Below are 56,942 nucleotides of genomic sequence, written 5' to 3'. Positions count from 1 at the left end.
TCGCAGCGCCGGGATCGCGACAAGCAGTAAACCTGCCACGATCAGGCCCATCACCACAGAACGTAAAAGTTTAAGAAACATGGTGTTATTTCAGGCAAGAGTTGATCGCAGGGCAGGATAGCACGAGAAGGGCGGACAAACACCTGCTTGTCCGCCCGTTGCGAGGATTATCGCAGAAGCAGGTAAATACTCTCGTCGCCGCGCACCACGTTCAGCGCCAGCACCGGCGGTTTGCCTTCCAGCACTTTGCGCATCTCAGCGAGGCTCTGCACCCGCGTGCGGTTGACGCCGACAATCACATCGTCTTTCTGCAGGCCAACCTGTTCTGCCGGCGTGCCTTTTTCAATGGTATCTACTTTGACGCCTTTATCGCCGGCTTTGGTGTTGCCGTCACTGAGCGTGGCGCCCTGCAGCGCTGGCGACATCAGCTGGGCGCTGGCGGTGCTCTGCGCGCTCTGTTCCAGCGTCACGGTCACTGTTAGCGGTTTGCCATCGCGCAGCAGGCCGATTTTCACCTGCTGGCCCGGTGGCGTGGTGCCGACTTTCACCCGCAGCTCGGCGAAGCTGGCGATTGGCTTATCGTTAATGGCGGTGATGATGTCGCCCGCTTTGATGCCGGCCTGTTCCGCCGCCGACTTTGGCAGCACCTCTGAGACAAACGCTCCGCGCTGCGCATCGACGTTAAACGCTTTGGCGATATCGGCGGTCATTTCTGTCCCTTTGATACCGAGCTGGCCGCGCTTCACTTCGCCGAACTGAATCAGTTGCTGAGCCAGATTCATCGCCATGTTGCTGGGGATGGCAAAGCCAATACCAATATTGCCGCCGCTCGACGCCAGAATAGCGGTGTTAATGCCGATCAGCTCGCCGTTGAGGTTCACCAGCGCGCCGCCGGAGTTGCCACGGTTGATGGCGGCATCGGTCTGAATAAAGTTCTCCAGCCCTTCCAGATTCAGCCCGCTGCGGCCGAGCGCCGAGATAATGCCGGAGGTCGCCGTCTGGCCGAGGCCGAACGGGTTACCGATCGCCACCGCGAAATCACCCACTTTCAGCGCGTCAGAATCAGCAATTTTCACCTGCGTGAGGTTTTTCGCCCCTTCTACCTGAATCAGCGCGATGTCGGTTTGCTCGTCATGACCAATCAGCTTTGCGTCATATTCGTTGCCATCGCTCAGCTGCACGCTGATCTTATCCGCACCGTTTACCACGTGATTATTGGTCAGGATGTAGCCTTTGGCCGCGTCAATGATCACGCCGGAACCCAGTCCTTCAAACGGCTGTGGCTGCGACTGCCCGGGCGCCTGGCCGAAGAAGCGCTTTAGCGGCTCGGGAATATCCTGGCTCTGCTGCCCGCTGTCGGTGCCCTCGACATGCACGCTGACCACCGCCGGCAGCACTTTTTCCAGCATCGGTGCCAGGCTCGGCAGTGCTTGTCCCTGAATCTGTGCCGGCAACGTGGCCATCGCACCCGGCGTTGCCGCCAGACTCATCCCAATGCTCAAGGCTAATGCGCTTAACAGTCGTGCTGGTTTTTTCATTGCTATGACGCTCTCGCTGCGAAAAGGGGGATAAAAGAAGTGTGACAGTTATTGGTAATAAGCGTTCGGAAAACAAAAAGGGCACAGCCATGCTGTGCCCCAAAAGGATTAACTGCGGGTGGTGCGTTCGCCGCTGCGCAGCAGGCCCGATGCGCCTTCAGAGTAGTCGCGCGGGATCTGCACCGGCGCCTGATCGTTATCGGCCTCGGCTTCCGTCAGCTGGTAGGCAAACGGGTTTTTCTCGCCCGGCAGATTTGGCAGCAGGTCATTCGATCCTTTCGCCATGTGCTGATACAGCTGGCGATAGTCGCGCGCCATGTTGTCCAGCAGCTCTGCGCTGCGCGCAAAGTGGTTGGTGAGCTCTTCGCGGTAATCCGCCAGCTCTGCTTTGGATTTTTCCAGTTCGTACTGCATGCTGCGCTGCTCACGCAGCTTTTTGTTGCCAAAACGCATCGCTACCGCGCCGACAATAATGCCAATCACTAAACCAATCAGCCCGTATTCCCAGGTCATAATGACTCCCGTGTAATTTCCGTTGCTTCGTAGGGCATTGCTTCTGTTTCAACTTCAATAGTAGCCACTATACCCGTTAATCCATCGGAAGTGGAATCCTCGGGCTGTATCGCTTAGTGTAGAGCGGCCTAATTTTCGACAACCGACATGTGAATCGGACTTTTTCAGGGATTCTGAGAGAACCATGCAAACCTCATCTCCGCTTGCGCGCTATGAGCAGGCGCTGTCGCAGGGCGAGTTTCGTCCGGACGATGTACAACGTGACGCCATCACCCGTTTAGATCGCATCCAGCAAGGCCTGATTGCCCGCCAGCAGCCGCCGCAGCCAGCGTCTAAAGGGCTGTTTGGCCGCTTATCAAAGCTGATGAATAAAGCACCGGAGAGCCATGAGGCGCCGGTGCGTGGCCTGTATATGTGGGGCGGCGTCGGGCGCGGTAAAACCTGGGTCATGGATCTGTTTTTTCAGTCTATTCCTGGCGATCGCAAACTGCGTCTGCATTTCCATCGCTTCATGCTGCGCGTGCACGAAGAACTGACGCAGCTGCAGGGCCACAGCGACCCGCTGCTGATTGTCGCTGACCGTTTCAAAGCGGAAACCGATATTCTCTGTTTCGACGAGTTTTTTGTTTCCGATATCACCGACGCAATGCTGCTCGGGACGCTGATGGAAGCGCTGTTTGCCCGCGGCATCGCGCTGGTCGCAACGTCAAACATTCCGCCGGATGATCTGTACCGCAACGGCCTGCAGCGCGCGCGTTTTCTGCCGGCCATTGAGCAGATCAAGCGCCACTGCGACGTGATGAACGTTGATGCCGGCATTGATTATCGCCTGCGCACCCTGACATCGGCCCATCTGTGGAATTTCCCGCTTAACGACGCGACGCACGCGGAGATGGAGCGCATGTTCAGCGCGCTGTCCGGTAAACCGCGCACCGACGCGCCGGTGCTGGAGATTAACCATCGCCAGCTGCCGACGCTCGGCGTTCATGAAGGCGTACTGGCCATCAACTTCCTCGCGCTGTGTGGCGAAGGGCGCAGCCAGCACGATTACATTGAGCTGTCGCGCCGCTTCCACAGCGTGCTGCTGTACGATGTGCCGGTGATGATCTACAAAACGGAAGACCAGGCGCGGCGGTTCCTCGCGCTGGTGGATGAGTTCTACGAGCGCCACGTCAAACTGGTGGTGGCGGCAGAAACCTCGCTGTTTGAAATCTATCAGGGCACGCGGCTGAAATTCGAATATCAGCGCTGTCTGTCGCGCCTGCAGGAGATGCAAAGCGAGGAGTATCTTCGCCTGCCGCACCTGCCCTGAGGGGCAAACAGAAATCATCGCGTCGGGCGCAAAAAGAGTCGATCTTTAGATTCGACTTCTCTATAATCTTGCGACCCCACGTTACAGCACAGGCTTTCTTTTCCCGGAAAACTGTGTGATCCGGTAACTCTACCTGAGGGGGTGGGCTTGCTGGGCGAATTGGTCGTGTGAGCCTCAATCGTTAACTTAGCGTTTGGGATTTCACCAACGTGTAACTTTTATTTGGGTAAGCTTTTCAATGAAAACTTTTACAGCTAAACCAGAAACCGTACAGCGTGACTGGTATGTTGTTGACGCAACTGGCAAAACCCTGGGTCGCCTGGCGACTGAACTGGCGCGCCGTCTGCGTGGTAAGCACAAAGCGGAATACACTCCGCACGTTGATACCGGTGATTACATCATCGTTCTGAACGCTGACAAAGTTGCTGTAACCGGCAACAAGCGTAACGACAAGATTTACTATCACCACACTGGCCACATCGGTGGTATCAAGCAAGCGACCTTTGCAGAGATGATCGAACGCCGTCCTGAGCGTGTGATTGAAATCGCGGTTAAAGGCATGCTGCCAAAAGGCCCACTGGGTCGTGCTATGTACCGTAAACTGAAAGTTTACGCAGGTAACGAGCACAACCACGCGGCGCAGCAACCGCAAGTTCTTGACATTTAATCGGGATTATAGGCAATGGCTGAAACTCAAAACTACGGCACTGGTCGCCGCAAAAGCTCTGCCGCTCGCGTCTTTATCAAGCCGGGTAGCGGTAACATCGTAATTAACCAGCGCTCTCTGGAGCAGTACTTCGGTCGTGAGACTGCACGCATGGTCGTGCGTCAGCCGCTGGAGCTGGTTGATATGGTTGGTAAACTGGACCTGTACATCACCGTTAAAGGTGGTGGTATTTCTGGTCAGGCTGGTGCGATCCGTCACGGTATCACCCGCGCTCTGATGGAATACGACGAGTCTCTGCGTTCTGAACTGCGTAAAGCGGGCTTCGTTACCCGTGACGCGCGTCAGGTTGAACGTAAGAAAGTCGGTCTGCGTAAAGCACGCCGTCGTCCACAGTTCTCCAAGCGTTAATTGCTGGCTGCTTCGGCAGTTACAATTGGCTCAAAAAACCCGCTTCGGCGGGTTTTTTATTGCCTGAACTGCCGCTTTTTCAGCGTAAAAACGCGAGCTTTCCCCGCATTTTGCCCGCAAATGATTATCCCCGCCCCACAAGCTGCTTAAAATCTGGTAAACTGACTGACACTTTGCGCCCGCGAGTCGCGGCGTTGTGCATGCTGCGCCTGTCGGGACGACCGGACGATGCGCGTAACGCCCGGCTGTGTGCGAATCTGATGAGCAGGTGAGTCGCCGCGTGGCTGGCCATTCGCAGTATTTTTTTGTGAACAAACTTGGAGGTTTTCATGGCTGTCGCTGCCAACAAACGTTCGGTAATGACGCTGTTTTCTGGTCCGACTGACATTTTCAGCCATCAGGTACGTATCGTACTGGCTGAAAAGGGCGTCAGCGTGGAGATCGAGCAGGTTGAAACGGATAATCTGCCGCAGGATCTGATTGACCTCAACCCGTACCGCACTGTGCCAACGCTGGTCGACCGTGAGCTGACGCTGTATGAATCCCGCATCATCATGGAATACCTCGATGAGCGCTTCCCGCATCCGCCACTGATGCCGGTCTATCCGGTCGCGCGCGGCGAAAGCCGTCTGATGATGCACCGCATCGAGCAGGACTGGTACAGCCTGATGCGTACCATTGAAACCAGCAGCGGTGCCGAAGCCGATGCTGCACGTAAACAGCTGCGTGAAGAGCTGCTGGCCATTGCGCCACTGTTCTCACGCACACCGTTCTTTATGAGCGAAGAGTTCAGCCTGGTTGACTGCTACCTGGCACCGCTGCTGTGGCGTCTGCCGCAGCTGGGCGTGGATCTGGCTGGCGCAGGGTCGAAAGAGCTGAAAGGCTACATGACGCGCGTATTTGAACGTGACTCTTTCCTCGCTTCTCTGACGGAAGCAGAACGTGAAATGCGCCTGCAAGCCCGGGGCTAATCTATGGAAATGTCGCAACTCACCGCCCGCCGTCCCTATCTGCTGCGGGCATTTTATGAATGGCTGCTCGACAACCAGCTGACGCCGCATCTGGTGGTGGATATTAATCTGCCAGGCGTGCAGGTGCCGCTGGAGTACGCACGTGACGGGCAGATTGTGCTGAACATCGCGCCGCGCGCCGTCGGCAACCTCGAACTCGCCAACGATCAGGTGCGTTTCAATGCGCGCTTCGGTGGCGTGCCGCGTCAGGTTTCCGTACCAATGGCGGCAGTGCTGGCGATTTATGCGCGTGAAAACGGCGCCGGCACCATGTTTGAACCGGAGCCTGCCTATGAGCTGTCCGGCGACGAGCAGGAAGGCGGCCAGGAAGAGACCATGATGTCGGTGATTGATGGTGACCGTCCGGACGATGCGACGGATGACGACTCTTCACCGGATGACGAACCGCCGCCGCGCGGTGGACGTCCTTCACTGCGCGTAGTGAAGTAAATCGCGGAAAATAAAAAACGGGCTGATTAGCCCGTTTTTATATGCCTGAGTTGCGGCGCGGTTTAACGCGCCGCAGACCAAAGGAAGCGTAGCGCTCCCTTTGTAGCCATCTTAATAGACGTCGCGCAGATAACGCTTATCTTTCTTCAGCTGATCGATATAGGCTGCGGCACGCTCGCTGGAAAGACCACCGAACTGACGCACCACTTCATACAGCGCAGCATCAACGTCCTTCGCCATGCGTGAGGCATCGCCACACACGTAGAAGTAAGCGCCATCCTGCAGCCAGGCGTACAGCTCAGCACCTTTCTCCAGCATGCGGTTCTGCACGTAAATCTTCTCTTCCTGATCGCGGGAGAAGGCCAGGTCGAGGTGCGTCAGCAGGCCGCTCTGCTGCCAGCCCGCCAGCTCATCGGCGTAGATGTAATCATGTTCCTGATGCTGGTCGCCGAAGAACAGCCAGTTTTTACCTTCAGCACCGGTCGCCTGGCGCTCCTGCAGGAAGGCGCGGAACGGCGCGATGCCGGTGCCCGGGCCGACCATGATCAGCGGGGCATTATTGTTCGCCGGCACGCGGAACGCTTTGTTCGGCGAAATAAAGATCGCCGGCTTCTCTCCGCGACGCACGCGTTCAGCCAGGTAAGTTGAGCATACGCCTTTACGCTCACGGCCACCGCCGTGATAGCGCACGGAAGCGATGGTCAGGTGTACCTGATTAGGGTGCGCCTTCGAGCTGGACGAAATCGAGTAAGCACGGTGCTGCAGCGGACGCAGCATCGCCACCAGTTCCGGTACCGACAGGCTGCGCTTCAGCTCCAGCTGCAGCAGATCCAGCGTATCTTTGCCCCACAGCCAGTTGGCCAGCGTATCTTTGTCGTCGTGCTGCAGCACGTGCAGCAGCTCCTGGTTGGTGGTGTGCTGTCCGACCCACTCAATCAGCTTGCGTGAAGGCTCAGAAATCTCGAACTGATAGGTCAGCAGATCGCCAAGGTTACGATCAAAGCCCGGCACCGGGGTTTCGTAGTCAGCTTTCAGCTCGCTCAGCAGCAGGCTTACCAGCCCGGCATCGTTCACCGGGATCACACCCAGCGCGTCACCGGCTTCGTATTTCAGGCCGCTGTCGCTCAGGTCAAATTCGAAATGACGGATATCTTTGGCGGACTGCTCGCCGGAAAGACGCTTATTGGTCACCAGCGCCGCCGCATACGGGTTTTGCTTGTTGCTGCCAGGAATTACCGGCGCTTCCGGCGCGCTCTCCAGCACCGTGCCGCTGCTGCCCGCGCTGGCGGCAAACTGCGGCATTGCGCTGCCAATCCACTCGCTGGAGGGCTCTTCGTAATCGATGTCGCAATCGATGCGATCGACCACGCGTTTCGCCCCCAGCTGCTCCAGACGCATATCGATGAACTTACCGGCCTGGCAGAAACCGTCGTAGCCGGTGTCGCCAATTGCCAGCACGGCAAAGTGCATCTGCTCCAGACGCGGCGCGGTGCTGGCTGAAATGGCCTGCCAGAACAGCTGTGCGTTGTCCGGCATTTCGCCTTCGCCGTAGGTGGAGGTGACGATCAGTACATGCCGCATGGTAGCGAACACATCCAGATCCACTTCACCCAGCGCCTGCACGACCGGCACCAGGCCTTTAGCGCGCGCTGCTTTGGCTGCGGTCTGCGCCAGCGCTTCGGCGTTACCGGTCTGGGAACCAAACAGAATGTGCAACTGGGTGGTGGCGCTGGCACCCGCTGCCGGTGCGGTCTGCTTGTCTTCTAATACCAGCAGGCGCGAGTGGAGACCGGCGAGAAACCCCGCCAGCCAGTATTTCTGTTCGCCGTTAAACGGCGCGTCTTCAGGAATGTAAGGAATCTTCATGGATATCAGTACTCAAACCGTTTTATCGTCATCAACATTCTTTCGCTGCGCAATCAGGAGAGTTTCCCGACCGCGGCGGCAATCTCTGGCAGTGCGGCGCGTGCAAACAGCTCTTCAAAATCAGGCAGATGGCCCAGTACCTCACGGTTGCAGGCGTCCTGATAAATGATCCAGCCGTAGGTTGCCAGGCTGTCCATGGAGCGGATGTTACGCTGCGTCAGCGCAGCTTTGTAATCCGACATACGCTTGGCGGCGATCAGGCTTGCCAGCTCATCATCGCTGTAGTTCTCAATGGCCGCACGGGCATGACGCTGCAGCTTGCTGACCAGCGCGAAATCTTCGGTCATCAGCAGGTTGCGAACCGCTTTCTCGACTGCCGCGTCTTCCACCGCCGTGCCTTTCGGCAGTTTGCCCAGCGCCAGCTGCTGCGCGAAGCTCAGAACGGTGTAGTTATTCAGCAGAACAAACATTTCCTGCGTATCGGTCGCGCCGTAGGCCGGTACCGCGCCGTCGGCAATGGTTTTGCCCGCACGCCACGCCGATTTGAACTTGGCAACCTGGTGCGCGGCCAGCGACGTGGACAACTCTTCCAGCAAATCCTTACGCGTTTTTGCTTTCAGGATCTCGCCGCCGTCCTGATACAGCAGCAGCGAACGCGGCATCACGTAAACGAAGTGCTGACACTCGGTTTCCCAGTTCTCCAGCAGCCACGCTGCGCGCGGCGATTGGGTGGCTTCGAGGTGCCAGTGCAGCATGGTCAGCACCGCCTGCTTGTGCACCTGCGCCATCTCGTCTTCGTCAGCGATGGAGCCGAACAGCACCGAGTCGCCGGCGGCGTGCGCGGCCAGGGAACGGTACGGATCGTACTGATAGGCGAAGCCGCCGCTCATGCCGTTGCCGAAGCCTTTACCAAAGGTGCCGAGGTTAAGAATCGCGCCGTTGGTCATGTATTCACAACAGAAGTCGCCGACGCCTTCCACTACGGCGGTGGCGCCCGAGTTACGCACGGCGAAACGGTCACCGGCCTGGCCCTGAACAAACAGACGACCGCCGGTCGCGCCGAACAGCGCAAAGTTACCGATCAGCACGTTGCCGTCGCTGTCCTGCGCGCCGCCGCCCGGTGACATCACCACCAGTTCACCGCCGCACTGACCTTTACCGACGCCATCGTTACAGGTGCCGTAATGCTTCATCTGCATACCGTCGTTGCAGAACGCGCCAAATGACTGACCGGCCGAACCGCGGGTATCAATCTGCACGGTGCGTGGTGCCAGATATTTACGGCCACGATCATCCTGCAGCACCGCGGGCAGCGCCGCCAGCTGCTGTGCTGACAGTTCATGGTTCAGCATGCGTTCAATATCGATCGCCAGCTGACCGCCAACGCTCTTGTTACGGTTGTTCAGCGTCACGCCGTTACCCAGCGTAATTTCGTGGCTGGCAGCATCAATCAGCTGCGCCTTCAGCTCGTCTACCCAGCCATCGTCCAGCTCGAAATCTTTTTCCAGATACACCGGCTGAGCAATTTTCTGCTCCGGCACCACGGTCAGCATGGCGCGCAGGTCGAGTTTGCCCACTTCCAGCGGATGATCCATCAGGTGCAGCAGGTCAGAACGGCCGCGCGCTTCGCGCAGCGAACGCAAACCGAGGCGTGCGAGGAACTCACGTACTTCCTGCGCCACGTTGATGAAGTACTGCGCCAGCTGACGCGGATCGCCATCGAAGGCTTCCGCGTTAGTGGTGAGGCCAGCCGGGCATTTGACGTTACAGTTTTTCGCCATCACGCATTTCAGCATCATCAGCGCGGTGGTGCCGAACTCGAAGCTGTCGCCGCCGAGCAGCGCTGATTTAATCACATCGCTGCCGGTCTGCTGTGCGCCCGAGCAGCGCAGCTGCACTTTGTCACGCAGCCCGTTAGCGCACAGCGCCTGGTGCACTTCGGCGATGCCGATTTCCGCCACGCGCCCGGTGTATTTCAGGCTGGTGACCGACGCCGCACCGGTGCCGCCCGTATTACCGGCGACGTTGATGACGTCTGCGCCGGCTTTCGCCACGCCCACCGCGATGGTGCCGATGCCTTCAGACGACACCAGTTTGACGATAACGCGCACGCGTGCCGCTTTACAGTCGTGGATCAGCTGCGCCAAATCCTCGATGGAATAAGTATCGTGATGCGGCGGCGGTGATACCAGCTCAACGCCCGGCGTACCGCCGCGCGCAGCTGCAATTTCCACCGTCACTTTCGGTGCCGGCAGCTGACCGCCTTCACCCGGTTTTGCACCCTGACCAATTTTGATCTCCAGCTCTTCCAGCATCGGGTCGGCCAGATAAGCCGCCCACACGCCGAAACGACCGGACGCCAGCTGCTTGATGCGCGATGCACGGATGGTGCCGTGGCGTGAATAGTGTTCGCCACCTTCACCACAGTTACTCATTCCGCCCACCATGTTGGTGCCGTGCGCCACCGCTTCGTGTGCCGGCGCGACCAGTGCGCCGTGGCTCATGGCGCCCGAGGCGAAGGTGCGGGTGATTTCGTGTGCCGGCTGGATCTCTTCCAGCGGCAGCGAAGGCAGCGCGGTGAATATTTTAGCCAGATAGTCTGCTGCCTGACCGTAGGCGGTAATGTGCAATACGCCTTCGGTAATGCTGCTGCTTTCGATCTCGTCGTTGAAGCGGGTTTTCAGCGCGCGTGACAGCGCGGCCAGACGCTCGCTCTCCGGCTTCAGGCCGGCAATCGCATCAATCAGACGCAGTTCAAACTGGTTGAGGCTGCCGTTCACCGCTTCACAGTGCAGGCCGCGGATGGCGAAGCCGTTGTTCACCAGCGAGTAGCGGCCCAGCTTGCGGCCAAATTCGGCTTCGCTGTCCACGTGGGTCAGATCGCACGGCAGCGCGAGGATGTCGCGCAGCGCCGCCGGACGACGCTTACGCTCGGCGTGCATCAGGCTGGAGAACTGACGGTAATCCGGCGTGATAGCAAAGCTGTCGATCACCGCATTCGGGATACGTTCAAAGCTGCTGTCTTTAAACGCTTCGGCTTTGATGCTGAACGCATTGTCCAGTTTGGCCAGCGTCATCAGACGGATAAAATTATCCTCTTCGCGCGCTTTGTCGGCGAAACGAATCGGCTGCTCTGTCATATCAATAAAGGTACGTACCGCGATGGTGCCGTACGAGTGGCCCGCGCCTTCGGCACGTTCTTTAAACAGCCCCAGCAGTGGAACTTCGGCTTCGCCCTGAATTTTCAGCGCGCTCTGGTGCCAGTCCACCGCCATCTGCGCGATGGCCGGGAAGCCCGCGCCGCCCACCGGAGTTTTGATATTCGGGAAATATTTCTTCAGCACCGGGTCTTCGGTATCGAGGAAGTTCGGTTCAAAGAACTCACCGCAGCTGTAGCTCTCGACGGTACACAGGCCGACTTTGCCCATGGTTTTCATCAGCGCTTTTTCTGCGGCTTTGGCATAGCGTTTGAACGCTTTGTTGCCTTCTTCGCCTTCGCCAAACTTCTCTTCCGCACGCATCTGTACGCCCAGCGGATATACCGCGGAGGCGCCGAAGCCGAGCGTAGCGGCGATATGGTGCGAGGAGATGCTCTGGCCGCTTTCAACCACCAGCGACACATCCAGACGCAGACCTTCCTGCACCAGACGCTGGTTAATGGCAGACACCATCAGCAGCATCGGAATGGCAGCATGGGTCGACGAGATGTGGCGATCGGTGATGACCGCGATGCCACCCTGCTGACGGGCAAAATCAACTACCTGCTGCGCCAGATTATCGATGGCATTTTCAAGCGCTTTAGCGTTGGCGGCGCGGCTGACGATGTCTTTACCGATTACCGGCTCATACAGCATCTCGAAGCGCGCATACGGCGCCACTTTCTGCTCGCGCAGACGCAGCATGTCGAGGTGCGTCAGGATTGGGCTTGGCACGATGATCTGCTGGCCTTTGCTGCGACCGAGGTGCGGTTTGGCGCCAAGCGCCACGCGCAGCGTCATGCCGTCCGCTTCACGAATCGAGTCGAGCGGCGGGTTAGTTACCTGGGCAAAGCGCTGCGAGAAGTAGTGCGCCATGCCGCCTTCGTGGTCGGACAGGCCGTTGATGGCGTTGCCGTAACCCATTGCCGAGATCTTCTCAGCGCCGGTTTGCAGCATCGGGTCCATCATGAATTTGAAGCTTTCCTGGTTGTAGTAGTAAGCCACAAAGCGCTGATAGGTTTTCAGGTCGCCGCGATAGCGCAGCGGTGAGCCGAGGATCTCCGCCGGCACTTCCGGCAGCTCCTGCAGTTCCACGCGTGCCGCCTGCACCAGCGACAGATAATCTTTTTCCGCCGCCAGCTTTTCCAGCGCCTGCACGGTGGTGTAAGAGCGTTTCTCTTTGTGATCGTAATAGAGCATACCGCCGGCTTCGATACGGCCACGGCGCAGCACGCTCTCCGGCGGGAAGGCAATCTGGCCGGCTTCTGACATCGCACCGATATATTCAGCGGTTTCAACGGAACGCAGCGGACGCAGACCAAGGCGGTCAAGACGCGCGCCGATCACTTCGCCGTTACCGAAGATCAGCGCGGCAGGGCCGTCGTTCTTCTCTTCATACAGCGAGAAGTATTCCAGCATGGCGCGCACTTCAGCTGACAGCGAGGTGTCGTTTTCCCACGCTGGCGGCATCATCGAAACCACGGCGTTGATCAGATCGAGGTTATCTTCCATCAGACGGCTGTGGATGCTCTGATCGAGACGCGAACTGTCAGACTGGCCTTTTGGCCGTACGATCTTCTTGCCGCGCGCCAGCATCAGTGCCGCTTCCGCGATGCGGTTTTTACGATCGGTGTTCAGCTCGCCGTTGTGCGCCATCAGGCGGAACGGCTGCGCCATGGTGGTATGCGGATCGGTGTTGGTGGAAAAACGGGTATGGAAAAACAGTCCGCGCACCTGATGGTCGGGATCGGTCAGATCTTTGAAGTACGGAATCACTTCATTGGAGTTCAGGCGCGCTTTGAACACCTGGGTGCGCGACGACAGCGACAGCGGATAGAGACCGCCGAATTCGCTTTCAGTAAAGGCGCGCGCTTCAATAACCAGCAGCGCACGGTAGATGTGGCGCTCGAATTCAGTCTGTTCGGTTACATCCTGCGGTGCGGCAAACACCCACTGCACAATCGGCAGCTGGAACTGCTGTGCCGCCGGGCGCGTAACGCTGTTATCCAGCGGCATATCACGCTTCAGCAGCACCGGGAAATTATAAGCGGCCAGCGTCTCTTCAACCAGGCGCTCTGCGTTCGCGCGCAGCGTCGCATCTTTCGGCACAAAGAAGTTGCCCACGCCAAAGCGTCCGGCTTCCAGCGCCTGACCAGTCAGCTTACGGAAGAAGTTCAGGGAGAGGTCAACGTTAACACCCGCGCCATCGCCCACGCCCTCTGCAGACATCCCGCCACGGTGCGGCACCGTGCACAGTGCGCTGTGCGCCATCTGCAGAATCTCATGGGTCTGCTCGCCGTCCTTGCGGGTAATAAAACCTACACCACAGCTGTCGCTTCCTGCTGATGGATCATACAAACCCCAGGGGTTAGGTTGTTGAGTGGACATTGAGGGTCTCCTTAAACTGCTTTAGACATTACCTGCATTATTTCAGGCACAGAGCGCTGCTGCGTGCTGTATCACTTTGTTTTCGTGCGCTTTTTGGCGGACGTCGCAACACCGGACAACGACAATCAGGGCGCTTATTTACGTCCTTGATCGGCTGTCCATAAAATCCGGTCTCTAAGGGAGATAACTTGCATCCAGAGGGAGTCTTCTTGCTGCATAGATATGCCGAGACACAGTCCCGACTGGAAAGCATCCAGCGGAATTCCAACTTATCGGGAAAGCGAACTCAGGTCAAATAGCCAGCTTTATTACGGTTAATCAGCCTTTTTGCGATTTAACTGTATGATTATTATATTTTTATTACGTAAATATATGTCAATCTGACCTTTCTGATTCCCTTATGAAGTGTGAGCCGTCTCACTGTGTGATCGGCCTCATATTTCCAGACCATGCTGTTGAATGTGGGGATGCCAGCACAAAATTCTGTTTGGACCGTTTCGTGCACAGCATGTATCTGTTTTTCTTATGGCGGAACATTTGAATCAAAACGCGGTTGCCATTAGTAAAATTAATTAACCGGGGTGTGATTAAAACAGCACTTAAGCTGAATGGATATGCAATAACGGAAGGCAACCATCAGGAGGGATGGCTGCAGAAAGCGGATGCGCCGGGCACGCGGCACCGGGACCCGCAAAAGTGCGGCCCTCCAGATTATTCAGTTGGCAGAATTAGTCAAGCGCTTTGCGCATAACGGCGTGAACGTCGGCGAAATGCCGCGCTGCTGCACCATAACAGGGCGTAAAGGCCGTCAGTGCGGCGAGCGCGGCGGCGCAGCGCGCGGATAATTACGCTATCATGAGCCAGATTCGTTCAGGGAGCGCGTAATGAAACAGATTCGTCTTTTAGCTCAGTACTATGTGGATTTAATGGTCAAGCTGGGGCTGGTGCGGTTTTCGCTGCTGCTGGCTTCGGCGCTGGTGGTGCTGGCAATGGTGGTGCAGATGGCGGTCACCATGGTGCTGCGTGGCCACGTTGAGAGTATCGACGTGGTGCGTTCGGTGTTCTTTGGCCTGCTGATCACGCCGTGGGCGGTCTACTTTCTCTCCGTGGTGGTCGATCAGCTGGAGGAGTCGCGCCAGCGGCTGTCGAAGCTGGTCGACAAGCTGGAGGAGATGCGTACGCGCGATCTGGAACTGAATCAGCAGATGAAAGAGACCATCAGCCAGCTGAACCAGGAAATCAGCGACCGTATTAAAGCTGAGCAGGCGCGCGAGCAGGTGATGGACAAGCTGCGCGAAGAGATGACGCGGCGTGAACAGGCGCAGATTGAGCTGGAGCAGCAATCTTCCTTCCTGCGTTCGTTCCTTGATGCCTCGCCCGACCTGGTGTTCTATCGCAACATCGACAAACAGTTCTCCGGCTGTAACCGCGCCATGGAACTGCTCACCGGCCTGAGCGAGAAGCAGCTGATTGGCCTGACGCCGCGCGACATTTATGACGAAGATGCCGCCACTAAGGTGCTGGAGACCGATGAGAAGGTGTTTCGCCACAATGTGTCGCTCACCTATGAACAGTGGCTGCAGTATCCGGACGGGCGCAAAGCCTGCTTTGAAATCCGCAAAGTGCCGTATTACGACCGCGTCGGTAAGCGCAGCGGCCTGATGGGCTTCGGACGCGATATTACCGAGCGTAAGCGCTATCAGGACGCGCTGGAGAACGCCAGCCGTGAAAAGACCACCTTTATCTCCACCATCAGCCACGAGCTGCGTACGCCGCTTAACGGCATCGTCGGACTGAGCCGCATTCTGCTGGACACCGATCTCAACCAGGAACAGCTGAAGTACCTGAAAACCATTCACGTCTCGGCCATCACGCTCGGCAACATCTTTAATGACGTGATTGAAGTGGACAAAATTGAGCGGCGCAAAGTGCAGCTGGATAACCAGCCGCTGGATTTCACCGGCTTCCTCGCCGATCTGGAAAACCTCTCCGGCCTGCTGGCGCAGCCGAAGGGGCTGAAGTTCGTCATGGCACCGGAACTGCCGCTGCCGCACAAAATCTCCGCCGACGGCACGCGCCTGCGGCAGATTCTGTGGAACCTGATCGGCAATGCGGTGAAGTTTACCCGGCAGGGCGAAATCGTGGTGCGCGTCGCCTATCGCCAGGACGAAACGCTGCACTTTGAGGTGCAGGACTCCGGGATGGGCATTCCGCAGGAAGAGCAGGACAAAATCTTCGCCATGTATTACCAGGTGAAAGATCAGCACGGCGGCAAACCGGCCACCGGCACCGGGATCGGCCTGGCGGTGTCACGCCGGCTGGCACAGGCGATGGGCGGCGATATTACCGTCAGCAGCGCACCGGGCAAGGGATCCTGCTTTACCGTTGAGATTCACGCGCCGCGCGTGGCGGATGAAGTGGAAGATGAGGATCAGGACGACAGCATGCCGTTGCCGGCGCTGCATGTGCTGCTGGTGGAAGACATCGAGCTCAACGTGATTGTGGCGCGCTCGGTGCTGGAGAAGCTGGGCTGCAGCGTTGAGGTGGCAATGACCGGCGGCGAGGCACTGGCGATGTTCGATCCGCAGGAGTTTGACCTGGTGCTGCTGGATATCCAGCTGCCGGATATGACCGGGCTTGACGTGTCGCGCGCCATTCATCAGCAGCATGCGGGCGTCACGCTGCCGCCGCTGGTCGCGCTCACTGCCAACGTGCTGAAGGATAAAAAAGAGTATCTCGACGCCGGCATGGACGATGTGCTGAGTAAACCGCTGGCGGTACCGGCGCTCACCGCGATGATCAAGAAATTCTGGGATTATCAGGCTGAAGCAGAAGAGGTGATGAGTGACGCCAGCGCTGAACAGTCGCGCACGCTGCTGGATGTCGACATGCTGGAACAGTACATCGAGCTGGTCGGCCCAGGGCTGATCACCCAAAGCCTGACGATGTTCGAGCAGATGATGCCGGGCTATCTGGATGTGCTGGACTCAAACATGATGGCGCGCGATCAGAAGGGCATCGCCGAAGAGGGACACAAAATCAAAGGTGCGGCGGGTTCAGTGGGCCTGCTGCATCTGCAGAAGCTGGCAAAACAGATTCAGTCACCGGAACTGCCGGCATGGTGGGATAACGTACAAGAGTGGGTCGACGAGCTTAAGCACGAATGGCGGCACGACGTTGAAGTATTACGTCACTGGGTGACGGAGCGGGAAAAATAGCGGAAGCCAGAAAAAAATGACCCCAGTCGAAACCGGGGTGCGCGAATACTGCGCCAACACCAGGGAAATGGGCGCTGTTGCTATTATTAGAAATCGAATACAAAAGCAACAGCGAGGTATTGGATAACGCTTCAAAACCACCTTAGCAAATTCGCCACAGCTTGTGACAAGATTCATTAAATTGTGTGATGTTGAGCAGCGTTTAAATACAGAAAACATTAATTTGCTGACACAGTCAAGCAAGGAATCAATTTCTTTGGCGTATTGCACTATTTTTGACCAAATGTTGACTATTTTGCCTGGTTTTCCCGCAGTCGCGGGCGCGAATCGCCTGCGCGCGCAAGGGAAACGGCAAAAAGCGCAGCGCGAATGCGGCTTTTTTATTCAAATGTTTGATTTTATTATAAAAATTATCGTTTTTGCTGTTGTTATCCAAAACGTTTTGGAAACCCCCGGCAGAAAGTTCCAGTTCAGCCATTTAGCGGCCAGTGTAAACCGAATAGCCGGTAAAACGTTTTACAGGATTCGCTTGGACGAAAGGCTCGATTGACGCCATTTACGCCGGGATTTTCAGAATGGTCTCGGTTGTCAATCAACATCTTCGCTGGCTACTAAAGATGATAGTTAAACATTGTGAAAGCTTTAACGTGAGCGTCATCACAATCGATTAAGTATTTATGCGGGTCCGTGCTGTGCGTTTTTTCTGCATGGAACCGATTCCTTTTTGCCGGAAGTGCTTGATGTGACTGGCTCTAATAAAGGAACGATGGTTGCCCGCGCAATGAGTTTGGCTGGTGGTTGCGCCGTCACAGAGATAAAATTCCGGCTTGCATCACCGCTATTTAAAATCATGACCTGAGTAATTGATTAATCCAGGGAACCGGTAAGAGATGATTGCATGAATAAGAGTAAAGGGAAGATCGGCCAGCGCCTGAAGCGGCTGGCGGGCAGGGTGCTGCTGGTATGGCTCGGACTGTGGCTGGCGGCCATTGTGCTGTTCGCATTTTTGCCGGTGCCGTTTTCGGCGGTGATGGTGGAACGGCAGCTTGGCGCCTGGTTCAGCGGGCGCTTCGATTATGTCGCCCATTCAGACTGGGTCGGTATGGACGAGATTTCACCGTGGATGGCGCTGGCGGTGATCGCCTCCGAAGACCAGAAATTTCCTGAGCACTGGGGCTTCGACGTGAACGCCATTCAGCAGGTGCTGGACAATGATGGCAACGAGCGCATGCGCGGCGCGTCTACGCTGTCTCAGCAGACGGCGAAGAACCTGTTTTTGTGGGATGGCCGCAGCTGGGTGCGTAAAGGACTGGAAGCCGGGCTGACCGTCGGGCTGGAAACGGTGTGGACCAAACGCCGTATTCTGACGGTGTACCTGAACATTGCCGAGTTTGGTAATGGGGTGTTTGGCGTGGAAGAAGCGTCACAGCGCTATTTCCATAAGCCGGCCAGTCGGCTGAGCATGGCGGACGCGGCGTTGCTGGCTGCGGTTTTGCCCAACCCGATTCGCTTCCGCGCGGATGCGCCTTCCGGCTATATCCGCCAGCGTCAGCAGTGGATTATGCGCCAGATGCGCCAGCTGGGCGGCGAGGGTTTCCTCAACCGTTACCAGCTGCACTGACAAGCTTAGTCTTCGTCGAAACCGGCTTCGAACAGCTCAATCACCGCCGCCAGCGCCTGCGTTTCCTGCGGGCCGCTGGCTTCAATTTCTATGTGACCGCCTTTAGCCGAGTCGAGCATCAGTAGCGCAATCACGCTGCTGGCTTCGGCCTCGGTGCCGGCCTCGTTACGCAGCAGCACTTCCGCATCAAAACTCTGCACCAGCTCAAACAGCTTCATCGCCGGGCGCGCATGCATGCCCAGCTTGTTTCGAATCTCAACGGTCTGCTTCACGGTCATGATTTGCGTTTTTCCAGAGTGCGATGACGGGACTGCACATTTTTACCGCGCGAACGGAAGTAGTCCGCCAGCTGTTCGGCAATGTACACCGAACGGTGTTTACCGCCGGTACAGCCAATGGCCACGGTGAGATAGCTGCGGTTATTGGTTTCCAGCATCGGCAGCCACAACTCCAGATAGCTGCGCGTCTGGTAGATAAAGTTGTGTACTTCGGTGTGGCGATCGAGGAAGGCGGCTACCGGACGATCGAGCCCGGTCATCGGACGCAGCTTGGGATCCCAGTGCGGGTTGGGCAGAAAACGCACGTCAAATACGTAGTCGGCATCGATCGGAATGCCGTGCTTAAAGCCGAAGGATTCAAACACCATGGTGAGCTCACGTTCACGCTTGCCCAGCAGGCGCGTGCGCAGCATTTCCGCCAGCTCATGCACCGACATCTCTGAGGTATCGATGATCAGATCGGCGCGCGAGCGCAGCGGCTCCAGCAGATCGTTCTCCTCGTCGATGGCGCTCTCCAGCGACAGATTTTTGCTGGAGAGCGGATGCAGACGGCGCGTGTCACTGTAGCGCCGGATCAGCGTATTGCGATCGGCATCCAGAAACAGCAGCTGCGGCGAGAACGCCTCCGGCAGATTGTTCAGCGCCTGCTCGAACACCTCCGGCGATTCCGGCATGTTGCGCACGTCAATGCTGACCGCCGCAGAGATATTGCGCTCGGTTAAGGTGTTCGCCAGTTCCGGCAGCAGCACCACCGGCAGGTTATCGACACAGTAGAAGCCCATATCCTCAAGGGCACGCAGCGCGACTGATTTTCCTGAGCCTGACCGACCGCTAACGATCATCAGCACCATCACATTTCTCCCGTGTTAAACCGGCGCGCAGGCCGGTAAAAATATCTGTCGCTTAAGCGTGATCTTCCTGAGCTTCTGTAATGATGGCGTAGAGCTCTTCATCGCTCTGTGCCGCACGCAAACGGCGGCAGACGGTTTTATCCGCCAGGCGTTTTGCCACCAGCGACAGGGTGTGCAGATGGGTTTTGCACTGGTCTGCGGGCACCAGCAGGGCAAACAGCAGGTCAACCGGCTGGTTATCGACGGCGTCAAAGGCGATGGGCTGGTCGAGGCTGATAAACACGCCAACGGCGCGCAGAGTGTCCTCTTCCAGTTTGCCATGCGGAATGGCGATGCCGTTGCCAATACCGGTACTGCCCATGCGTTCACGGGTCAGGATTGCTTCAAAAAGCGTCTGGTGCGGCAGATTGAGCTGCTTAGCGGCCAGTTCGCTGATGATCTCCAGCGCACGCTTTTTACTCTGGCAGTGTACGCCGCTTCGGGTGCAGTCCAGTGAAAGGACCGCGCTCAATTCCAGTGTCAGATCGTTGTTCATCATCGTTTCACTTGCGTGTTCACATAGCCGTAAGGCACGTACCGGGACACCGCGAACGGGCAGGGCAGGTGACCTGCAGGCGCTTGCGCAGATGACAAAACGGGGCGGTGACCCGCCCCATTTCTCGTCTGAGTGCTGAACCCGTCAGCACTCTGCAAGCGTGAAGGTTAGTGTTTTTTCAGTTTGTCTTTGTGTTTGGTCAGCTGACGGGCCAGCTTGTCAATCAGCCCGTCGATGGCCGCGTACATGTCTTCCGCTTCCGATGTGGCGTGCAGCTCCCCGCCGTTGACGTGCAGCGTTGCTTCCGCAATCTGCGTCACCTTCTCCACTTTCAGAACAATATAAACCTGATTGATACGATCAAAATAGTGTTCCAGTTTGGCAAACTTGTTATTTACAAATTCGCGCAGTGGGTCGGTTATCTCAACATTCAGTCCGGTAAGGTTTAGCTGCATAGGTCTTCCTTCTTGATTCGGTCACACCAGCTGCTTGCGCTGGTTTGATGGCGGTATAGATAAAGACTCGCGATATTTAGCAACCGTACGTCGCGCCACCATGATGCCCTGTTCAGATAACATGGAGGTCAGTTTGCTGTCGCTCAAGGGTTTTGCGGGATTTTCCGCGGAGATTAATTTTTTCACCAGCGCACGGATCGCCGTCGACGACGCTTCGCCACCGCCTTCGGTGCTGACGTGGCTGGAGAAAAAATACTTCAGTTCAAAGATGCCACGCGGGCTGTGCAAATACTTCTGCGTGGTAACGCGGGAAATGGTGGATTCATGCATATCCACGGCCTGAGCGATATCCGCCAGCACCATCGGACGCATAAACTCCTCACCCTGTTCAAAAAACGCCTGCTGCTGCTCGACAATACAGCGCGTCACCTTCAGCAGCGTGTCGTTGCGGCTCTCCAGGCTCTTAATCAGCCAGCGGGCTTCCTGTAAATTGCTGCGAATAAACTGGCTGTCACTGTCATTACGCGCGGAACCGCCCATCGCGGCGTAATGCTGATTGATTTTCAGGCGTGGCAGGCTGTCGGCGTTCAGTTCAACCGTCCAGCGCGTGCCAACCTTGCGCACCAGCACATCGGGAATCACGTATTCGGGTTCGCTGGTATTGATTGACTGACCGGGACGCGGATCGAGTGACTGAATCAGCAGCATCGCTTCCTTCAGCACTTCCTCTTTCAGCCGCGTCACGCGCATCAGGCTGCGGAAATCGTGGTTAGCCAGCAGGTCGAGGTGCTCGCTGACGATCAGCCGTGCTTCGTTCAGCATTGGCATATCGGCCGCATACTGCGACAGCTGCACCAGCAGGCAATCACGCAGATCGCGCGCGCCGACGCCCACCGGATCGAAACGCTGTACGCGCTTCAGCACCGCTTCCACCTCTTCCAGCGTCAGTTCTTCGTCACCAATACTGTCACAAATGTCCTGTACGCTGACGGTGAGATAGCCGGTATCGTCAATCGCATCGACGATAGAAGTGGCGATGGCGCGGTCGGTGTCGGTGAACGGCGTCAGCTCCACCTGCCACATCAGATAGTCCTGCAGCGACTGGGTGGTTTCACCCTGATATACCGGCAGCTCGTCGTCCTGATAATCGGTGCCGGTGCCGGAAGGCGTGCCGGCCGTGTAGATTTCATCCCAGGTGGCGTCGAGCGGCAGCTCTTCTGGCATCTCTTTCTGTTCGAGTGCCTCACGGGTATCTAACGCCTCGTTCTCCTGAAACTCGCGGGCGTCGACTTCGTCGTGCAGATCGGTTTGTTCAAGCAGCGGATTGCTTTCCAGCGCCAGTTGCAGTTCCTGCTGGAGTTCAAGCGTAGAGAGTTGCAGCAAGCGGATTGCCTGCTGCAACTGGGGGGTCATCGCCAGCTGTTGGCTGAGCCTGAGTTGCAAACCTTGCTTCATAATCCGGCTAGAATTTCCTAAGCAAATGTCGGGTATGCCAACACCTTATCAGAGTCTGAACTCTTCGCCCAAATAAACCCGCTTAACCTGCTCATCTGCAAGAATTTCATCTGGCGTGCCGTGGGCAATCAGATGGCCCTGGCTGACGATATATGCGCGTTCACACACCGCGAGCGTCTCGCGCACGTTGTGGTCGGTGATCAGCACGCCGAGGCCGCTGTCACGCAGGTGTTCGATGATCTTTTTGATATCGATAACCGAGATGGGGTCAACGCCGGCAAAAGGTTCATCCAGCAGGATAAACTTTGGATTGGCGGCCAGCGCGCGGGCAATCTCGACGCGACGACGTTCACCACCGGACAGCGCCTGGCCCATGCTGTCGCGCAGATGGCCGATGTGAAACTCGTCCATCAGCTCATTGGCGCGATCCTGACGCTGCTCTTCCGTCAGATCGTCACGCACCTGCAGCACCGCCATCAGGTTGTCGTAGACGCTCAGACGACGGAAGATCGACGCTTCCTGCGGCAGATAGCCGATGCCGCGGCGCGCACGCGCATGCAGTGGCAGAATACTGATATCTTCTTCATCGATGATAATGCGGCCGGCATCGCGCGGCACAATGCCCACCACCATGTAGAAGGTGGTGGTTTTCCCGGCACCGTTGGGGCCCAGCAGACCGACAATTTCGCCGGATTTCACCTGCAGGCTGACATCTTCTACCACGCGACGGCCTTTGTAGGCTTTCGCCAGATTTTCAGCGACTAATGTGGCCATAGCGATCAGTTACTCTTTTTGGGGCTCGCAGACGAACCGTTTTTATCCTGCAGCTGCGACGGCACCAGTACGGTGGTCACGCGCTTGCTCTGGCCCTGACTGTAGGCCTGCATTTTCTGCTCTTTCACCAGATAGGTAATGCGATCGCCTTTGATGTTGCTGTCCTGTTGCTCAATAAAGGCGTTGCCGGTCAGCTCGACGAAATCGTTAGCCAGTTCATAGTGCAGTTTGGCGGCGTGGCCCTGTACCGGTTTGCCGTTGTCCTGCATCTGGTAGAAGGTCGCCGGGTTGCCGTAGGCATCGACGATGGTTTTGTTGCTGTCGCCACCCGGACGCGTCACCACCACTTTATCGGCGGTGATTTTGATGGTGCCCTGGGTCACGATGACGTTGCCGGTAAAGGTGGCGACGTTGCCCTGCAGATCGAGCGCCTGGTTTACCGAGTCGATGTTGACGGGCTTGTCCGAATCACCCGTTAACGCCAGCGCCGGCAGGCTGGTCGCCAGCAGCGCACTCACCAGCAGCAACGTAAGGCTATTTTTGTTCATTTTGAATTTCATAGGAGGTTTTGACCTTTTCAAGCAGCTCGGCATTCTTTGTCCGTAGGTTGCCGCGCATCTTCATGCCAGTGGAGTTAAAACTACGGCCAAATAGGGTGACCTGATCGTCAGACGTCACATCCTGGCTGACCAGATTAACCTGAGCATTATCCGTGATGATGCGCTCAAGCTGGGAATCCTGCGTCAATGTGTGTACTTCAACGTGGCCGTAAAGATACAGCATACGATCTTTCGTCAGCTTTGCCTTGTCGGCACGAACCGACCACGTCGGCACTTTGTTTTCGTCGTACGTGGTCATCACCGGATTATCGAACCAGCTCACTTCCTCAGCCGAAAAGTAGGTCACTTTATCCGAGACCAGCTTATAGGCCAGCGCACCGGTCGGGTTATACACCACGGTGCTGGAGTTGGCGCTGGTGTAAGTCGGCGCCTGATCGTTGGTCGCCACCGGCGTGGCGGTATCGTCCTGGTTGGTGAGATTCCAGCCGATCAGCACCAGGGCGATCAGCGCCAGAATCAGCGTTATCCAACGCCTGCTTTTACTCATACTGATTGCCCTTTGGCATCCTCAAATTTGTTCTGCGCCAGCAAAATCAGGTCGCAAAGCTCACGAACCGCACCGCGACCGCCAGCAATGCGCGTCACGTAATGCGCGCGCGGCAGCAACACCGGATGCGCATCAGCGACCGCCACACTCAGGCCAGCCTGCGCCATCACCGGCCAGTCGATCAGGTCGTCGCCAATATACGCGACCTGTTCCGCCGATAATGACAGTTTATCCAGGAGTTCGCGCCAGGCCAAAAGCTTATCCGACTGTCCCTGGTAAAGATGCGTAATGCCGAGCGTTTGACAGCGATCTTCCAGCAGCTTAGCGCGGCGGCCGGTAATAATAGCGACTTCGATGTCTGAGGTCAGCAGGCAGCGCACGCCATAACCATCGCGCACGTTAAAAGCCTTCAGCTCTTCACCGCTGTTGCCCATGTAAATCAGGCCGTCGGACATCACGCCGTCGACATCGCAAATCAGCAGGCGGATGTTGGCCGCCCGCGCCATCACGTCGGCGCTCACCGGCCCGTAGCAGGTGTCGACCATCGTGGTTTCAGCACTCATCATTATTTCCCGTTCAGACCACGCCAGCGCGCAGCATGTCATGCATATGTATCACACCGAGCAGGAGATCGTCATCGGCCACCAGCAGCGCAGTAATGTTTTTGTTTTGCATCAGATTAAGCGCGTCCACCGCCAGCATGTTCGGACGCACACGAATCCCGCCGCGCGTCATGACATCCTGGATACGGGCCGACTGGAAATCGATGCCCATATCGAAGATGCGGCGCAGGTCACCATCCGTGAAAATTCCTTCGATTTTCATCAGGTCGTCGACAATCACCGTCAGACCGAGGTTTTTGCGCGTAATTTCCAGCAGCGCGTCGCGCAGCGAGGCATCGCGGGTGACGTGAGGAATTTCATCGCCGCTGTGCATGATGTCGCTGACGTGCAGCAGCAGTTTGCGCCCCAGCGCGCCACCCGGGTGCGACAGCGCGAAATCTTCCTGGGTGAAGCCGCGCGCTTCCAGCAGTGCCACCGCCAGCGCATCGCCCATCACCAGCGTGGCGGTGGTGCTGGAGGTCGGTGCCAGCCCGAGCGGGCACGCTTCCTGCGGCACTTTTACGCACAAATGCACATCGGCAGCCCGGCCCATGGCGCTCTCCGGACGGCTGGTCAGGCAAATCAGCTGCACTTTCTGCCGCTTGAGCACCGGAATCAGCGCGAGGATTTCGCCCGACTCGCCGCTGTTGGAGATGGCGATCACCACATCGTTGGTGCTGACCATACCGAGATCGCCGTGGCTGGCTTCCCCGGGGTGAACGAAGAAGGCTGGCGTGCCGGTGCTGGCGAAGGTCGCGGCCATCTTCTTGCCGATATGGCCGGATTTGCCCATGCCCATCACCACCACTTTGCCGCGACAGGCAAAGATCATTTCGCAGGCGCGGCTGAAGTCGGCGTTAATATACTGGTCGAGCTGCTCCAGCCCTTCGCGTTCAATGCGCAGTACCGCTTTACCTGCCTGCTGGAAGTCGAAATCCGGTTGCTGATGTGACATGGTCAGTCGTCCTTAATAGCTTGTGATAAGCGTGGGGCTGAGCCACAGCCACAGTACCCACACGATAAATCCACCTAACAGCAGCGTGCCCGCCACGCGGCCAATACGGCGCTTGCGCAGCAGGCACAGCAGGGCGAACAGCACGCTGACGCCCAGCATAATCCAGTAATCCCGTGCAAAGGCGTGCGCATCGATCGCGCCGGGATGCACCAGCGCCGGCAGACCCAGTACAATCGCCAGATTAAAGATATTGGCGCCAATCAGGTTGCCGATGGCGATATCGTCTTCGCCTTTCAGCGCGCCGGCCAGCACCGTGGCCAGTTCCGGCAGGCTGGTACCCACGGCAATCAGCGTCAGTCCCATCACCAGTTCGCTGACGCCAAAGTAGTCGGCAAACACCGTGGCGTTGTCGATCACCATGCGCGTCGACATTGGCAGAATAATCAGCGCTACCGCCAGCCAGAGAAACGCCACGGTATTGCCGCTTTCGTCGCGCGGCAGCTCCGCCAGTTGTTCACGCGTCAGGGTGTCATTATTATCGCGCTCGGCCCGGCGGGCGATGCGGATCACCACCAGCAGGTAACCCAGCGCCAGCAGCAGCAGCGCTACGCCATCCAGCCGGCTGAGCTGGTTATCAAACAGCATGATACCGCTGAGCAGTGAGACCAGCAGCAGCAGGGGGAGTTCGCGGCGAATCAGATTGGAGTGTACGGTTAACGGGTGCAGCAGCGCGGCGCCACCCAGAATCAGCAGAATATTGGTGATGTTCGAGCCCAGCGCGGTGCCCACCGCTAAATCCATCTGACCGTGCTGCGCGGCCGAAAACGAGACGATCAGTTCCGGCAGTGAAGTGCCAATGCTTACCACCGTCATGCCAATGATCAACGGGGGAATGCCGAGGGATCGACACAGGATCGCGGCGCTGAACACCAGACGGTCAGCACCGTAAGCCAGTAAAATCAATCCGATAAACAGCAGGGCAGTGGCTACGAACATGAAAAATCCTTGATGGATAACGGTGCCGGCAAACCTTGTCCGACAGGTAAAAGCAGTGCGCGTGCGGAAACAGGCGCTGATTTTGACTGTCTGAGAGGCAAAAGTAAATTTTAAGGCCGTTTTCGCCACACCGGACGGGTAAGTTTCTGTAAAACTATCGTGCATTGTGGTTTACCAGGCTACCATCCACCACGTTAATTACGCCCGATCCGTAAAAAGAGGTAACGATGATCCAGCAGCAAACGAATCTGGTTGAGGTTCGTGGCGTCAGTTTTACGCGCGGCAATCGCACCATCTTCGATGACATTTCGCTCACCGTTCCGGCAGGCAAAGTCACGGCGATTATGGGTCCTTCCGGCATCGGTAAAACGACACTGCTGCGCCTGATTGGCGGGCAGCTGCAGCCGGACAAAGGGGAGATCTGGTTCCGTGACCAGAATATCCCGACGCTGTCGCGCCGCAAGCTGTATGACGTGCGTAAAAAAATGAGCATGCTGTTCCAGTCCGGCGCGCTGTTCACCGATCTCAATGTGTACGAAAATGTGGCGTGGCCGCTGCGCGAGCACACCCGGCTGCCTGCGGAATTGCTGCACAGTACGGTGATGATGAAGCTGGAAGCGGTAGGGCTGCGCGGCGCAGCGCAGCTGATGCCGGCAGAACTCTCCGGCGGCATGGCGCGGCGGGCGGCGCTGGCACGTGCGATTGCGCTGGAGCCGGACCTGATCATGTTCGATGAACCCTTTGTCGGCCAGGATCCGATCACCATGGGCGTGCTGGTCAAGCTGATCGATGAGCTCAACCATTCGCTGGGCGTCACCTGCATTGTGGTTTCACACGATGTGCCGGAGGTCTTGAGCATTGCCGATCATGCCTATATTGTTGCCGGGCAAAAGATTATTGCGCAGGGCAGTGCGCCGCAGCTGCGGGAGAATCCCGATCCGCGCGTGCGCCAGTTTATCGAGGGTCATGCGGATGGCCCGGTGCCGTTCCGCTTTGCCGCCGGGGATTACCTCAGCGATCTGACCCGCACAGGGAGAAGCTAAACTGATGTTGTTACAGGCACTGGCGTCAATCGGACGTCAGGGAATTAACACCTGTGCGGCCTTTGGCCGGGCGGGCTTGATGCTCTTCCATGCGCTGGTGGGTAAACCGGCGTTTCGCAGACACGCGCCGCTGCTGGTGAAACAGCTGTACAGCGTGGGCGTGCTGTCGTTGCTGATTATCGTGGTTTCCGGCCTGTTTATCGGTATGGTGCTGGGGCTGCAGGGCTATCTGGTGCTCACCACTTACAGCGCAGAAACCAGCCTTGGCATGCTGGTGGCGCTGTCGCTGCTGCGCGAACTGGGGCCGGTGGTCACTGCGCTGCTGTTTGCCGGGCGTGCCGGTTCCGCGCTGACCGCGGAAATTGGCCTGATGAAAGCCACCGAGCAGCTCTCCAGCATGGAAATGATGGCGGTCGATCCGCTCCGTCGCGTGGTTTCGCCGCGCTTCTGGGCCGGCTTTATCAGTATGCCGCTGCTGGCGCTGATCTTTACTGCCGTGGGCATTGCCGGTGGGGCGCTGGTCGGCGTGGCCTGGAAAGGCATCGACCCGGGTTTTTTCTGGTCAGCGATGCAGAGCGCGGTAGATTTTCGGACCGATGTGATCAACTGCCTGATCAAGAGCGCGGTGTTTGCCATCACGGTGACCTGGATCGCGCTGTTCAATGGATATGACGCCATTCCGACTTCGGAAGGGATCAGTCGCGCGACGACGCGTACCGTAGTCCATGCCTCACTGGCGGTGCTTGGACTGGATTTTGTGCTGACGGCACTGATGTTTGGGAATTAATGCAATGCAAAGCAAGAAAAACGAAATCTGGGTTGGCGTGTTTATGCTGGCTGCGCTGGTGGCGCTGCTGTTCCTCAGCCTGCGCGTCGCCGATCTCAAATCGCTGGGTACCGAGCCAACGTGGAAGCTGTACGCCACCTTCGATAATATCGGCGGCCTGAAAATCAGCTCGCCGGTGAAAATCGGCGGCGTGGTGATTGGCCGCGTGACCGATATTTCACTGGATGATAAAACGCTGTCGCCGCGCGTCACCATGGACATCAGCGAGCAGTATGCCAATAAAATTCCTGACACCAGTTCGCTGGCGATTCGCACCCAGGGCCTGCTGGGTGAGCAGTTCCTCGCGCTCAACTTAGGTTTTGACGATCCGGAGCTCGGCTCGGCGATGCTGAAAGATGGCGGCACGCTGCGTGATACCAAATCGGCGCTGGTGCTGGAAGACCTGATTGGTCAGTTCCTCTACAAGAGCGGCGACAACAAGGACAATGAGAAATCGTCGGGCGGCGCCAGCGCGAGCGCCCCGGCAGCACCTGCTACAACGGAATAACCCAGAGAGGTACAACACGATGTTAAAACGTTTCCTGATGGTGGCCCTGCTGGCCATTGCGCCGCTGGCGGCAAACGCAGCAGACGCTGACCAGAGCAATCCGTACAAGATGATGAACGAAGCGGCGGAGAAAACCTTTACCCGCCTGAAGAACGAACAGCCGAAAATTAAGCAGGATCCGAATTACCTGCGCCAAATCGTACGCCAGGAACTGCTGCCGTATGTGCAGATCAAGTATGCCGGTGCGCTGGTGCTGGGGCGTTATTACCGCGAAGCCACGCCGGCGCAGCGTGATGCCTATTTTGCCGCGTTCGGTGACTACCTGGCGCAGGCGTATGGCCAGGCGCTGGCGCTGTACCACGGCCAGACTTACCAGATTCAGCCTGAGCAGCCGATTGGCGATGCCAACATCGTGGCGATTCGCGTCACCATCATCGATCCTAACGGTCGTCCGCCGGTGCGCCTTGATTTCCAGTGGCGCAAGAACAGCCAGACCGGCCACTGGCAGGCTTATGACATGATCGCCGAAGGCATCAGTATGATCACCACCAAGCAGAACGAGTGGAGCGATCTGCTGCGCACCAAAGGCATCGACGGCCTGACCGCGCAGCTGAAAACCTATGCGGCGCAGCCTATTACTCTGGACAAGCAGCAATAATGAGCGAACCGTTACGCTGGCAGCGCACTGCCAGCACGCTGGCCCTGAGCGGCAAACTGGACCGCGATACGCTGCTGGCGCTGTGGCAGGCGCGTGACAGCGCCATGGCCGGCATCACCACGATCGATGTTGCCGCGCTGGACCGGGTTGATTCTGCCGGGCTGGCGCTGCTGGTGCATCTGCGCGAAATCGCGCGGGCGCAGGGCACAACGCCCCTTTTCAGCGGCATCACCGATAAGCTCGACTCGTTAATCAAGCTGTACAACCTGCAGCAGATTATTGTTTCTGCGGAACAAATCGCCTGATTAGCGGCGCAGCTGACTAAGCCCCTGATTTTTTCAGGGGCTTTTGCGTATTTAAGAGTCAGGCGCTTTCCTCTAAGATATCCGCCTTATTATTATCAAGTGAAGCAATGAGCGATGGAAAATAGTGAAGTTCAGGCCGTGCTGATGCAGGCGCTGCCGTTAGAAGAAGTACATGTCCTCAGCAACGATGGCAGCCATTTCCAGGTTATTGCCGTAGGCGAAATGTTTGGCGAGCTGAGCCGCGTAAAGAAACAGCAGGCTGTGTACGCGCCGCTGATGGAATACATTGCGGATAACCGTATTCATGCGGTGTCCATCAAGACTTATACCCCAGCCGAGTGGGCGCGCGACCGTAAACTCAACGGTTTCTAAGCGCCGCACAGGCTGTTTTGTTGATAGATAATTGAGAGCCGTGTTAATGGACAAATTTCGTGTGCAAGGCCCCACCCGTTTAAGCGGTGAAGTGACCATTTCCGGGGCAAAGAATGCTGCGCTGCCGATTCTGTTTGCTGCGCTGCTGGCTGAAGAGCCGGTAGAGATTCAGAACGTGCCGAAGCTGCGTGATATCGATACCACCATGAAGCTGCTGAGCCTGCTCGGTGCGCGCGTTGAACGCAATGGTTCGGTCCACGTTGATGCGCGCGAAGTTAATGTCTTCAGTGCGCCGTACGATCTGGTGAAAACCATGCGTGCCTCTATCTGGGCGCTGGGTCCGCTGGTGGCGCGTTTTGGTCAGGGGCAGGTTTCCCTGCCGGGCGGCTGTGCGATTGGTGCGCGTCCGGTCGATCTGCACATTACTGGCCTGGAACAGCTGGGTGCCGAGATCAAGCTGGAAGAGGGTTACGTCAAGGCATCGGTGGACGGTCGTCTGAAGGGTGCGCACATTGTGATGGATAAGGTCAGCGTGGGCGCGACCGTGACCATCATGAGCGCCGCAACGCTGGCGACGGGCACCACCATCATTGAAAACGCGGCGCGTGAGCCGGAGATTGTCGACACGGCAAACTTCCTTAACACGCTGGGCGCAAAAATCAGCGGCGCCGGCACCGACAAAATCACCATCGAAGGCGTTGAGCGCCTCGGCGGCGGTGTGTATCGCGTGCTGCCGGACCGTATCGAAACCGGTACCTTCCTCGTTGCCGGCGCCATCTCGCGCGGCAAAGTGGTGTGCCGCAACGCGCAGCCAGACACGCTGGACGCGGTACTGGCGAAACTGCGTGACGCGGGTGCGGAGATTGAAGTGGGCGAAGACTGGGTCAGCCTGGATATGCACGGCAAGCGCCCGAAAGCGGTGAACATCCGTACCGCACCGCACCCGGGTTTCCCGACCGACATGCAGGCACAGTTCACGCTGCTCAACCTGGTGGCCGAAGGCACCGGTGTGATTACTGAGACCATCTTCGAAAACCGCTTCATGCACATTCCGGAGCTGATCCGTATGGGTGCGCATGCCGAGATCGAAAGTAACACCGCTATCTGTCATGGCGTCGAGACGTTATCTGGCGCACAGGTGATGGCGACCGATTTACGCGCGTCGGCCAGTCTGGTGCTGGCAGGTTGCATCGCGGAAGGTGCCACGCTGGTGGATCGTATTTATCATATCGATCGTGGCTACGAGCACATCGAGGATAAGCTGAAAGCGTTAGGTGCCAACATCGAGCGCGTCAGCGGCGAATAATCTGTTGCCCTGAGGGCGACAATAAAAACCAGTCACGATCGCGTGGCTGGTTTTTTTTTGCGTTATCCTCGTGTGGCGATCTTTTTCAGATCCTGCGGCGATCGGATGCGCTTTTTACGATCCAGCAGGCGCTGCGTGACCGGATCAAAATAGCGGCTGGGCCAGATCTCGGAAGGATGGACTTTCAGCGCCGTGGCGATCAGCCATTCACCTTTGGGCCACGGGCGCGACAGCGCGTTGGCCAGCGTCGATGAACTGAGACCAGATTGACGTGACAGGGCGGCCAGTGATGTACCGCGTTTGCGCAGGGCAGCAATGATATCTGCCGGATGCCAGTCCTCTCTCCTTGCATGCATAACTCTCTTCTCCGTGTCCGTGTGAGTGCTCCATCTCTGGCGCGTTGTCGCTCTCCTGCGCAGAGATAACTGGAAAAATCCGGATTTTTATAGCAAATAATTTCCATATGTTTCCAGTAATTGTTTCACCTGTGCACGAAACTGCGCAGTTTTTCGCAAAAATGCTGCAATGGGATGTAATCAGACGGGCAGAGCGGGGGAGAAAGAAAAACGGGACCGTGCGGTCCCGTGATGGGTCAGAAATCGCGCTGTACTGACATATGCGCCAGCGCTTCCAGCGCGCTGCGCCATGGCGTTTCCGGCAGCGCCTGCAGCGCGGCAATGGCTTTATCCGCCTCTTCTTCGGCGCGTTTACGCGTCCACTCCAGCGAACCGGTTTGCTGCATAGCCGCCAGCACCGGCTCCAGCAGATGGCGGCCATTGCCTTCTTCGATGGCTTTGCGGATCATCTGCGCCTGCTCCGGCGTGCCGTTGTGCATTGCGTGCAGCAGCGGCAGCGTCGGTTTACCTTCGCTCAGGTCATCGCCGGTGTTTTTGCCCAGCGTCTGACCATCGGCGCTGTAATCCAGCAGATCGTCGATCAGCTGGAACGCCGTACCGAGATAGCGGCCATAATCCTGCAACGCTTTCTCCTGCGCCGGCGAGGCTTCAGCAAGGATCGCCGACGCCTGTGAAGCGGCTTCAAACAGGCGCGCCGTTTTGCTGTAGATCACCCGCATGTAGCTCTCTTCGGTGATGTCCGGATCGTTGCAGTTCATCAGCTGCAGCACTTCGCCTTCGGCGATCACGTTCACCGCTTCGGACATCAGCGCCAGGATCTTCAGCGATCCCATGCTGGTCATCATCTGGAAAGCGCGGGTGTAAATAAAGTCCCCGACCAGCACGCTGGCCGCATTGCCGAACGCGGCGTTGGCCGTCGCTTTGCCACGGCGCATATCGGATTCATCCACCACATCATCGTGCAGCAGCGTCGCCGTGTGGATAAATTCGATCAGCGCCGCATTGGTTACATGCAGCGATCCCTGATAATTCAGCGCGCGTGCTGACAGCACCGCGATCATCGGGCGGATGCGTTTGCCTCCTCCGCTGATGATGTAATAGCCCAACTGGTTAATCAGTGAGACTTCTGAATTCAGCTGGTCGAGGATGGTCTGGTTGACGGCCGCCATGTCCTGCGCGGTTAATTCGTTAATCTGTTCTAAGTTCATTCGTCTGTTCAGCTTTGACTCGTTTTTTGCATGGTAAGCGCTTTTACCCAGCGTGAGTTCAGGTAATCTGTTACTGATTGTACTTGAAAAATCGGGTTGAGAAACGTTTGCATTCGTCCTGCGCTTTTTTTCTGCAAGAGAGTGCAAAGTGCACTTGTCTTCTGCTGGAGTTTTGCGTAGAATTCGCGCCCTATTGTGAATATTTATCGCGCCGCCTGATGAACAGAAAGGCATGCGCAGAAGCGGAGTTTTATATGTACGCGGTTTTCCAAAGTGGTGGTAAACAACACCGAGTAAGCGAAGGTCAGACCGTTCGCCTGGAAAAGCTGGACATCGCAACCGGTGAAACCATCGAGTTCGACCAGGTTCTGATGATTGCAAATGGCGAAGACGTGAAAATCGGCGCGCCACTGGTTTCAGGCGGTGTGATCAAGGCAGAAGTTGTTGCTCACGGTCGTGGCGAGAAAATTAAAATCGTTAAGTTTCGTCGTCGTAAACACTACCGTAAGCAAGCTGGTCACCGTCAGTGGTTCACTGATGTGAAAATCACTGTGATCAGCGCGTAAGAGGAGATCTGACAAATGGCACATAAAAAGGCTGGTGGCTCGACTCGTAACGGTCGCGACTCCAATGCAAAACGTCTGGGTGTTAAGCGTTTCGGTGGTGAATCTGTTCTGGCAGGTAGCATCATCGTTCGTCAGCGTGGCACCAAATTCCACGCTGGTAACAACGTAGGTTGTGGTCGTGACCACACCCTGTTTGCTACCGCAGACGGCAAAGTTAAATTCGAAGTTAAAGGTCCTAACAACCGTAAATACATCAGCATCGTTGCTGAGTAAGGTTGTTGTGCCGCAGACGATTAACGTCTGAACACACGAATGGAAGGCCCCGCAGCTTTGCGGGGCTTTTTACATTCTGCCGCAGGTTACGGCAATCACGCTGACCTTGCGCCTCAGTTTGCTGTACACTTTATGTACACATGGCTTTGCCAATCCTGTATTATCCGCCGCCGGTCAGCGCAGAAGACCCTGGCGGACCCGTTTGTCGCCCGCAGCGTGGCGCAAACGACAGTGTGACGGAGATAAAAAATGAAGTTTGTTGATGAAGCGACGATCCTGGTGGTCGCGGGTGATGGTGGCAACGGTTGCGTCAGCTTCCGCCGCGAGAAGTACATTCCCAAAGGGGGACCGGACGGCGGTGACGGTGGTGACGGCGGTGATGTTTATCTGCTGGCGGATGAAAACCTCAACACCCTGATCGATTATCGTTTCGAAAAATCTTTCCGCGCCGAACGCGGCCAGAATGGCCAGAGCCGTGACTGTACCGGTAAACGCGGTAAAGACATCATTGTTAAAGTGCCGGTGGGTACGCGCGTGATCGATCAGGGCACGGGCGAAACGCTGGGCGACATGACGCGCCATGAGCAGAAGCTGATGGTAGCGAAAGGCGGCTGGCACGGTCTGGGCAACACCCGCTTCAAATCGTCAGTGAACCGTACGCCGCGACAGAAAACCATGGGCACGCCGGGCGAGAAGCGCGACCTGCAGCTGGAACTGATGCTGCTGGCTGACGTGGGGATGCTGGGTCTGCCTAACGCCGGTAAATCGACCTTTATCCGTGCGGTATCAGCGGCGAAGCCAAAAGTGGCGGATTATCCGTTCACCACCTTAGTGCCGAGCCTCGGCGTGGTGCGTATGGACAGCGAAAAGAGCTTCGTGGTCGCCGACATTCCCGGCCTGATTGAAGGCGCAGCGGAAGGCGCGGGCCTCGGAATTCGCTTCCTCAAGCATCTGGAGCGCTGTCGTGTGCTGCTGCACCTCATCGACATCGCGCCAATCGACGAATCCGATCCGGTGGAAAACGCCCGCATCATTCTCGGCGAGCTGGAAAAATACAGCGACAAGCTGTACCAGAAACCGCGCTGGCTGGTGTTCAACAAAACTGACCTGCTGAGCCGCGAAGAGGCGGAAAGCCGCGCCAAAGCCATTGCCGAAGCGCTGGGCTGGGATGAGAAATATTATCTGATCTCCGCCGCCAGCCGTGACGGCGTCAATGAGCTGTGCTGGGACGTGATGAGCTTCATCATTGCGAATCCGAAAGAAGCGGAAGAAGAAGCGAAGCAGCCAGAGAAAGTGGCCTTCATGTGGGATGATTACCACCGTGAAGCGCTGGAAAATGCGCAGGAAGTGGAAGAAGACGAAGACTGGGATGACGACTGGGATGATGAAGACGACGAAGGCGTCGAAATCATTTACCAGCGTTAATTGCAGCGAAAAAAAGCGGCCAGATGGCCGCTTTTTTTATTGCTGTTTAGCGCAGAGCACCAGCCCGCACCATCATCCCTCTCCCTGTGGGAGAGGCCAGTGTGAGGGTATCAGCCCGCACCATCATTCCCTCTCCCCGTGGGAGAGGGCAGGGTGAGGGCATCAGGCCGCAGAGGAACCAAACCTACCCCAGCACCGCCACCGTCAGCCTTGAACTGCAACACAGCTGATCGCGACCATTGCGTATCTCAATCTGCCAGCTCTGATTGCGCGCCCCGAGATGCAGCGGACGACAAACACCGCGTACCTCGCCGCTGCTCACCGCCCGATGATGGCTGGCGCTGACCTCAATGCCCACCACGCTTTTACCCTCTTCCACGCTCAGGTAACCGGCAATGGAGCCCATCGACTCCGCCAGCACCACCGACGCGCCGCCGTGCAGCAGGCCAAACGGCTGCTGCGTGCGGCTGTCCACCGGCATGGTGGCCTCCAGATAATCGTCACCGATGGTGGTAAACACGATCCCCAGATGCGCCACCAGCGAGTTATCGCCCAGCTGATTGAGCGTGGCGAGATCCACTGTACGTTTCCAGATTGCCATGCCTCAGGCTCCCAGCGTTGCGCCGCCGTCCACCACAATATCCTGCAGCACCACGTGGCTGGCAAGATCCGACGCGAGGAACAGGATGTTGTTCACGATCTCCTGCGGCTGGGCGATCTTACGCAGCGGGATCCCCAGCTTGTACTGATCCGGGAAACCATTAATCATCTCCTGCTCGGCTTCCGGCGTATGCCACAGGCTGCGCTGCATATCGGTATCGGTCGATCCCGGTGAGACAATATTGCAGCGCACGCCATACGGTGCCATCTCCAGCCCGACCGTCTGACACAGGCTGCGCAGCGCCGCTTTGGAGGCGCCATAGGCCGACATGCCGAGGCGCGGGGCGTGCGCGGCGTTAGAGGCGATGGTGACAATCGCGCCAGCGCGCTGCTGGCGGAACACCGGCAGCGTCTGCTGGAACAGATTAAACGCGCCGCCGGCGTTGACGGCGAGGCACGCCTGCCAGTCGGCGAACGACAGCGCATCGGTGCTGCCGATGCGCAGAATGCCCGCGCCGTTCACCAGGATATCCAGCCGCGGCTGGCTGGCCAGCAGTGACTGGCAGCAATCGCGCACTGCGGCGCTGTCGGCGACATCCAGCTGGCAGGTGGCAAACGGATAGTCATCCTGGCCAAAGTGCAGATCAAAACCGGTCACCTGCGCACCGGCCTGATGGAACGCCAGTGCGGTGTGATAACCGATGCCCTTGCCGGCCCCGGTTACCCAGACAATTTTTCCGCTGAAATCAAAACAGGCGCTCATTGGGCTGGCACCCGCGACAGCAGCGCCCACCAGCCATCAATGCTGGGGTTTTTCGCCAGGCTGATGAAGTCGATATCGCTGTGCACCTGACGCCAGCGCGCCGCCAGCGCCATCACGCGCACCGAATCCAGTCCATAGTCGATCAGGTTTTCATCATCTTCCGGCACGTCATCATCTTCCAGCAGCGGCAGAATCAGCGCGCGCAGCGCGTCCTTGCTGTGCGGCAGCGGCATCAGATCGGCGGTCATCACCACTTTGCCACTGCGACCTGCGGTGTAGGTCAGCGCCATCATATGCTCATCACGCGAGAAGTCGGCCAGCGCATCGGCCACCATAAACGGCTGGATGTTACGCATGAAGGCATCGGTGGCAGTGGTCAGGCAGCCGATGTGGGCATACACGCCGGTGATGATCAGCTGATCGCGGCCCATCTCCTGCAGGATCGACTCCAGCGGCGAGCGCACGAACGCGCTGTAGCGCCATTTGGTCAGCACCTGATCGTCCTGATCCGGCGCCAGCGCATCGACGATCTTCTGCTGATCCGGATGTTTGTTCAGCCCTGGTCCCCACATATCATTCAGCAGCGCGCGATCTTCATCGCTCTGCTGGTTGGGCTGCGCGGTATAGAACACCGGAATGCCCTGCGCTTTGCAGTAAGCGCGCAGGCGGGCAATGTTCTCTACTACCTGATTGACCAGCGGGCTGTCTTCGCCCCAGAAGTTGAGGAAATAGGCCTGCATGTCGTGAATCAGCAGCGCCGCGCGCTGCGGCTCCAGCGTCCACTGCACTTTATTCGCCGGCAGCTCAGTGGCGGCGGGCAGCGCATAAGAAGTCAGTTTTGGAATAGCCATTACAATCTCCGGAAAAAATCAGGCTTGCGTCTGCTCGGCAAGCTGTTGGCGTAAACGTTTTTTATCCACTTTGCCCACCGGGGTCAGCGGCAGGGCGTCGACGCAGGTAATGCGGTCGGGAAGTTTGAATTCGGCAATGCCCAGCTCGCGCAGATGGCGGCGCAGCGCGACCGGCTTCACCGGCTGGCGCGCTACAATGAAGGCACAGCTCTTTTCACCCATCAGTTCGTCATGCATGGACACCAGCGCGGCGTGGATCACATCCGGGTGACGCAGCAGCAGGTTTTCGATCTCTTCTGCGGCGATCTTCTCGCCACCACGGTTGATCTGATCCTTTTCGCGTCCCTGCACGGTGATGTAACCCTGAGCGTTGATCTCAATCAGATCGCCCGAGCAGTAAAATCCATCTGCGTCGAAGCTGGCGGCATTGTGCTCCGGGCTGTTGTAGTAGCCCCGGAAGGTGTAAGGACCGCGCGTCATCAGGCGACCGATCTGGCCTGGCGGCAGCGGATTGCCATTCTCGTCGGCCACCCACACTTCGTCATCGTCCGAAATCGGGCGCCCCTGGGTAGTCAGAATGGTTTGCTGGTCATCGCCGAAACGCGTGTAGTTAACCAGCCCTTCCGCCATGCCAAACACCTGCTGCAGCTGGCAGCCGATTTCACGCTGAATGCGTGCGGCCAGCGTTTCGCCCAGTTTGGCCCCGCCGACCTGCATGCGCTGCAGCGACGCCAGCGCTGTGTTGCTGCCCCACTCCTGAATCGCCTGCAGCCACAGGCTGACCGCCGGCGGCACCAGGCCGGTATCGGTCACCTGGTGCTGCTCAATCAGCGGGAAGCAGAGCGTGGCGCTGGGATCCGCGGCGAGAATCACCTGGCCACCGGCATAAAACACGCCGAGCGAACCGGGGGAACTCATGGCGAAGTTATGCGGTGCGGGCAGGGCGATCAGATAGCGCGTGTCGGCGTTGATGTGGCAAATCTCGTCGCTGGCGCGGATGCTGTAGAAGTAGTCGTTGTGGGTGCGCGGAATCAGCTTCGGCGTGCCGGTGCTGCCGCCGGAGAGCTGAAAAAACGCCACTTCATCGGCGGCCGTCGGCGTCGCGACAAAATCGTCCGCCGCTTCATCCTGCAGCGACGCCAGCGTATTTTCCGCCTGCGCGTCGTTACGCAGGATCACCTGCTGCAGCGTGGGCTGCGCCTCGCACAGCGTGGCGATGAAATCGTCGCTGGCAAACAGCGCGTGCTGGCGATCGGCGATCAGCAGTTTCGGGGCAATCTGCTGCGCATAGGCCAGCAGCTCGGTGCGCTGATGGCTGAACAGCGCGTACACCGAAGCCACGCCCAGTTTGAACAGGGCAAACAGCGTGACGTAAAAATCCGCCACATTGCCAAGCTGCACCAGTGCGGTATCGCCGCGCTGCAAACCGCGCCGCTGCAGCGCCGCCGCCAGATTATCACTGCGCTGCGCCAGCTGGCGGTAGCTGAGCTGCAGCGTACCGTCGATCACGGCGATGGCGTCATTGTCACGATGTCGGTCGATGATGTCGGTCAGCGGCACGTCGATCCAGTAACCTTTTTCGCGGTAGCGCGCGGCCAGATGTGCCGGCCAGCGGCTGAAGGGAATGCTCATGCTTGTTCCTTTATTGCAGTCCAAAAGCGCGCAACATGGTGTCCAGCTTCACACCCGTTTCGCGCCATTCTGATTCCGGTTGTGAGTCGGCGACGATGCCAGCGCCGGCAAACAGCCGCACGCGCGTGCCGTTTACCGTTCCGCAGCGAATCGTCACCACCCATTCGCCGTTGCCTTCGCTGTCGCACCAGCCGACGATGCCGCCAAACAGCTGGCGATCAAAAGGTTCCAGCTGCTGAATCAGCTGCTGCGCGCGGGCGTGCGGGAAGCCGCTCAGGGCCGGGGTCGGGTGCAGCAGCGCCGCCAGCGACAGCGCGTTTTCGCGCTCATCCTGCACTTCGCCATCGATTTGCGTCGCCAGGTGCCACAGCGTGGCGGTGGTGATCAGCGACGGCACGGTCGGCACCGACAGCAGGCGACTGCGCGGCTGCAGCGTGCTGCGCATTGCGTCGGTCACCAGCTGATGTTCGTGGCGATCTTTGGCGGAATCCATCAGCGTGTTACCTGCCGCGCGATCGGCGCTGACATCGTCATGATGGCGGCGCGCCGAGCCGGCCAGCGGGCAGGAGCTGAAATCGCGCCCCTGTTTACGCAGCATCAGTTCCGGGCTGGCACCCACCAGCGCACCGCCTTCCGCCAGCGGCAGATGGAAATGGTAGCTATTGGGATTTTGCGCGATCACGCGCTGCATCAGCGCGGCGGTATCCACCGGCTGCTCGGTGACGATATCCATCAGGCGCGACAGCACCACTTTGTCCGGATCGCCGCGCTGGATGGTGGCAACGGCATCGGCCACCATGCGGGTAAATACCGCGTGGTCCGGCACCGCGGTACGCCGCCGCACTGCCGGCAGATCGCTCTGCTGCGCCGGCAGCGCCTGTTGCAGGTCGGCGCGATTAAAGCTCTGCCAGGATTCGGGGATGAACAGCGACGCCGGCTGGCTGACGTCAAACGGAATCGCGCCCACCAGCAGCGGATTGGCGATACCCTGCTTTTTCGCTGCGGCAAAGTGCTGGCGCAGCTGCTGCTGAAAGTCGCCCTGCAGCAGCGCGGCATCGCGCACTGGCGTGTTAATCGTGGTATAGCAGCCCTGGGTGGCCAGGCTGCGCCATGGCGAGGTGAAGAGGAAGCCGCGGCACAGCGCGGAAAAATCCTTCAGCCAGGCATTTTCAAACGTGGAGCTTTCCACCATAATTTTCACCTATAAATGATAAGATTATTAAGAATGATTATCATTTTTATTATGGCCCTGTAACCTACGTCGAAAGGGGCAAAGAGTCAATCCATTGGCGGGATTTACCGTGCTGTCAGACGTAAGCGGCGACTGACGCCGGGCCAGGCAACAAGCGAAAAGGTGGAGCAAAGATTATGAATAAAGGCGGTTTATGGGGCATAGCGGTCCTGCTGTTTTTCATCCAGGTGGTTTCCGGCCAGGCACGGGCCGAACAGGGCTGGCCGCGCAGTATTCAGGGCGCGACCGGAGCCGTCACGCTCAACCAGGCACCGCAGCGCATTGTCTCCACCAGCGTCACGCTGACCGGCTCGCTGCTGGCGATTGACGCGCCGGTCATCGCCTCAGGCGCCACCGCACCGAAAAGCCGGCTGGCCGACGATCAGGGCTTTTTCCGTCAGTGGGGCGAGGTGGCAAAACAGCGCCACGTTAAGCGTCTGTACATTGGTGAGCCGAGCGCCGAGTCGATTGCAGCGCAAGCGCCGGATCTGATCATCGTCAGCGCCACCGGCAATGACTCCGCCCTGAAGCTGGTCAGTCAGCTGTCCGCCATTGCACCCACGCTGGTGGTCAACTACGACGACAAGAGCTGGCAGGATGTGGTTACGCTGCTGGGCCAGGCCACTGGCCATGAAGCGCAGGCGGCGCAGCGCGTTAAAGCGTTCGACGATCGCGAAGCGGCGCTGAAGCAGGCCATTACGCTGCCGCCGCAGCCGGTCTCCGCCATGGTATGGAACGGCGATGGCCGCGCGGTGAACCTGTGGACTGCCGAATCGGCGCAGGGCAAACTGCTGCAGCAGCTCGGTTTTACCCTGGCGCTGCCGCCGGCCGGCACACAACAGGGGCACAGCATGGGCCAGCGCAAAGACATTATTCAGCTCTCCGGCGAGAATCTCGCCGCCAGCCTGACCGGTCACAGCTTCCTGCTGTTTGCCGGGGATGACAACACCGCGCAGTCGGTGCTGAGCAACCCGTTCCTGGCGCAAAACGCGGCGGTGCGCGATAAGCAGGTTTATGCGCTGGGCATCGACACCTTCCGGCTGGATTACTACAGCGCCAGCAATCTGCTGACGCGACTGCAGCAGCTGTTCGTTAAATCATGAGGTCTGCTGCGCCAGCACCGGCGCGGGCGCCTGGTAACGACGTAATCCTTTCATCATCAGCCACATCATGACGCCCAGCAGCGCCGCGGCAAAGCCAAACGCCGCGGCAGCCTGCGCCGGCAGTAGCCACGAACCGAGGGCACCAATCAGCGCCGCACCGATGGCATCGCCGCACACGTTTTGCGCCGTCCACAGACTATTGATGCGGCCCAGCAGATGATCCGGCGTCAGCCGCTGAATCATCGCGTACTGCACCAGGCTGTTAATCGCGCTGAAGTAGCCGAAGCCCGCCAGGCACAGCAGCGCCAGCCACAGCGTCGGCATCAGGCTGAACAGACCCAGCGCGACAAAACCGGCCACGGCGCTGCCCAGCACCAGCCGTCCCGGGCGCGCGGCCTGTTTCAGCCTGCCGCTGGTGAACGCCCCGACGGCGGCCCCGAGCGGCACAGCGGCGTACAGCATGCCGAGCTGGTCGGCGCTCACTGACCAGTGCGGTGCCAGCGCCGGGTACAGCACGCGGATGGCGCTGGCCAGCGTCACCAGCGCGCCGGTCAGCGCCACCATGCCGACCAGCGGACTGGCAAACAGGAACTGCACACCGGTTGCCAGTGCCAGCAGCGGATGCTCGCGCGGCTGCGGAGGCGGTGGCAGCGCAGGCAGCTTCAGCAGCGTCAGTACCGTCAGCAGCGTGCCGAAGGCGGTCAGCCCGTAATTCCACAGCACGCCGCCGTGCGCGATCACCACACCAGCAATCGCCGGCGATAAAATCGAGCCGAAGCGCACCGTCAGCATGGTAATGGCACCGGCCTGCATAATGTTCTCACGACCGACCAGCGCGGGCGTGGCGGCCAGCAGCGCGGTAACGCCAATCGCGCCAAAAAAGCCGTCCCACAGACCGAGCAGATAGACGGCCAGCAGCGAGGGCGCGGGCAACGCGGCGTTAATCGCCAGCGCGACAAAGCCCAGCCCGCAGGTGGTGCGGGCAAACAGGATCAACTTCTTACGCTCATAGCGATCGGCCAGCACGCCGCCGGTCAGCAGTCCGGTAAACATGCCGGCGGCAGACAGCGTGACGGCGAGGCCCACCAGCAGCGGGGAATGGGTCATCTGCTGAATCTGCACCGGCACGGCAACGGCCAGCATGCCGAGCGCCACAATCGAGATAAAACGCGCAATAAACACCGCGCGAAACGCCGCGTGGGTTTTCAGCAGTGAGAGATCGATAAAGTGAGAGGATTTGTTCATTGTTTCGCCTTTTTGCACCAATTTTCCTCATCATCCGCGAGGCGACTCATGGTAACATAGGCAAACGCGAGTAATAACGATAACAAATATCATTATCAAATTACGTTGCACCGCAACGACGTTGAACAGTGAAGGTTTAGAACGCTATGCGCCAGATCCGTGCATTAGCAGGCTCAGGGATTCTGCTTTTGCTCCTCATGGCGCTCAGTCTGATGCTGGGTGCCAAATCAATACCGCTTTCCGATGTGTATCACGCTCTCACCGCTTCCTGCTCCAGCGCGGAGTGCATTATCGTGCGCGATGCGCGCCTGCCGCGCACGCTGGCCGGTCTGCTGGCCGGCGTGTCGCTGGGGCTGGCGGGCGCGCTGATGCAGAGCCTGACGCGTAATCCGCTGGCCGAGCCGGGCATTCTGGGCGTGAACGCCGGTGCCGGTTTCGCCATCGTGCTCGGCATCGCGCTGTTGGGCGCCGACTCACCGCTGCAGTGGCTGACGCTGGCCTTCAGCGGCGCGCTGCTGGCGGCACTGCTCATGACGGTAATTGGCGCGATGGGCGGCGGTCGCGTTAATCCGGTACGCCTGACGCTGGCGGGCGTGGCGCTGGCGGCCGTGCTGGAGGGCTTAACCTCCGGCCTGTCGCTGCTCAATCCGGACATTTACGATCACCTGCGCTTCTGGCAGAGCGGCTCGCTGGATATCCGCGATTTCAGCGTGTTGCGCACCCTGAGCCCGGCGGTGCTGGCCGGCGCGGCGCTGGCGCTGGGGCTGGCGCAGTCGCTGAACAGCCTGAGCATGGGCGGCGATATGGCGGCGGCGCTGGGCACGCGCGTGGTGCGCACGCAACTGCTGGGCCTGCTGGCGATTGCCTTACTGAGCGGCGCGGCGACCGCCGCCGTCGGGCCGATCGCTTTTATCGGCCTGATGACGCCGCATTTTGCCCGCTGGCTGGTGGGCAACGATCACCGCTGGCTGCTGCCGGCGACGGCATTGATCACCCCGGCGCTGCTGCTGGCGGCGGATATTCTGGGGCGGATGATGGTGGCGGGCGAGCTGCGCGTCTCCATCGTCACCGCCATCCTCGGTGCGCCGATGCTGATTTTGCTGGTGCGGCGCCAGCGCGAGCGAGGTGGATTATGACGCGGCGCGCCTGGTTGCATGGCGGCTGGCTGCTAGTCGCGTGTGCGCTGCTGACGTGGCTGGCGCTGACGCGCGGTGCGTTGCCGATTACGGCGGAGCAGGTGTGGCAGGCGCTGCGCGGGCAGGGAGCGGCCAATGTGCAGCTGATTGTGGTGGAGTGGCGTCTGCCGCGCGTGCTGATGGCGCTGTTGATCGGCGCAGCGCTCGGCGTCAGCGGGGCAATTTTTCAGTCGCTGCTGCGCAACCCGCTCGGCAGCCCGGATATTCTCGGCTTCAATACCGGCGCTTACAGCGGCGTGCTGGTGGCGCTGGTGCTGTTTAATCAGAGCATCACCGCCATGACCGGCGCCGCGCTGATCGGCGGTATCGCGACGGCTGCGCTGGTGTATCTGTTCGCCTGGCGCAACGGCGTGGAAACGTTTCGGTTAATCATCGTGGGCATCAGCGTGCGCGCGCTGCTGATGGCGCTCAACGCCTGGCTGATTATCAGCGCTTCGCTGGAGTCGGCGCTCAGCGCCGGGCTGTGGAGCGCCGGATCGCTTAACGGCATCACCTGGGCGAAAACGCCGCCGGTGGTGACGGTGCTGCTGCTGTCGCTGCTGCTGGTGGCGCTACTGACGCGCCGCATGCGTCTGCTGGAGATGGGCGACGACACCGCCTGTGCGCTCGGCGTGCCGGTAGAGCGCAGCCGCCTGTGGCTGATGCTGCTGGGCGTGCTGCTGACTGCGGCTTCCACCGCGCTGGCGGGCCCGATCTCCTTCGTGGCGCTGCTGGCGCCGCAGATTGCGCGCCGGCTGTGCGGCGGTGAAAAAGGCGCATTGTGGCTGGCGGCGCTGTGCGGCGCGCTGCTGTTGTGCGCCGCCGATTATGCCGCGCAGCATCTGTTCCTGCCTTATCAACTGCCGGTTGGCGTGATTACCGTCAGCCTGGGCGGACTCTATCTGATTGCGTTACTGGTGCGGGAGGCGCGACGCCAATGATCGATATTCCTTCACGGCTGTACGGCGAAGGCCTGACGCTGGGTTATGACAAAAAGGTGGTGGCGGAAAATCTGTCGGTGGCGATTCCGCAAGGGGAACTGACGGTAATTATCGGCCCCAACGCCTGCGGCAAATCGACCCTGCTGCGCACCCTCAGCCGCCTGCAGGCACCGCTGAAAGGCGACGTGCTGCTGGATGGCGAAGCGATTGCGCGTTATCCCACCAAAGAGGTGGCGCGCCGTCTTGGCCTGCTGCCGCAGAGTTCGAACGCACCGGCGGGCATCAGCGTGAGCGAACTGGTGGCGCGCGGGCGTTATCCGCATCAGTCGCTGTTTGGCCGCTGGCGCGCAGAGGATGAAGCGGCGGTGCAGCAGGCGATGCTGGCCACCGGCGTGGCGGATCTGGCGCAGCAGCCGGTCGATACCCTGTCCGGCGGGCAGCGTCAGCGCGTCTGGATCGCCATGGTGCTGGCGCAGCAGACGCCACTGCTGCTGCTGGATGAGCCCACCACCTGGCTGGACATTACCCACCAGATTGATTTGCTTGAGCTGATGCAGACGCTGAATCAGCAGCATGGCCGCACGCTGGTGGTGGTGCTGCACGATCTCAATCACGCCTGCCGCTACGCCACCCATCTGATCGCCATGCGTCACGGGAAGATTATTGCCGAGGGCAAGCCGGCCGAGATTGTGACGCCGGCGCTGATTGAGCAGGTATACGGATTACGCTGTGTGATTGTTGAGGATCCGGTGGCGCATACGCCAATGATTGTGCCGCTGGGGCGCGGGCGCTAAGGCGGAAGAAAGGGCTGTGGTGTAAACGTTCTCTGCCATACGGTTCCCTCTCCCGCCGGGAGAGGGTGAGGGCAAAACCGCTACGCCAGCAACTGCTGCAACAGCGGCCCGATCTGCTCAAACATGCGAGGCGAGATAATCTCGACGTGGGCACAATCCATCGGCCACACCGCCAGCTCACCGACATAGGGCGCCCAGGCGCGGCGCGCATCCTGGCCTGGCTGCTGCGTCTGTTCGGCGAGGAATAGCGTAGCGCGGCCGCCGAAGCGTGCGCTGCGCGCCGTGGCCAGCAGGCGCACCGAGCTGGCGTAGTTGGCTTCGATGGTATCGAACATGGCCCGCATCTCTTCACCGGCCTGATGGCGCTGCGCGGCAATAAACTGTTCGCGCTCGCGATTCACCTCCTCCAGCACCGCCGGATCCAGCACATTCTCGCCGCGCTTCTCATCCCAGTTCTGCGTTTCCGGCGGCCAGGTGTCGAGCAGGCCGAGGAACGCCACTTCTTCTCCCGCCGCTTCCAGCCGGGCAGCAATGCCCTGCGCCAGCGTGCCGCCCAGTGAGTAGCCGAGGAAATAGTATGGCCCATGCGGTTGTACCTCGCGCAGCGTGCGCAGATGCGCCTCGCAGACCTCCTCGAGGTGCGTGCTCTGGTTCAGCGGTCCCTGCGTGTCAGGCGACTGGACGCCGACCAGTGACCAGCGCTGATCAAGATAACGCTGCAGCACGCTGAATTGCCACGCGAAGCCGGACGCCGGGTGGAAGCAGAACAGCGTCGGCCCGTTGCCTTTACGCAGCGGCAGCAGCGTTTCAAAGCCCGCCTGCTGATGGGATTGTCCATCCCTCAGCAGTGCCGCCAGTTTTTCTACCGTCGGGGCGATCATGATCTGTCCGACCGAGACCGGCTGCTGTAATTCGCGGCGCAGCTGTGCGGCCAGGCGCATTGCCAGCAGCGAATGGCCACCGAGCGCAAAGAAATCATCCTGCGCGCCGATCGTGTCGCAGGCCAGCAACCGGCAGAATGCCGCGGCCAACGTGCTTTCCAGGCCGGGCGACGGTGCGCGTCCCTGGCGCTGCGTGGTGCTCTGCGGCAGCGGCAGCGCTTTGCGATCCAGTTTGCCGTTGCTGCTGAGCGGCAGCGCCTCCAGCTGGACGATGGCCACCGGCACCATGTGCGCCGGCAGCTGCTGCGCCAGCGCGTGACGCAGCGCGTCGCCCTCCACCGGCTGCGGCGCCACCACGTAGCCCACCAGCTGTCGCGCATCGCCCTGTGCCGTCGCACTGCCCAGCACCACCGCATGCGTCACCGCCTGCTCAATGCCGGGCTGGGCGCACAGCGCATGATCGATTTCGTTCAGCTCAATGCGCTGCCCGCGAATCTTCAGCTGGTCATCGCTGCGGCCAAGGTACTCCACCGCGCCGTTATCCAGCCAGCGCGCCACGTCGCCGGTCAGGTACATGCGCTCGCCAGCAGCGAACGGGTCGGCAATGAAGCGGCTGGCGGTCAGTTCCGGCCGGTTGAGGTAACCGTGCGCCAGCTGAATGCCGGTGAGATAAAGATCGCCGGCCACGCCCGGCGGCACCGGCTGCATCTGCGCATCCAGAATGCGCAGGCCGGTGTTCCACACCGGGAAGCCAATCGGCACGCTCGGGCCGTCAACGGCCGCCAGCGCTGCGCCATACGCCGGATACCAGCTGACATCAACGGCCGCTTCGGTCGGCCCGTACAGATTGTGCAGCGGCACGCGGGTTAATGTTTCCCAGCTGCGCGACAGATCGGTCGGCAGCGCTTCACCGCTGCAAAACACATTGCGCAGGCTGGCGCAGCACGCTATCGCGGCCGGGTGATCGAGCGCCGCGACAAAGGCCGCCAGCATCGAGGGTACGAAATGCGTGGTGGTGACTTTGTAGCGGGCAAACAGTTGCTGTAGCGCTTCCGGATCGCGGTGCGCATCCGGCGGTGCCATCACCAGCTGCGCGCCGACCAGCAGCGGCCAGAAGAATTCCCAGACGGAGACATCAAAGCTGGCCGGCGTTTTCTGCAGCACCACGTCATCCGCCTGCAGCGGATAGCGATCCTGCATCCACAGCAGGCGGTTGACGATCGCCTGATGACCGACCAGCACGCCTTTCGGCCGGCCGGTAGAGCCAGAGGTATAGATGATGTAGGCGCCATCCTGCGGCGTCGGCGCGCTGGCCGGTGCCGGCGCATTTTCCGTGCGGTACAGCGTGTCAAAGGGCAGCTGACTGACCGGCGCGATGGCGTGGAAGCGGGCACTGAGCGCGGTAGCGGTAATCAGTATTTTGGGCGCGGCGTCTTCCAGCATCAGCTGTAAACGCTCGTCCGGATAACCGGTATCCAGCGGCAGATAAGCGGCCCCGAGCGCCACAATCGCCTGCAGCGCCAGCGACAGTTGCACCGAACGCGGCAGCGCCACGGCGACGATATCGCCATGCTGCACGCCGGCCGCGCTGAGATCGGCCGCCAGCGCAAATACCTGCTGCTGCATCTGGCGGTAAGTTAGCTGGTGCTGCGCATCGGCCAGCGCCGGCGCGTCCGGCGTGCGCCGCGCCTGCTGCGCCAGCAGCGACCCCAGGGTTTCGGCCGGCAGCGGATGCGCGGTCTGATTGATGGCGGCGATCTGCTGCTGCTCCGCTGGCGTCAGCAGATCGAGCTCGCCCAGTGCGCGCTGCGGCTGCGCGGCCAGCTGGCTGAGCAGCAGGGCAAAGCGGCTGGCGTGGCGCTGTAGCGTATCGGCGGTATAACGCTGGGCGTTCGCCAGCAGCTCCAGCGTCAGTTCGCCCTGCTCGCTGAGGTAAATGGCGATCTCCAGATCGCGCACCGGCCCGGAGGCCAGCTGATGTGTGATGCCTTCAACGCCAGCGAAATCGAGCTGGTAGTCAAACATCTTCAGGTTGATCACCGGACCGTACAGCGGATCGCTATCACCGAGGCGGCCGAGGTCGCGCTGCACCTGTTCAGCATCGTAGCGCTGATGACGGCGCATTTTTTTCACTTCCGCCGCCAGCTGCGCGGCGAGATCGCCGAGCGTTTGTCCCGGGTGGTAATGCACCGCCATCGGCAGCACGTTGATCACCGGACCGGTAGCGCACAGCGCGGCGGAGCCGATGCGGCGCATAAAGATGAAGCCGGCAGCAAAATCGTTTTGTCCGCTGAGACGAGCCAGCCACAGCGCCACCAGCGCAAAGGCCAGATCGGCGGCGCTATTCTGCGGATGCTGGCTGACCAGCGTGTGGAAACGGTGACGATCCAGCGTGACGCTGTGGCGCAGCAGATCGGTGCTGGCGCTCTGACCAGCCAGCGGCAGCGGCGACAGCGAGGCGGGCGCGGGCAGAGCGCGGCCTTTTTCGCGCCAGAACTCGCCGTCACGGGCGTAAGAGGCTGACTGCTGATAGCGCTGATACTCGTCAACCACGGCGCTGAACGGAATAAACGGCGTTGGCTCTGGCGTCTGCTGCTGTACGGCGGCGCTGTACAGATTGGCGATGCGGCGCGTCAGCGCGGTAAAACTGAAGCCATCCACCACCAGATGGTGATAGCGCTGATACCAGAACCAGTGCTGCTCGCCGAGGCGGAACAGGCGATGGTGCCACAGCGGCGCGCCGCTCAGCACGCGCAGGTCGCCCTGCATATCGGCGCGCATCTGTGCGCGCGCAACGGCGGCGGCATCCGCTTCGCCGCGCAGGTCAACGATGTCTGGCAGGCTGAAGGTCTGCGGCTGCGGCCACTGCAGCGGCTCGCCGTCGATTTCGCCGAACGCCATATTCAGGGTATCGGCTTCCTGCATGCCATCGACGATGGCCTGTGCCAGCAGCGCGCTGTTGATGTCACCGCGCAGCTCGATAAAGTGCGCCACTGCATAGGCGTTGTGATGGCGGCTGAGCTGGTCGGCGATCCAGATGCCAGGCTGGGCCGCGACCAGCGGCAGCGTTTGTTGGTCAATCATTGTGTCGTTCATCAGAAATTTTACTGTCGCTCCGGTTCACGTCTGACGTGATGAATGAGTCTGGATTGCGCCACAAAGCTTGCAGACCGTCGAGCAGGCCACCGCGCCAGCACAGCGCGTCATGGCCGCCCTCTACCGGCTGGTAATGTACCTGATAGCCGGCAGCGGTAAGTTGTTGTTGTAATTGTTGGTTGGCTTGCAGGATCAGCCCTTCACGCCGTCCGGCCTCCAGCCAGAAACGCAGCGGCTGACGGGGTGCCAGGCCGTTATCCAGCGCCTGCAACAGCCAGCCGTGCGGGTTACCGCGTTCCGGCCACCAGAACGAACCGGACAGGCTGAGCGCGTTGCCAAAGGTGTGCGGAAAGTGCAGCGCGGCAAACACCGCGGCCAGTCCGCCGAAGCTTTGTCCGGCGACCAGCGTACGCGCCGGCTGCGCATCGTACGGCATCCAGCGCGCCACCTGCGGCAGCAGCTCCTGCTGTACCGCCTGCCAGAACTGGGGATTGCACGGCAGCTCGCGGCTGCGGTGTTCGCGATCGATGATGTCGATAAACAGGTAGACCGCCGGCGGCAGTTGGCCGGCAGCGGTCAGCTGCTGCAGCGGGCCGGCGATCGGCATCTGCTGCGCCCAGAACTGGCCATCAAGCAGAATCGCCAGCGGACGCGTGCCGTGCTGCGCCTCGCCGGTGGCGTACAGCCACACCCGGCGCGAATTGCCGAGCAGCGCGCTGTCCCACTGTTGCACCTGCAGCGTCAGCGCCGGTGCGCGGCCTTCATCCACCGCGCGCCACACCTGCTGGTCGGGCGCATCAGGCAGGTGCAGCGGTGACACGCCCATACCGCGTCCGCCGGACCAGCTACGCAGCGGATTGAGCGCATCGGCCTGCGCGGTGGGGAATTTTTCGCGCCACCAGTGGCGCAGCGCAGACATGTCAGCCTCGCCGCTGAAATCGCTGGCCTGCCGGTCCGGCATCAGGCAATAGCTGCCACGCCAGTGCGACGGCAACACGGTTTGCCAGTACCAGACATCGCTCCCGGCCACGCGCATCAGCGATTGCGGCGGGCGCCGCTGGTGGTGATCGGTCACGCCGGTGATGTTGATCCACACGCGCTCGGTGCGGGAGGTGGTTTCACTGCCTTGCGGATCGCGCCAGAAGAAGGTCACCAGACAGGTGCCATCCTGCTGCGGTTCGATGCGCGGAATGCCCTGAGTCTGTTGCTCCTGCCACCAGGCTTCGCTACCAATTCTCTCGTTTCGCCAGGTCATAGGGGCTGCCAGTTGCCGTCTGTACGGGGAGGTTTACATAGAGTTGATAAATAATACTATTGATAATTATTTGCATTTGCAATAGGGTGACTGCGCTCAAAATGAGCACGCACGTTCCGTCTGGCACCCGGTTTTTTACCGGGATTGCGCAAAGGATGGCTCTGCCAGGTGTGAACAGTGGCGTGATAAAGACAGGGATCTTCTCACCGGCTCGCCAGTCACTCCGCTGTGGCGCAGAACTGGCCTTCCAGGAATGAAAAAAATGAAGCATTACTCGCGGTTAACCTTCGCTATTTTGATTGAACTGGGGCTCAGCGCCTCATTGCTCTCCGGCAATGCCTGGGCAGCAGAGACTTCCGGCAAGACCACTTCCAGCAATACCTCTTCTCCCGACGCCAGTGCGATTGACGGCGGCACCTTGATGGTGACGGCCCAGCAGCAGACGCTGCAGGCACCGGGGGTTTCCACCATCACCGCCGATGAGATCAAAAAGCATCCGCCGGCGCGCAATGTTTCAGAAATTATCCGTACCATGCCAGGCGTCAACCTGACCGGCAACTCGACCAGCGGCCAGCGCGGCAACAACCGGCAGATCGATATTCGCGGCATGGGACCGGAAAACACGCTGATCATGGTGGACGGCATGCCGATCACCAGCCGTAACTCAGTGCGTCTCGGCTGGCGCGGCGAACGTGACACGCGTGGCGATACCAACTGGGTGCCGCCGGAAATGATCGATCACATCGACGTGATTCGCGGGCCGGCCGCGGTGCGCTACGGTAACGGCGCGGCGGGCGGGGTGGTGAATATCATCACTAAAAAGTACAGCGATCAGCAGTGGCACGGTTCGTGGAACACCTACTTCAACGCGCCGGAACACAAATCGGAAGGGGCGACCAAACGCACTAACTTCAGCCTCGAAGGGCCGCTGGGCGACGACTTCAACTTCCGGCTGTACGGCGGCTTAGCCAAAACCCAGGCCGATGCCTACGACATCAATGAAGGGCATGCGGCAGCGCGCACCGGCAGCTATGCTGGCAGCTACCCGGCAGGCCGCGAAGGTTCGGTAAACAAAGACATCAATGCGTTGCTGAGCTGGGCGTTTGCGCCGATGCAGACGCTGGAACTGCAGGCCGGTTACAGCCGTCAGGGCAACCTGTACGCGGGCGACACGCAGAACACCAATACCAACGCACTGGTGAAAAGCCTGTACGGCGATGAAACCAACCGTCTGTATCGCCAGAACATCTCGCTGAAATGGACCGGTGCGTGGGATAACGGCGTCAGCACCAGCAGCTGGGCGCGCTACGAGAAAACCCGCAATTCGCGCATCAATGAAGGTCTGGCGGGCGGCACGGAAGGGATCTTCTCCAACAGCGGGTTCAACACCATTCAGCTGGATGATGTGCTGCTGCACAGTGAAATCAGCCTGCCGTTTGAGCTGGGCGTCAACCAGACCGCGACGTTCGGCACCGAATGGAACCAGCAGCGCATGAAGGATCCTTCGTCCACCACTCAGGCCGCCAGCAACGGTGCCGTGCCGGGCATCGCCAGCACCGGCCGCAGCCCGTATGCCCAGGCAGAAATTTTCTCCCTGTTTGCTGAAGACAACATGGAGCTGACCGACAGCACCATGCTGACGCCAGCGCTGCGCTTCGATCATCACTCCATCGTCGGCAACAACTGGAGCCCGTCGCTCAACCTGTCACAGGGGCTGGGCGATGACTTCACGCTGAAGATGGGTATTGGCCGGGCCTACAAAGCGCCGAGTCTCTATCAGACGAACCCGAACTATCTGCTGTACAGCAACGGCCAGGGCTGTGCTGCCAGCACCGGTGCCTGCTATCTGCAGGGCAATCCGGATCTGAAGGCGGAAAACAGCATCAATAAAGAGATTGGGCTGGAGTGGAAACATGAAGGTTATCAGGCCGGTCTGACCTGGTTCCGCAACGACTACCGCAACAAGATCGAAGCCGGTTATGCGCCTGCGGGCAAAGCCTCTAACGGCAGCACGGATATTTATCGCTGGGAGAACGTGCCGAAAGCGGTGGTGGAAGGGCTGGAAGGCACGGTGAATGTGCCGTTCTCTGACAGCGTGATGTGGAATAACAACTTCACCTACATGCTGCAGAGCAAGAACAAGGAGACCGGCGATCGTCTGTCGATCATCCCGGAGTATACGCTGAACTCGACGCTGAGCTGGCAGGCAACGCAGGCTCTGTCGCTGCAAACCACCCTGACGTGGTACGGCACCCAGACGCCGAAGAAGTATGACTACAAAGGGCAGCCGGTGACCGGCAGCGCCACCGACAAAGTCAGTCCGTACTCGATTGTCGGCCTGAGCGGTACTTACGACATCAACAAGTACGCCAGCGTGACGCTGGGCATCGATAACCTGTTCGATAAGCGCCACTTCCGTGAGGGCAATGCGCAGACCACAGGCAACGCCAACACCGGCGCTTATCTGTACGGTGCCGGCGCCAATACCTATAACGAATCAGGCCGTACCTACTTTATGAGCCTTAACACCCACTTCTGACGGCGTTCAGCCAATCAACTGAACAGGCAAACAGCAGCGGGCAATCAGTCCGCTGCTGTCTTCACGGTTCACCAGTTCCAGCCTGCCGCGATGCATCTGCACGATGCGCAGCACAATATTCAGGCCCAGACCGCTGCCGCCATAGCGCTGATCGCGCCGGCGGAATGCCTGCGTCAGCTCTTCCGCCGCGTCGGCATCAATTCCTGGCCCCTGATCCCACACCTCAACCCAGACCTGCTGCTGCGCCTGGTGCAGCTTCACCTGCACGCTGCTGCCTTCCGGACTGTAGCGCGATGCGTTCTCCAGCAGGTTGCGCAGCATCAGGCGCAGCAGCACCGCTTCACCCTGCTGCGGCACCTCGTCGCCGTCTGGCCAGTGAAGCGTCTGCTGACGCTGGGCGTACAGCTCCGCCATTTCCGGCATCAGCGGCTGCATGATGTCGTGCTGCCACTGCAGCTGCTGATAGTGGCCGCCCGCCAGCGCCTGACCGGCGCGCGACAGCATCAGCAACTGTTCGACGGTGTGCATCAGCTGGTCGATGCGCTCAATCAGCATGGCGCTTTGCGGCACCTGCTGCTGGTGCAGGAGTTCGAGATGCAGACGCAGCCCGGCCAGCGGCGTACGCAGCTCGTGCGCGGCGTCGGCGGTAAATAATCGCTCCTGCTGCAAGGTGTGGTCGAGACGCGAAAACAGCTGATTGATGGAGGAGGTGACCGCAACGATCTCATCCATTTCAGAGTAGACCGGCAGCGGCGTCAGGTTATCGGCCGAGCGGTGGGCGAGGCTGTCCTGCAGGGATTTTAGCGGACGAATAATCCAGTTGATGGCCCAGAACGACAGCAGCAGCGTCAGGCACACCATCACCAGCGAAGGCAGCAGCAGCGAGGCGATGGCCTCACGGATCTCATTCTCCACCCGATCGTTACGCGCCTGGGCCGACAGGGTTTCATTGACGAGGAAACTGATCTGTTCGCGGCTTTCATGCCACAGCCAGATGGCGCTCATCACCTGGCAGGTGAGGAGAATCAGCGCCAGCATGATCAGTAACCGCTGACGCATGCTGTTCATTCGCGCAGTTCCAGCCGGTAACCGACGCCGCGCACGGTTTTGATGCGATCTTTCCCCAGCTTACGGCGCAGATTGTGAATGTGGACTTCTAAGGTGTTGGAGCCGGGATCGTCATTCCAGCTGTACAGATCCTGCTGCAGCGTTTCGCGGTGCACATTCTGGCCAACGCGCATCAGCAGGCGCGTCAGCAGCGCGAACTCTTTCGGCGTGATCTCCAGCGGCTGATTCTCCAGCAGCACCTGCTGTGAGCTGAGGTTGAGCGTCAGATCGCCCTGCTGCAGCAGGTTATCGCTGTGTCCCTGATAGCGGCGAATCAGCGCGCGCACCCGCGCCTGCAGCTCCGCCAGCGCAAACGGCTTGACCAGGTAATCATCAGCACCGGCGTCCAGCCCGTCAACGCGATCTTCCAGCGCATCGCGCGCCGTCAGGATCAGCACCGGCACGGCGATGCCGTCGCGCCGCCACTGGCGCAGCAGCGTGGCCCCATCGCGATCCGGCAGGCCCAGATCCAGCACGATCAGGCTGTACTGGCTGCTGCGCAGCAGCGCGTTGCTCTCCGCCGCGCTGCCGGCACAATCCACGGCGTAGCCCTGGCTGCTCAGCGCCTGCGCCAGGCCCGATTGCAATAACGCATCATCTTCAACGATCAACAGTTTCATTAGTTGTTCTTGTTAATGTCGGTATAGAGACGGCTCTCAAAGCGCACCAGCGGAATACGGCGCGTTTTCTGATCTTCCGGCGGCACCGCATAGCCAGAAAGGAACTGGACAAAGGCCACGCGCGCGCCGCTCGATGTCGTAATGAACCCAGCCAGATTATAGACGCCCTGCAGCGAACCGGTTTTCGCCGACACTTTGCCATCCAGTCCCGCTTCGTGCAGACCGCCGCGATACTGCAACGTGCCGTCATAGCCCGCCAGCGGCAGCATCGAAATATAATTCAGCGTGGCATCGTTTTTAGCGATGAACTGCAGCACCTGCATCATGGTATCCGGCGCGATCAGGTCGTGACGCGACAGGCCGGAGCCATCAACCTGAATGCTGTTGCCGAGATCGACGCCCGCTTTCTCGCGCAGAATGCGTCTGACCGCATCCGAACCGGCGCGGAAAGTACCCGGTACGTTAAAGTAGTGATGGCCGATGGTGCGGAACACGGTATCGGCGATCATGTTGTCCGACTTTTTCAGCATGGTATGCAGCAGGTTGTGCAGCGGTGCGGACTGGGTCGACGCCAGTACCGTGCCCGGCGAAGTCACCTGAGTCTGCCGCACTAAGTGGCCGCTGTAATCAATATCGGCGTCGCGCAGCTGCGCTTTAAGGATTTCCCCAGCCCATGCGGCGCCATCCTGGACGGCAAACGCCAGCGGCAGCGGTTCGGCGCGCTGACGCATACAGCCGGTCAGTGTGTAACGATTGAGCTCGCCGGGCACCACGTCGAGCTCGCAATACTGTCCGTCACCGCTGTTGCGGCCGAGGGTGCGCACCTGGCTGAACATGTGCGCCGGATAGTAAGACGCGATGCGCACAAAGGCGTTTTCGCCCGGCGTGGTGGCGCTGTAGAGCGAAACCGAGAAGCAGTTTTTATCGACAATCGCCGCACCCGGCGGGGCGCTGAAGCACTGGGTCAGATCGTTCCACGGCCAGCCTGGCGCCATGTCATGGCTGGCGAACACCGAGGTGTCGATCACCAGGTTGCCTTTGATATGGTTGATACCCTGCTTTTTCAGCGCCGCGACCATATTGCGCAGATCCTGCCGGCTGAGCGTGGGATCGCCGGCAAAGCGCGCTACCAGGTCACCGTTTAACGTGCCATCGCTGATCGCGCCTTTGGTCTCCAGCGTGGTCTGAAAACGGAAGTCCGGACCCAGCTCCAGCAGCGCCGCCAGTGCGGTGACCACTTTCATGGTACTGGCCGGCAACGCCATCTGTTTGCCGTGATAGTCGATTATCGGGGTGGATGCGCCCACTTTTTGTACCATCAGCGCCAGGTTTGCGCCGTCTGGCAAATACTGCATGTATTCTTCAACGGGGGCTGCTTGTGCCTGCAGCATAAACGCACAGGTTAATCCGGTAACAAGTCGTGAAAATCGCATAATCTCGCGGTAACTGACGGGTGAGGGCGTCAATACTATGTCCCCGGACGGTGCAAAGTAAACAATGACCCACAGGGAACTCTGGGGTAAAATACGTATCAAAATGCAAAACCGATCCCTGACCCGGAAAGCTTTCCGGGTCAGGCTTCTTTTGCTTGTGAAAAGAGGTTACGCGCCGCAGAAGCCGATCTTCTGCTGTCACCGGTCAGGATGACGCCGTTAACCAGGATAGATGACGAGGAGCCAAAATGAATCAGATTCCGATGACGTTGAAAGGCGCTGAGAAGCTGCGTGAAGAGCTGAACGAACTGAAAACCGTTAAGCGTCCGCGCATCATCGCCTCTATCGCCGAAGCCCGTGAGCACGGCGATCTGAAAGAAAATGCCGAATACCACGCCGCGCGCGAAGAACAGGGGTTCTGCGAAGGGCGTATTCAGGAGATCGAAGCCAAACTCTCCAATGCGCAGGTGATTGACGTGACCGCCATGCCGAAAACCGGCCGCGTGATTTTTGGCGCCACGGTGACCGTGCTGAACGTCGATACCGATGAAGAATTTACCTACCGCATCGTGGGCGACGACGAAGCGGACTTTAAACAGAACCTGATTTCCGTGAATTCGCCGATGGCGCGCGG

The 56,942-nt window shown here is 59.3% G+C and carries 53 protein-coding genes (2 of these 53 running past the window's edge); 23 read left to right on the top strand and 30 right to left on the bottom strand.

Features of this window, described 5'->3' with window-relative positions:
- From degS to zapG, 3 genes are all read right to left on the bottom strand, one after another.
- Positions 1–81, bottom strand: partial view of an outer membrane-stress sensor serine endopeptidase DegS gene (degS, locus tag MXF20_RS08720; RefSeq protein WP_325968829.1) — the 5' portion only. The gene continues 993 nt to the left of window position 1, outside the view; only the first 81 of its 1,074 coding nucleotides appear in the window; its start codon is at positions 79–81; its stop codon lies off the left edge, out of view.
- Positions 82–167: 86 nt separating this feature from the next.
- Positions 168–1,538 carry a serine endoprotease DegQ gene (gene degQ, locus MXF20_RS08715; RefSeq protein ID WP_325968827.1) on the bottom strand — a complete coding sequence of 457 codons (1,371 nt, stop codon included), beginning with the start codon at positions 1,536–1,538 and terminating at the stop codon, positions 168–170.
- A gap of 108 nt (positions 1,539–1,646) precedes the next feature.
- Positions 1,647–2,051: a Z-ring associated protein ZapG gene (gene zapG, locus MXF20_RS08710; protein WP_021507757.1), complete on the bottom strand. Its 405-nt coding sequence runs from the start codon at positions 2,049–2,051 to the stop codon at positions 1,647–1,649.
- 184 nt (positions 2,052–2,235) lie between these two features.
- Between zapG and zapE the strand changes: the two genes are divergently transcribed.
- The 5 genes from zapE (at position 2,236) to sspB (ending at position 5,898) form a co-directional block, all read left to right on the top strand.
- Positions 2,236–3,363, top strand: coding sequence for a cell division protein ZapE (gene zapE, locus MXF20_RS08705; protein ID WP_325968826.1), 1,128 nt, complete (start codon positions 2,236–2,238; stop codon positions 3,361–3,363).
- A 238-nt stretch (positions 3,364–3,601) separates the two neighbouring features.
- Positions 3,602–4,030, top strand: coding sequence for a 50S ribosomal protein L13 (gene rplM / locus MXF20_RS08700; RefSeq protein WP_021507755.1), 429 nt, complete (start codon positions 3,602–3,604; stop codon positions 4,028–4,030).
- A 15-nt stretch (positions 4,031–4,045) separates the two neighbouring features.
- Positions 4,046–4,438: a 30S ribosomal protein S9 gene (rpsI, locus tag MXF20_RS08695; protein ID WP_021507754.1), complete on the top strand. Its 393-nt coding sequence runs from the start codon at positions 4,046–4,048 to the stop codon at positions 4,436–4,438.
- Positions 4,439–4,767: 329 nt separating this feature from the next.
- Entirely contained in the window at positions 4,768–5,409 is a 642-nt protein-coding gene (sspA, locus tag MXF20_RS08690; protein WP_021507753.1) for a stringent starvation protein SspA, read from the top strand.
- Between the two features lie 3 nt (positions 5,410–5,412).
- Positions 5,413–5,898 carry a ClpXP protease specificity-enhancing factor gene (gene sspB / locus MXF20_RS08685; protein ID WP_325968825.1) on the top strand — a complete coding sequence of 162 codons (486 nt, stop codon included), beginning with the start codon at positions 5,413–5,415 and terminating at the stop codon, positions 5,896–5,898.
- A 111-nt stretch (positions 5,899–6,009) separates the two neighbouring features.
- On the opposite strand, the gene MXF20_RS08680 is transcribed toward sspB, so the two are convergent.
- Positions 6,010–7,764: a sulfite reductase subunit alpha gene (locus MXF20_RS08680; protein ID WP_325968824.1), complete on the bottom strand. Its 1,755-nt coding sequence runs from the start codon at positions 7,762–7,764 to the stop codon at positions 6,010–6,012.
- Positions 7,765–7,817: 53 nt separating this feature from the next.
- Entirely contained in the window at positions 7,818–13,349 is a 5,532-nt protein-coding gene (locus MXF20_RS08675; protein ID WP_325968823.1) for a glutamate synthase-related protein, read from the bottom strand.
- Positions 13,350–14,233: 884 nt separating this feature from the next.
- Here MXF20_RS08675 and arcB point away from each other — a divergent pair.
- On the top strand, positions 14,234–16,567 hold the full coding sequence (gene arcB, locus MXF20_RS08670) for an aerobic respiration two-component sensor histidine kinase ArcB (protein WP_325968822.1): 2,334 nt from the start codon (positions 14,234–14,236) through the stop codon (positions 16,565–16,567).
- Positions 16,568–16,814: 247 nt separating this feature from the next.
- Here the strand turns inward: arcB and MXF20_RS08665 are convergent, their stop codons facing one another.
- The gene (locus MXF20_RS08665) at positions 16,815–17,045 is read right to left on the bottom strand and encodes a hypothetical protein (RefSeq protein ID WP_325968821.1); all 231 of its coding nucleotides are present in this window, start codon (positions 17,043–17,045) and stop codon (positions 16,815–16,817) included.
- A gap of 420 nt (positions 17,046–17,465) precedes the next feature.
- Between MXF20_RS08665 and mtgA the strand changes: the two genes are divergently transcribed.
- The gene (mtgA, locus tag MXF20_RS08660) at positions 17,466–18,188 is read left to right on the top strand and encodes a monofunctional biosynthetic peptidoglycan transglycosylase (RefSeq protein WP_325968820.1); all 723 of its coding nucleotides are present in this window, start codon (positions 17,466–17,468) and stop codon (positions 18,186–18,188) included.
- A gap of 5 nt (positions 18,189–18,193) precedes the next feature.
- Here mtgA and npr read toward each other — a convergent pair whose 3' ends face one another.
- From npr to MXF20_RS08605, 11 genes are all read right to left on the bottom strand, one after another.
- Complete coding sequence (gene npr / locus MXF20_RS08655; protein WP_058759594.1) at positions 18,194–18,466, bottom strand: PTS phosphocarrier protein NPr; 273 nt, start codon at positions 18,464–18,466, stop codon at positions 18,194–18,196.
- Positions 18,463–19,317 carry an RNase adapter RapZ gene (gene rapZ / locus MXF20_RS08650; RefSeq protein WP_021507744.1) on the bottom strand — a complete coding sequence of 285 codons (855 nt, stop codon included), beginning with the start codon at positions 19,315–19,317 and terminating at the stop codon, positions 18,463–18,465. Before rapZ ends, npr begins: the two co-directional genes overlap by 4 nt.
- 52 nt (positions 19,318–19,369) lie before the next feature.
- A complete protein-coding gene (gene ptsN, locus MXF20_RS08645) occupies positions 19,370–19,852 on the bottom strand; it encodes a PTS IIA-like nitrogen regulatory protein PtsN (protein ID WP_031279741.1) in 483 nt (160 codons plus the stop codon).
- 167 nt (positions 19,853–20,019) lie between these two features.
- Complete coding sequence (hpf, locus tag MXF20_RS08640) at positions 20,020–20,307, bottom strand: ribosome hibernation promoting factor (protein WP_010618250.1); 288 nt, start codon at positions 20,305–20,307, stop codon at positions 20,020–20,022.
- A gap of 21 nt (positions 20,308–20,328) precedes the next feature.
- Complete coding sequence (gene rpoN, locus MXF20_RS08635) at positions 20,329–21,762, bottom strand: RNA polymerase factor sigma-54 (protein ID WP_325968819.1); 1,434 nt, start codon at positions 21,760–21,762, stop codon at positions 20,329–20,331.
- 48 nt (positions 21,763–21,810) lie between these two features.
- Positions 21,811–22,536, bottom strand: a complete 726-nt coding sequence (lptB, locus tag MXF20_RS08630) for an LPS export ABC transporter ATP-binding protein (protein ID WP_010618248.1) — start codon at positions 22,534–22,536, stop codon at positions 21,811–21,813.
- 5 nt (positions 22,537–22,541) lie between these two features.
- Positions 22,542–23,096 carry a lipopolysaccharide ABC transporter substrate-binding protein LptA gene (gene lptA / locus MXF20_RS08625; protein WP_325968817.1) on the bottom strand — a complete coding sequence of 185 codons (555 nt, stop codon included), beginning with the start codon at positions 23,094–23,096 and terminating at the stop codon, positions 22,542–22,544.
- Positions 23,071–23,643 (bottom strand): LPS export ABC transporter periplasmic protein LptC, encoded by a 573-nt coding sequence (gene lptC / locus MXF20_RS08620; protein WP_325968816.1) that lies wholly within the window; start codon positions 23,641–23,643, stop codon positions 23,071–23,073. The genes lptA and lptC overlap by 26 nt, the downstream gene beginning before the upstream one ends.
- Positions 23,640–24,206, bottom strand: coding sequence for a 3-deoxy-manno-octulosonate-8-phosphatase KdsC (gene kdsC, locus MXF20_RS08615; RefSeq protein ID WP_325968979.1), 567 nt, complete (start codon positions 24,204–24,206; stop codon positions 23,640–23,642). The genes lptC and kdsC overlap by 4 nt, the downstream gene beginning before the upstream one ends.
- Positions 24,207–24,219: 13 nt before the next feature.
- The gene (gene kdsD, locus MXF20_RS08610) at positions 24,220–25,200 is read right to left on the bottom strand and encodes an arabinose-5-phosphate isomerase KdsD (RefSeq protein WP_325968813.1); all 981 of its coding nucleotides are present in this window, start codon (positions 25,198–25,200) and stop codon (positions 24,220–24,222) included.
- A gap of 12 nt (positions 25,201–25,212) precedes the next feature.
- On the bottom strand, positions 25,213–26,196 hold the full coding sequence (locus tag MXF20_RS08605) for a calcium/sodium antiporter (RefSeq protein ID WP_325968812.1): 984 nt from the start codon (positions 26,194–26,196) through the stop codon (positions 25,213–25,215).
- 227 nt (positions 26,197–26,423) lie between these two features.
- Here MXF20_RS08605 and mlaF point away from each other — a divergent pair, with 227 nt between their 5' ends.
- The 7 genes from mlaF to murA all read left to right on the top strand — a co-directional run bounded on the left by mlaF (position 26,424) and on the right by murA (position 31,214).
- Positions 26,424–27,239, top strand: a complete 816-nt coding sequence (gene mlaF / locus MXF20_RS08600) for a phospholipid ABC transporter ATP-binding protein MlaF (protein ID WP_325968811.1) — start codon at positions 26,424–26,426, stop codon at positions 27,237–27,239.
- A gap of 4 nt (positions 27,240–27,243) precedes the next feature.
- Positions 27,244–28,026, top strand: a complete 783-nt coding sequence (gene mlaE, locus MXF20_RS08595) for a lipid asymmetry maintenance ABC transporter permease subunit MlaE (RefSeq protein WP_325968810.1) — start codon at positions 27,244–27,246, stop codon at positions 28,024–28,026.
- A 4-nt stretch (positions 28,027–28,030) separates the two neighbouring features.
- Positions 28,031–28,573, top strand: coding sequence for an outer membrane lipid asymmetry maintenance protein MlaD (mlaD, locus tag MXF20_RS08590; RefSeq protein ID WP_325968808.1), 543 nt, complete (start codon positions 28,031–28,033; stop codon positions 28,571–28,573).
- 19 nt (positions 28,574–28,592) lie between these two features.
- Positions 28,593–29,231: a phospholipid-binding protein MlaC gene (mlaC, locus tag MXF20_RS08585; RefSeq protein ID WP_325968807.1), complete on the top strand. Its 639-nt coding sequence runs from the start codon at positions 28,593–28,595 to the stop codon at positions 29,229–29,231.
- Positions 29,231–29,536, top strand: a complete 306-nt coding sequence (mlaB, locus tag MXF20_RS08580; protein WP_021507732.1) for a lipid asymmetry maintenance protein MlaB — start codon at positions 29,231–29,233, stop codon at positions 29,534–29,536. The genes mlaC and mlaB overlap by 1 nt, the downstream gene beginning before the upstream one ends.
- 114 nt (positions 29,537–29,650) lie before the next feature.
- Positions 29,651–29,908 (top strand): BolA family iron metabolism protein IbaG, encoded by a 258-nt coding sequence (gene ibaG, locus MXF20_RS08575; RefSeq protein ID WP_007886637.1) that lies wholly within the window; start codon positions 29,651–29,653, stop codon positions 29,906–29,908.
- Between the two features lie 46 nt (positions 29,909–29,954).
- Entirely contained in the window at positions 29,955–31,214 is a 1,260-nt protein-coding gene (gene murA / locus MXF20_RS08570; RefSeq protein WP_021507731.1) for a UDP-N-acetylglucosamine 1-carboxyvinyltransferase, read from the top strand.
- 62 nt (positions 31,215–31,276) lie between these two features.
- Here the strand turns inward: murA and MXF20_RS08565 are convergent, their stop codons facing one another.
- Complete coding sequence (locus tag MXF20_RS08565) at positions 31,277–31,570, bottom strand: helix-turn-helix transcriptional regulator (RefSeq protein WP_325968805.1); 294 nt, start codon at positions 31,568–31,570, stop codon at positions 31,277–31,279.
- Between the two features lie 236 nt (positions 31,571–31,806).
- Positions 31,807–32,778: an octaprenyl diphosphate synthase gene (gene ispB / locus MXF20_RS08560; protein WP_325968804.1), complete on the bottom strand. Its 972-nt coding sequence runs from the start codon at positions 32,776–32,778 to the stop codon at positions 31,807–31,809.
- A gap of 254 nt (positions 32,779–33,032) precedes the next feature.
- Here ispB and rplU point away from each other — a divergent pair, with 254 nt between their 5' ends.
- The 3 genes from rplU (at position 33,033) to cgtA (ending at position 35,042) form a co-directional block, all read left to right on the top strand.
- On the top strand, positions 33,033–33,344 hold the full coding sequence (gene rplU / locus MXF20_RS08555; RefSeq protein WP_021507728.1) for a 50S ribosomal protein L21: 312 nt from the start codon (positions 33,033–33,035) through the stop codon (positions 33,342–33,344).
- A gap of 15 nt (positions 33,345–33,359) precedes the next feature.
- Complete coding sequence (gene rpmA / locus MXF20_RS08550) at positions 33,360–33,617, top strand: 50S ribosomal protein L27 (RefSeq protein ID WP_006121751.1); 258 nt, start codon at positions 33,360–33,362, stop codon at positions 33,615–33,617.
- 249 nt (positions 33,618–33,866) lie between these two features.
- Complete coding sequence (gene cgtA / locus MXF20_RS08545) at positions 33,867–35,042, top strand: Obg family GTPase CgtA (protein WP_325968803.1); 1,176 nt, start codon at positions 33,867–33,869, stop codon at positions 35,040–35,042.
- A gap of 184 nt (positions 35,043–35,226) precedes the next feature.
- On the opposite strand, the gene MXF20_RS08540 is transcribed toward cgtA, so the two are convergent.
- From MXF20_RS08540 to MXF20_RS08520, 5 genes are read right to left on the bottom strand one after another with little or no spacing between them, the layout of a single operon-like run.
- Positions 35,227–35,643: a hotdog fold thioesterase gene (locus MXF20_RS08540; RefSeq protein WP_325968802.1), complete on the bottom strand. Its 417-nt coding sequence runs from the start codon at positions 35,641–35,643 to the stop codon at positions 35,227–35,229.
- A gap of 3 nt (positions 35,644–35,646) precedes the next feature.
- The gene (gene dhbA, locus MXF20_RS08535) at positions 35,647–36,405 is read right to left on the bottom strand and encodes a 2,3-dihydro-2,3-dihydroxybenzoate dehydrogenase (protein WP_058759589.1); all 759 of its coding nucleotides are present in this window, start codon (positions 36,403–36,405) and stop codon (positions 35,647–35,649) included.
- Positions 36,402–37,256, bottom strand: coding sequence for an isochorismatase family protein (locus MXF20_RS08530; RefSeq protein ID WP_325968800.1), 855 nt, complete (start codon positions 37,254–37,256; stop codon positions 36,402–36,404). The genes dhbA and MXF20_RS08530 overlap by 4 nt, the downstream gene beginning before the upstream one ends.
- Before the next feature lie 18 nt (positions 37,257–37,274).
- Complete coding sequence (locus MXF20_RS08525) at positions 37,275–38,888, bottom strand: (2,3-dihydroxybenzoyl)adenylate synthase (RefSeq protein WP_325968799.1); 1,614 nt, start codon at positions 38,886–38,888, stop codon at positions 37,275–37,277.
- Positions 38,889–38,898: 10 nt separating this feature from the next.
- On the bottom strand, positions 38,899–40,080 hold the full coding sequence (locus MXF20_RS08520) for an isochorismate synthase (RefSeq protein WP_325968798.1): 1,182 nt from the start codon (positions 40,078–40,080) through the stop codon (positions 38,899–38,901).
- A 176-nt stretch (positions 40,081–40,256) separates the two neighbouring features.
- On the opposite strand from MXF20_RS08520, the gene fepB reads away from it, so the two are divergent.
- Positions 40,257–41,222 (top strand): Fe2+-enterobactin ABC transporter substrate-binding protein, encoded by a 966-nt coding sequence (gene fepB / locus MXF20_RS08515; protein ID WP_325968796.1) that lies wholly within the window; start codon positions 40,257–40,259, stop codon positions 41,220–41,222.
- On the opposite strand, the gene entS is transcribed toward fepB, so the two are convergent.
- On the bottom strand, positions 41,217–42,467 hold the full coding sequence (gene entS, locus MXF20_RS08510) for an enterobactin transporter EntS (protein ID WP_325968794.1): 1,251 nt from the start codon (positions 42,465–42,467) through the stop codon (positions 41,217–41,219). The two genes, fepB and entS, sit on opposite strands and share 6 nt — an antisense overlap.
- 146 nt (positions 42,468–42,613) lie before the next feature.
- Between entS and fepD the strand changes: the two genes are divergently transcribed.
- From fepD to MXF20_RS08495, 3 genes are read left to right on the top strand one after another with little or no spacing between them, the layout of a single operon-like run.
- Positions 42,614–43,603 carry a Fe(3+)-siderophore ABC transporter permease gene (gene fepD / locus MXF20_RS08505; RefSeq protein ID WP_325968793.1) on the top strand — a complete coding sequence of 330 codons (990 nt, stop codon included), beginning with the start codon at positions 42,614–42,616 and terminating at the stop codon, positions 43,601–43,603.
- The gene (gene fepG / locus MXF20_RS08500) at positions 43,600–44,583 is read left to right on the top strand and encodes an iron-enterobactin ABC transporter permease (protein WP_325968791.1); all 984 of its coding nucleotides are present in this window, start codon (positions 43,600–43,602) and stop codon (positions 44,581–44,583) included. The genes fepD and fepG overlap by 4 nt, the downstream gene beginning before the upstream one ends.
- Entirely contained in the window at positions 44,580–45,377 is a 798-nt protein-coding gene (locus MXF20_RS08495) for an ATP-binding cassette domain-containing protein (protein WP_325968790.1), read from the top strand. The genes fepG and MXF20_RS08495 overlap by 4 nt, the downstream gene beginning before the upstream one ends.
- A gap of 80 nt (positions 45,378–45,457) precedes the next feature.
- Here the strand turns inward: MXF20_RS08495 and MXF20_RS08490 are convergent, their stop codons facing one another.
- The gene (locus MXF20_RS08490) at positions 45,458–49,342 is read right to left on the bottom strand and encodes an enterobactin synthase subunit F (protein WP_325968789.1); all 3,885 of its coding nucleotides are present in this window, start codon (positions 49,340–49,342) and stop codon (positions 45,458–45,460) included.
- Complete coding sequence (gene fes, locus MXF20_RS08485; RefSeq protein ID WP_325968787.1) at positions 49,335–50,609, bottom strand: enterochelin esterase; 1,275 nt, start codon at positions 50,607–50,609, stop codon at positions 49,335–49,337. The genes MXF20_RS08490 and fes overlap by 8 nt, the downstream gene beginning before the upstream one ends.
- Positions 50,610–50,871: 262 nt before the next feature.
- Here fes and MXF20_RS08480 point away from each other — a divergent pair, with 262 nt between their 5' ends.
- Entirely contained in the window at positions 50,872–53,148 is a 2,277-nt protein-coding gene (locus MXF20_RS08480) for a TonB-dependent siderophore receptor (protein ID WP_325968785.1), read from the top strand.
- A gap of 6 nt (positions 53,149–53,154) precedes the next feature.
- On the opposite strand, the gene pmrB is transcribed toward MXF20_RS08480, so the two are convergent.
- Genes pmrB through dacB form a run of 3 tightly spaced genes read right to left on the bottom strand, consistent with a single transcriptional unit; the run spans position 53,155 to position 56,308 of the window.
- Positions 53,155–54,216 carry a two-component system sensor histidine kinase PmrB gene (gene pmrB / locus MXF20_RS08475; protein ID WP_325968784.1) on the bottom strand — a complete coding sequence of 354 codons (1,062 nt, stop codon included), beginning with the start codon at positions 54,214–54,216 and terminating at the stop codon, positions 53,155–53,157.
- Positions 54,213–54,875 (bottom strand): two-component system response regulator PmrA, encoded by a 663-nt coding sequence (gene pmrA, locus MXF20_RS08470; protein WP_325968782.1) that lies wholly within the window; start codon positions 54,873–54,875, stop codon positions 54,213–54,215. The genes pmrB and pmrA overlap by 4 nt, the downstream gene beginning before the upstream one ends.
- Positions 54,875–56,308, bottom strand: a complete 1,434-nt coding sequence (gene dacB / locus MXF20_RS08465) for a serine-type D-Ala-D-Ala carboxypeptidase (protein WP_325968778.1) — start codon at positions 56,306–56,308, stop codon at positions 54,875–54,877. The genes pmrA and dacB overlap by 1 nt, the downstream gene beginning before the upstream one ends.
- Before the next feature lie 248 nt (positions 56,309–56,556).
- Between dacB and greA the strand changes: the two genes are divergently transcribed.
- Positions 56,557–56,942 carry the 5' portion of a transcription elongation factor GreA gene (gene greA, locus MXF20_RS08460; RefSeq protein ID WP_021507709.1) on the top strand. The gene runs 91 nt beyond the window's last position, so the window shows 386 of its 477 coding nt (coding positions 1–386); it begins with the start codon at positions 56,557–56,559; its stop codon lies beyond the right edge, outside the window.

The sequence above is a fragment of the Pantoea dispersa genome (genome assembly GCF_035783935.1).
In the GTDB taxonomy this organism is placed as follows: Bacteria; Pseudomonadota; Gammaproteobacteria; order Enterobacterales; family Enterobacteriaceae; genus Pantoea; species Pantoea dispersa_C.
Note: the sequence above shows the minus strand (reverse complement) of the source record. Positions and strands in the feature narration are given on the sequence as shown.

Coding starts and splice junctions, on each gene's coding strand:
- degQ (WP_325968827.1), bottom strand. CDS start 1,538: ATGAAAAAACCAGCACGACTGTTAAGCGCATTAGCCTTGAGCATTGGG.
- zapG (WP_021507757.1), bottom strand. CDS start 2,051: ATGACCTGGGAATACGGGCTGATTGGTTTAGTGATTGGCATTATTGTC.
- zapE (WP_325968826.1), top strand. CDS start 2,236: ATGCAAACCTCATCTCCGCTTGCGCGCTATGAGCAGGCGCTGTCGCAG.
- rplM (WP_021507755.1), top strand. CDS start 3,602: ATGAAAACTTTTACAGCTAAACCAGAAACCGTACAGCGTGACTGGTAT.
- rpsI (WP_021507754.1), top strand. CDS start 4,046: ATGGCTGAAACTCAAAACTACGGCACTGGTCGCCGCAAAAGCTCTGCC.
- sspA (WP_021507753.1), top strand. CDS start 4,768: ATGGCTGTCGCTGCCAACAAACGTTCGGTAATGACGCTGTTTTCTGGT.
- sspB (WP_325968825.1), top strand. CDS start 5,413: ATGGAAATGTCGCAACTCACCGCCCGCCGTCCCTATCTGCTGCGGGCA.
- MXF20_RS08680 (WP_325968824.1), bottom strand. CDS start 7,764: ATGAAGATTCCTTACATTCCTGAAGACGCGCCGTTTAACGGCGAACAG.
- MXF20_RS08675 (WP_325968823.1), bottom strand. CDS start 13,349: ATGTCCACTCAACAACCTAACCCCTGGGGTTTGTATGATCCATCAGCA.
- arcB (WP_325968822.1), top strand. CDS start 14,234: ATGAAACAGATTCGTCTTTTAGCTCAGTACTATGTGGATTTAATGGTC.
- MXF20_RS08665 (WP_325968821.1), bottom strand. CDS start 17,045: ATGGCTGAACTGGAACTTTCTGCCGGGGGTTTCCAAAACGTTTTGGAT.
- mtgA (WP_325968820.1), top strand. CDS start 17,466: ATGAATAAGAGTAAAGGGAAGATCGGCCAGCGCCTGAAGCGGCTGGCG.
- npr (WP_058759594.1), bottom strand. CDS start 18,466: ATGACCGTGAAGCAGACCGTTGAGATTCGAAACAAGCTGGGCATGCAT.
- rapZ (WP_021507744.1), bottom strand. CDS start 19,317: ATGGTGCTGATGATCGTTAGCGGTCGGTCAGGCTCAGGAAAATCAGTC.
- ptsN (WP_031279741.1), bottom strand. CDS start 19,852: ATGAACAACGATCTGACACTGGAATTGAGCGCGGTCCTTTCACTGGAC.
- hpf (WP_010618250.1), bottom strand. CDS start 20,307: ATGCAGCTAAACCTTACCGGACTGAATGTTGAGATAACCGACCCACTG.
- rpoN (WP_325968819.1), bottom strand. CDS start 21,762: ATGAAGCAAGGTTTGCAACTCAGGCTCAGCCAACAGCTGGCGATGACC.
- lptB (WP_010618248.1), bottom strand. CDS start 22,536: ATGGCCACATTAGTCGCTGAAAATCTGGCGAAAGCCTACAAAGGCCGT.
- lptA (WP_325968817.1), bottom strand. CDS start 23,096: ATGAAATTCAAAATGAACAAAAATAGCCTTACGTTGCTGCTGGTGAGT.
- lptC (WP_325968816.1), bottom strand. CDS start 23,643: ATGAGTAAAAGCAGGCGTTGGATAACGCTGATTCTGGCGCTGATCGCC.
- kdsC (WP_325968979.1), bottom strand. CDS start 24,206: ATGAGTGCTGAAACCACGATGGTCGACACCTGCTACGGGCCGGTGAGC.
- kdsD (WP_325968813.1), bottom strand. CDS start 25,200: ATGTCACATCAGCAACCGGATTTCGACTTCCAGCAGGCAGGTAAAGCG.
- MXF20_RS08605 (WP_325968812.1), bottom strand. CDS start 26,196: ATGTTCGTAGCCACTGCCCTGCTGTTTATCGGATTGATTTTACTGGCT.
- mlaF (WP_325968811.1), top strand. CDS start 26,424: ATGATCCAGCAGCAAACGAATCTGGTTGAGGTTCGTGGCGTCAGTTTT.
- mlaE (WP_325968810.1), top strand. CDS start 27,244: ATGTTGTTACAGGCACTGGCGTCAATCGGACGTCAGGGAATTAACACC.
- mlaD (WP_325968808.1), top strand. CDS start 28,031: ATGCAAAGCAAGAAAAACGAAATCTGGGTTGGCGTGTTTATGCTGGCT.
- mlaC (WP_325968807.1), top strand. CDS start 28,593: ATGTTAAAACGTTTCCTGATGGTGGCCCTGCTGGCCATTGCGCCGCTG.
- mlaB (WP_021507732.1), top strand. CDS start 29,231: ATGAGCGAACCGTTACGCTGGCAGCGCACTGCCAGCACGCTGGCCCTG.
- ibaG (WP_007886637.1), top strand. CDS start 29,651: ATGGAAAATAGTGAAGTTCAGGCCGTGCTGATGCAGGCGCTGCCGTTA.
- murA (WP_021507731.1), top strand. CDS start 29,955: ATGGACAAATTTCGTGTGCAAGGCCCCACCCGTTTAAGCGGTGAAGTG.
- MXF20_RS08565 (WP_325968805.1), bottom strand. CDS start 31,570: ATGCATGCAAGGAGAGAGGACTGGCATCCGGCAGATATCATTGCTGCC.
- ispB (WP_325968804.1), bottom strand. CDS start 32,778: ATGAACTTAGAACAGATTAACGAATTAACCGCGCAGGACATGGCGGCC.
- rplU (WP_021507728.1), top strand. CDS start 33,033: ATGTACGCGGTTTTCCAAAGTGGTGGTAAACAACACCGAGTAAGCGAA.
- rpmA (WP_006121751.1), top strand. CDS start 33,360: ATGGCACATAAAAAGGCTGGTGGCTCGACTCGTAACGGTCGCGACTCC.
- cgtA (WP_325968803.1), top strand. CDS start 33,867: ATGAAGTTTGTTGATGAAGCGACGATCCTGGTGGTCGCGGGTGATGGT.
- MXF20_RS08540 (WP_325968802.1), bottom strand. CDS start 35,643: ATGGCAATCTGGAAACGTACAGTGGATCTCGCCACGCTCAATCAGCTG.
- dhbA (WP_058759589.1), bottom strand. CDS start 36,405: ATGAGCGCCTGTTTTGATTTCAGCGGAAAAATTGTCTGGGTAACCGGG.
- MXF20_RS08530 (WP_325968800.1), bottom strand. CDS start 37,256: ATGGCTATTCCAAAACTGACTTCTTATGCGCTGCCCGCCGCCACTGAG.
- MXF20_RS08525 (WP_325968799.1), bottom strand. CDS start 38,888: ATGAGCATTCCCTTCAGCCGCTGGCCGGCACATCTGGCCGCGCGCTAC.
- MXF20_RS08520 (WP_325968798.1), bottom strand. CDS start 40,080: ATGGTGGAAAGCTCCACGTTTGAAAATGCCTGGCTGAAGGATTTTTCC.
- fepB (WP_325968796.1), top strand. CDS start 40,257: ATGAATAAAGGCGGTTTATGGGGCATAGCGGTCCTGCTGTTTTTCATC.
- entS (WP_325968794.1), bottom strand. CDS start 42,467: ATGAACAAATCCTCTCACTTTATCGATCTCTCACTGCTGAAAACCCAC.
- fepD (WP_325968793.1), top strand. CDS start 42,614: ATGCGCCAGATCCGTGCATTAGCAGGCTCAGGGATTCTGCTTTTGCTC.
- fepG (WP_325968791.1), top strand. CDS start 43,600: ATGACGCGGCGCGCCTGGTTGCATGGCGGCTGGCTGCTAGTCGCGTGT.
- MXF20_RS08495 (WP_325968790.1), top strand. CDS start 44,580: ATGATCGATATTCCTTCACGGCTGTACGGCGAAGGCCTGACGCTGGGT.
- MXF20_RS08490 (WP_325968789.1), bottom strand. CDS start 49,342: ATGATTGACCAACAAACGCTGCCGCTGGTCGCGGCCCAGCCTGGCATC.
- fes (WP_325968787.1), bottom strand. CDS start 50,609: ATGACCTGGCGAAACGAGAGAATTGGTAGCGAAGCCTGGTGGCAGGAG.
- MXF20_RS08480 (WP_325968785.1), top strand. CDS start 50,872: ATGAAGCATTACTCGCGGTTAACCTTCGCTATTTTGATTGAACTGGGG.
- pmrB (WP_325968784.1), bottom strand. CDS start 54,216: ATGAACAGCATGCGTCAGCGGTTACTGATCATGCTGGCGCTGATTCTC.
- pmrA (WP_325968782.1), bottom strand. CDS start 54,875: ATGAAACTGTTGATCGTTGAAGATGATGCGTTATTGCAATCGGGCCTG.
- dacB (WP_325968778.1), bottom strand. CDS start 56,308: ATGCGATTTTCACGACTTGTTACCGGATTAACCTGTGCGTTTATGCTG.